Below are 57,671 nucleotides of genomic sequence, written 5' to 3' on the forward strand. Positions count from 1 at the left end.
CCCAGGGCTCCCTGTATCTCTTGGCTTCTTCCATAACTGCTCTCCTGTTTCCAATTTTGCGAATATAAATAAAAGCGTTTTGAATAGCAAATGAACCGCCCGAGTAATTTTTTTGCAATGTATGGTAGCGTTGAACTGGCATCGGAAAGCATGATTCAATGCAATGTTTCAATATGCAGTTCCGAAAATCCTTACGTCCTGTATGATTTGAAAGGAAACAAAATGAATCAGTAACCGAACGCTTTAAACTAAAGCGTTTCCACCGCTTTCCTGATTCTGCCGAGGGCCTCCTTCTTGCCGAGATAGTAAATTATGTCGGCAATGCCGAGGCCCTTGGCCTGTCCTACAAAGAAGAGGCGGAGGGCGTTCATTACAGCGCCCATCTTCCATCCGTTCTCCGTTATGAGCGAAGTGAGGCTTTCCTCTATATGAGGAACCGCTTCCGCAGCAGGAAGATGCTCAGGGCAGTCCACGGTATATTTGCAGTCGATTGATTCAATGCGCTCTATTACCTGCGGCATTATTGCCTTTGCGTCATCCGTCCAGAATTTCCTTGTGTCCTTCTCATCGTACTGCGTTGGTGCGGCAAAGATATAAGGGCAGATTGTAAGGAAGTTCGTGATGAAATGCGCTCTTTCCTTGATAAGGCCGCTGAGTTCGGTGAGTTCGGCATGGGTGAGATTTCTTTCCCTATCGCAGGTGAAAGATTTTAGAAGTTCTTCAAATTCGCAAGCAAGCTGCTCGTTGCTTCTCATACGCAGATATTCCTGATTGAACCATTTTGCCTTTTCAGGGTTGAAGCGGGCTCCAGATTTCACAACCTTCTCCATTGAGAAGAGTTGTGTGAGTTCTTCAAGGCTGAATATCTCCTGCTCTGTGCCAGGGTTCCATCCAAGAAGGGCAAGCATGTTTATGAATGCCTGAGGGTAGTAGCCGTCCTCGCGGTAACCGCGTGAAACCTCACCCTGTGCATTTACCCATCGCAGTGGAAAAACAGGGAAGCCAAGGCGGTCTCCGTCTCTCTTGCTGAGCTTGCCCTTTCCGTCGGGCTTGAGAAGGAGGGAGAGGTGTGCGAAGCGCGGCTGGGTATCGGTCCATCCGAATGCTTCATAAAGCAGATAGTGCAGCGGGAGGGAAGGAAGCCATTCCTCACCGCGGATAACGTGGGTGATTTCCATCAGATGGTCATCAACAATGTTGGCAAGGTGATAGGTTGGGAGCTGGTCTGCGGCCTTCCAGAGAACTTTGTCATCAAGGGTGTTGGTGTTCATTGAAATATGGCCGCGTATCATATCGTCCATCTCAACCGTGCGGTTCTCAGGGTTCTTGAACCTGATTGTCCAGTTGTCGGTGGTTTCAAGAAGCCTCTTGACTTCGTCTTCAGGCAGGGTGAGGGAATTCCTCAATGAGTTCCTGCTTGCATGGTTGTAACTGAAGGTCTGCTTATTAGCTTCTGCTTCCTTTCTTTTAGCATCGAGCTCCTCTGCGGAGTCGAATGCGTAGTAGGCCCATCCGGCGTCAACGAGATGCTGTGCGTATTTTCTGTATATAGGCTTGCGCTCGGACTGTCTGTAAGGAGCGTGCGGATGCCTTTCAGATGGAACGGAAACTATCCTGCCTTCCGCATCAACGCCTTCATCGGGATATATTCCGCACCATCTGAGGGCATCAATAATGTATTTTTCAGCGCCGGGAACGAATCTGTTGGAATCGGTGTCCTCTATTCTCAATATGAAATCGCCCCCAGCCTGCTTTGCAAACAGATAATTGTACAAAGCTGTCCTTACTCCGCCCATGTGAAGCGGGCCTGTTGGAGAAGGAGCGAATCTTACTCTTCTTTTCTTCTGATCCATATTATTTGCTGTTTTGTTTTATTCTTTGTCTGCGTCTGTAGGCACTTTCCTTTTCAAAGGTCATACGGTCCTCTCCCGGCTCAAGTACGAGCGCAGGTTTGCCGTTTCCCTTGTAGAACATTGAAGGATCATATTCTGCAAAGTCACCCTGTCCCATGCCTGTATCGGAATTGTCGGAAGTTCTGGCATCGTAATTCTCTGATTCAAAGATTCCATTGCTGCTAAGAATGACGTTCCCTTCCTCTTCGTCGTCGAGATTGTCAAAGGATGGAAGATTGGTAAGCTTGAATCCGGTTGCAACCACAGTGATTCTTATCTTTCCTGCAAGTTCCGGATCAATAACAATACCTCTCTTGAACTTCTCCGGATTACCTGTGTTAGAGTTCACATATTCAACAATCTGTGAAAGTTCGGTCATTGTCATACCATTTTCAAGGCTGCTGGTGATGTTCACAATGGCTCCTTTTGCTGTCTTGAGGTCACTGTCGTTAAGTAAAGGGGAAGCGAATGCAGCTTCAACCGCTTTCACGGCCCTGTCTTCGCCTTCACCTTCACCTATACCCATTATGGCCATTCCCTTGTTCTCCATGACCATCCTTACGTCGGCAAGGTCCACGTTGATATGGCCCTTGGTGGTGATGATGTCTATGATGCTCTTCACAGCGGATACCATCACGTCATCGGCCTTGTGGAAAGCCTCAACGAATATGTCGCCTCCGTAGATTTCATAAATCTTCTGGTTGTCAACAATGAGAAGGCTGTTGAGGTATTTCTTCATCTCCTCGATTCCGTGCGATGCCTTTCTCAGAGCCGCTCTTCCTTCATCCCTTGCGGGGAAGGTGAGAACACCTACAACAACCTTTCCTGCTTCCTTGGCAATCTTGGCAATGTATGGAGACGCTCCGGTGCCTGTGCCGCCGCCCATTCCAGCAGCTATGAATACAAGCTCGCTCTCATCATTGAATATCTCCTTGATGGCGTCCTGTGTCTCAAGGGCCGCTTCACGCGCCTTTGCAGGGTCACAACCCGCACCTATGCCCTTGTGACCAAGTCTTATCTTTGTTGGAACATCGCTTATGGCAAGTGACTGCTCATCTGTGTTGAAAAGTACGAAGTCAACTTCCTTGTTCACACATTTGTGAAATACGTGAGTGACAACATTGCAGCCTGCACCGCCAACTCCAATCACTTTAATCTTGTTATGGTTGTTGTAATCCCAGTCCTTTGGAACTATGAAATTATTATTGTTTGGATCTATTCCGTTCATAATGTGTCTGATTTAGATTGTTTGGTGAACTGCTCTATGCCTCGTTGTCATCTGTAAACATATCCGTGTTCATTAATGATTTCTTGAGTTTGTCAAAAAAACCTGGCCTGGCCGCTCTTTCCCTTCTCCTTTCTTCCTTGAGCCTTTCCTTTTCTTCCTTCTGCTTCCTCTTCTTTTCCTTTTTTCTGGCTTTTTCCTCCTCTTTTTCCCTGTTTCTGCTTTCTCTGTCCTTCTGTCTCTCAAGTTCCTTATCCATAATTTCCCCGTCTGCATCATTACGCTCCACCTTTTTGTTGCCTTCCCTGCCTTTTTCAATATCGGTGAAAAGAGTGCTTTCCTTAGGATTCGAATCAGTGTACCTGTTCTTTGAGAAGTCACTAATATATTCAGGTTGTGGATATTCGTTCAGGCAATATTGAATTGCACCTATGGCGGCGGAGTATGAAGGGTCGCTTATGTTTATATCAGTATCGTTGGAGATGTTGCCGGAAGGCTCGGCAATTCTGGTGCCAAGTTTGGTTATCTGCTCCGCCAGTTTGTCAATATGCAGGATGTTGGATGAGCCACCTGTGATGACCAGTCCCATGCCAAGTTCTTCCATATATCCTGACTGTTCAATGTGCCATAATACGGCTTCAAGAATCTCGCTGACCCTGGCGCCTATTATCTCTGATATGAAATCAAAGGAATATTTCCTTTTGTCCTTTCCTGCAGGAGATTGAATGACAAACATCTTGTCGTGTTCCGCAAGAGCCGGAATGCATGAACTGTGATGGCACTTTATCTCTTCGGCAACCTCGCGCACCACATTGCACTCCTTCATTATGTCCTCGGTAACATTGTTCCCTCCGAAACTTATTACCGCAACATATCTTACAATATTTTCCTTTATCACCACGATGGAAGTCTTGGAACTTCCTATATCAACAAGTGCTACTCCGAGTTCCCTTTCATCTTCAGAAAGTGTTGAATATGCACTTGCGATAGGGGACACAATATAACCTTTTACTTCTATCCCAGTAATGTTCATTACTTTCTCGCAGGCAAGGGCAAAACTGCTTTTACCCGTTATGACTTTGTATGAGGCGGCAATGCGCCTGCCAATAGTGCCCTCGACATCAGATTCGGGAAGTCCCATCCAGTCATCAACACTGTACACCTGAGGTATGGTTGAATATACCGTTCTGCCCTGCGACTTGCAGGCTTCGGCTATGTCCTTCTTCATGGAGTCGAGTTCCGACCTTGAAATCACTGTTTCACGCAGATTTGCGCTACGGTCCATCTCTCCATTCTTTGAAAGGCAGACCATGTCTTCCGTGGCACATACAATATAAGCCTGATTGATTTCCACCCCTTGCTCATCCTTGATTTTCTTCAAAGTTCTGGCAAGACAATCGGAAGTGTGCAGGGTGTTTATGATCTCACCTCTGCGAATACCGGATGATTTCACAATTGCGCCGGCCGACAGCCTTGTGCCATAATCGCTTTTCTGCCCTACGAACACTTTGATGTAACTGGTTCCAGGGTCTATCACTGCTATCAGATTATTGTTCCCCATATATGTTTAGTTTTTCTTGTTCAAAACACAGACTATCTGATTGTCATATTTCAGATTTATCTCCTTGTATCTTTCCCATCCCCATTCAGGGGCTATCTTCTTGTAGAAGGCCTTGAGTCTGGCAAACTTGGCCCGGACCTTGTGCAGGTCTCCGAACAGGATTTTCGCATTGCCTATCTGAGTGAAAAGTTCAAGCTCTCCATTGTCATTGATGTTCATCTGCTCTATCATGGAATTCCAGAACGGATTCGCATCAATGTACGATACGAGCGCCACCATTTCCTTCATCCATCCTTTCTCGTCCTTGTATGAAAGCACTTTCCCGTTGTCCGTTATAGTAACAGGTATATTGCCGCTGACTACGGGAACGTATGAGATGAATGTGTTCTGCAAAGGATATATGTATCCGGTTTCATCAACGTAGTATCCGCCTTGTGCGGCAGCCAGTCTCAGAATCGGTCTCCTTTGTTCTATTTCAATCCTGAGCACTCCGCTGGTTGTGACCATGACCTGAACCTTCTTTATAGCACTCTGCGAGTTGAGGTAGTTTTCAATGGCCCCCAGCTTGAGCTTGCGTATGTTCACTCCTTCCGGATTGCCGAATTCGGTATGGTAAATATTGCGCACAATGCTTTTGTCAATGAACCTGAGCTGTGCACTGTCCTTTATCACTATATCCATTTTCCTCACAACTTCGTTTCTCTCTGCGGAAGCGGAAATGCTGGAGACAAAGAAGAAGTATGATGCAGCGGCCGCTCCCAGAACTGCTATTGTAAAATATTTCAGAATTTTCTTGAACATATCAGGCTTCTTTCAATGCTGTTATCTTGTCAATGTATCTGTCTATGTCACCTGCTCCTAATGTAACGAGAACATCCGTGTCCTTTGTCTTCAGCAGGTCCAGAAGTTCCTCCTTGTCTATAAGGACCTTGTCCTGGCAGGTGATTCTGTTGAAAATGAGTTCAGAAGTAACACCGGGTATGGGCTTTTCGCGCGCCGGGTAAATCCCAAGCAGTATCACACTGTCGGCAAGTGAGAGACTATGTGCGAAATCTTCGGCAAAGTCCCTTGTCCTTGTGAAAAGATGCGGCTGGAAAACGGCGCAAATCTTTCTGCCGGGGAACATGCTTCTGATGGATTGCAAGGCGCTGGCAATTTCTGCTGGATGGTGTGCATAATCATCAATATATACTTTGTCAGGCCTGTTCACGTGCACATCAAGTCTTCTTTCGGCTCCCTTGAAAGATGCGAGCGCTTCCCATGCCTTTGCAGGTGATACGCCTCCCAGAATTGCGGCTGCGGCTGCGGCAATACCGTTCTCAACCTGAATGATGCCCGGAACGCCAAGTCTGCAGCCCCGGATTTCACCGGCCGGATGTCTGAAAGTGAATTCATAGTATCCGCCATCCATGAGCCTGAGGTTCTCCGCATAGAAATCCGCCGGCCTGTCAATACCGTATGACCATATCCTTGCGCCTACATTCCCTTTGTCAAGCTTCACCCCCTTCTTTACTATAAGATGTCCTGTATTCTTTACCTGCGAAGCGAATTCTGCGTATGCCTCCAGAACTTTCTCGTGAGTGCCGTATATGTCAAGATGGTCCGCATCCGTTGCCGTTATGACTGCAACATCGGGATAGAGCTGAAGGAACGAGCGGTCAAATTCATCAGCCTCGGCCACGAGCGTCCTGCTCCTGCTGAGGAGAAGATTCGTATGGTAGTTCTTTGAAATGCCACCGAGAAAAGCGTTGCATCCGTTACCGACCTGTGTGAATATGTGCGCTATCATTGTACTGGTGGATGTCTTTCCGTGAGTTCCGGCAACCGCCAGTGTGAATTCATTAGAGGAAATCTTTCCAAGGGCTTTTGACCGCTTTACAATTTCATAGCCCTTTTCCCTTACATACATCATTTCCTCCATATCCTCGCTCACAGCCGGTGTGTATATCACCAGAGTCCTGGCAACGTCATCCGGAATTGCAGAGCAGTCGGGCGTGAAATGTATGTCGATACCTTCGGACACAAGTGCATCGGTAAGTCTGGAAGGAGTCCTGTCATATCCGCTCACCTTGTATCCGAGATTGTTGTAATAGCGGGCTATGGCACTCATGCCAATACCGCCGATGCCTATGAAATATACGTTTGTCATTTTTTCTGTTCACGTTTCCGGGCCAGTTCAAAGCATTTTTCCGCAATCACTGATGCAGCGTCACGTTTGGCCAGGGCCGAAATGTTCGAACTCAGTTCCTTTATCTTTTCATCGTTTGAAATGAGACTGTCTATTTTGTATGCAAGTTCCAGCATTGCATCCGAGTCTTTCACTATCATTGCAGCATTCGCCTTCACAAGGGCCATTGCGTTGTGGGTCTGATGGTCTTCGGCCACCACAGGAGACGGCACGAAAATCGTGCACTTGCCAGCAATGCACAGTTCGGAAATAGTACCTGCTCCTGCTCTTGAAACAACAACATCAGCCATGGCGTAGGCCAGATTCATACTCTTTATGAAATCAGACCAGTACAGGGAACTATCTCTGCTGGAAGCCATGAATCTGCTGCATTCATCCTTATAGTAGCTCCCGCACTGCCATATTATCTGGTAGAGCGGGTGCCCTTTGGCAATCATTTTCTTCACGAATTCGTTAAGGGTGCGGCATCCAAGGGATCCGCCTACAAAGAAGACGGTTTTCTTGTTAGGGCTCAGCCCGAATTCCTTGCAAGCCTCCTGCTTCATGCTCTCGTTGGGCGCAATGATATCCGACCTTACCGGATTTCCGGTAAGAATGATCTTCTCCTTTGGAAAGAACCTCTCCATCCCTTTATATGCCACGCATATCAGTGATGCATTCTTTCCGTTCTTCCTGTTCACGAGACCTGCGAAAGAGTTCTGCTCCTGCAGCAGAACAGGTATTTTCATACTGGAGGCCGCAGCTACTATGGCCGCACTGGCATATCCGCCGACACCAACCACCAGGTCAGGCCTGAATTCCTTTATGATTTTCCTGGCTTTAGCCTTGCATCTGAAATAATCGATTGCAACTCCGATGTTGGACAATGAGTACAACGGCCTTTTCAGACCGCGTGCAGGTATGCCTGTTATTTTATAACCGGCAGCCGGAACGCGCGTCATTTCCATTCTGCCGCTTGCTCCAACAAAAAGTATCCCCGCATCAGGTTCCTTGGCCTTTATGGCTCCCGCTATTGAAATTGCAGGAAATATGTGGCCTCCGGTGCCACCTCCGCTTATTATTACTCTCATGACTTGCTAACTTCCAATGTTCGGCTTATTGATAGAATTATTCCCAAAGCCAGTGAAGACAGAACGAACGATGTGCCTCCAAGACTTATCAATGGCAAAGTATGTCCTGTTACAGGCAGTATGCCTGTGTTAACGAAAATGTGCAGCACTGCCTGAATCAGGAAACTTGTGGCGATTCCTGCAACGGCGATGGAACTGAACACTCTCTTGCATCGTTTTACAATTGACACGCATCTTGCAAAGAACCCCACATACAATATTATAATAATGGAGGCTCCGAGCAATCCGTATTCCTCCACGATAATACAGAAGATGAAATCGGAATGTGCCTCCGGAAGGACATAGCGTTGTGTGCTGCAACCGGGGCCTTTGCCAAGTATCTTTCCGTCCGCAATTGCAGCCTTGGCCATATCGGACTGGTAAGTTTTAGCATCTTCCCTCTGCTTTGCCATCTTTACTTCAAAGGTGTTTGATGCGCTTGAATCCGCCACAACCTTTTCAGCCTTCACATGAGTGAGCAGCCTGTTCATAGCTGTGTTGATTCTAGGGAAAGTGTCTGTCAATGCATTTATTCCAACAATCAGAATACCTGTTAAAAAGGCGATACCAATTGTTTTCCATAAATGCGACCACTTTATTCCGCCAATGATGAGAATGAAAAATGACAGCAGAGCAAAGAACAGTGCGGTGGATATGCTTCCAACCGCCGCAAGAACGCAGGTTACACCTATTGGAGCAACAACCCATATGGCGTATGACTTGAACGTGTCCAGATTAACCCGTTCAAGTATCTTGGCCAGATATAGAACGAGGGTGATCTTTACAAGTTCGCTTGTCTGGAAGGAGAATCCCAGACCTGGAATCTTGAGCCATCTTTTAGCGCCATTTATTTCCGTGCCAACAGTAACTGTGAGAACAAGCAGTACAATGGAGACATAGAACATGGGCTTGGCCAGTCCCCTGTACCACTTCAAAGGAACCATATAGGCTGCAAACAGGGTGAGAAAACCTACTATCACCAGTTTGGTCTGGGCTATCATATATGCCCAGTTGGAACTGTTTTCGCTGCGCGCCAGACTGCTTGTGGAAGAGTATATGAGCACAATCGATGCTAGGAACATAAGTATTGTAAAGCCCCAGATCGGCTTGTCGCCCAGCAGACCGCTCAGCATGCTGCCATCTCTTTTTTCTATGCCATCTTCATTGACTGCCATAATACTTCTTCTATTTCAAATTGTTCTGCAATTGTTCCACGGCCGCCTTGAACTGCTTGCCCCTGTCTTCGTAACTCTTGAACAGGTCAAAGCTTGCACAGCAAGGTGAAAGCAGGACGGTATCTCCGGCTTTTGCATGCTCTGAAGCAAGTCTTACGGCTTCCTGAGCGCTCAGCGCATCAACCATATTGCCAACTTTGTCACCGAAATTGTCGTGAAGTTTCTCGTTATGCAAACCCATGCAAATGAGGGTGTGCACCTTGTCCTTTACAAATCCGAACAGCGGTTCATAGTCGTTTCCCTTGTCCTTTCCTCCTGCTATCCAAACTACGGGAGTTTTCATTGCATCAAGGGCGTACCATGCGGAATCAACGTTGGTTGCCTTGGAGTCATTGATATACTGAACTCCGTTGACAACGCCGCATTTTTCCATCCTGTGCTCCACTCCTCCGAACTCTCTAAGAGAGGCCTTGATAATTTCATCATTCACACCAACAGCTCTTGCCGCAAGTATGGCAGCCATGCAGTTGTACATATTGTGCTTGCCTTCCAGCAGGATTTCGGAAACCGGAATGGAGAAACCGTTCGAAACCAGTTCCGATTTTTCATTCATCCAGGCCCCATCCTTCATTTCCTTCTCTCTGGAGAAAGGCTTGAGAGCAGCACTGAAAGTCCTTCTGTCCATCTGCTCCATTGTAACAGGGTCGTCGGCACAATATATGAAACTGCAGCCGGCATCCATATTCCTTGTAATCCTGAATTTGGAGTTCGTATAATTGTCCATTATGAAATCATAGCGGTCAAGGTGGTCCGGTGTGATGTTCATAATTATGGCCACGTCCGCTTTGTAATCGAACATGCCGTCGAGCTGGAAACTGCTCAACTCCAATACGTAATAGTCGAAGTTGCATTCTGCAACTCCTCGTGCGTAACTTGCGCCTATGTTTCCGCCCAGACCAACATTATATCCTGCTTTCTTCAATATTTGATAAATGAGTGAGGTGGTGGTGGTCTTGCCGTTTGAACCGGTTATGCATATCTTTACGGACCTGTCATATCTTCCGGCGAATTCAATTTCGGAAATCACAGGAATTCCCGCATCAAGCGCTTCCTTTACAAGCGGAGCGTTGTTCGGAATACCGGGACTTTTAATTATCAGACTGGCATTGAGAATCTTTTCAGCTGTGTGATCACCATCTTCGTATTCTATTCCATATTCTTCCAGAATACCACGGTATTTGTCGGAGATATGTCCATTGTCTGAAAGGAATGTTTCAAATCCTTTCTTCAGAGCCAGTATTGCACTTCCAACGCCGCTCTCACCGCCTCCAAGTATTACTATTCTTTTCATGACTTACCTGATCTTAAGAGTTATGATTGCAAGGATGCACAACAATATTGTTATAATCCAGAATCTGACTACGATTTTTGCTTCCGGTATGGCCTTTACAGGCTTTTGAATAAGTGCCGATATGCCTTCTTTCTGGAAATGGTGGTGCAGCGGACTCATCTTGAATATTCTGCGACCCTCGCCATATTTCTTTCTGGTGTATTTGAAATAACTGGTCTGGAAAATCACACTCAGGCTTTCAACGAAGAAAATGCCGCAAAGAACAGGTACGAGCAGCTCCACTCTGATAATTATGGCGGCCACGGCTATTATTCCGCCAAGGGCAAGGCTTCCTGTATCTCCCATGAATACCTGCGCAGGGAATGTGTTGAACCATAGGAAGCCAACAAGCGCTCCGGTGAAGGCAGCCATGAAAATTACGACTTCACTTGAATGGGGGATGAACAAAGTGCCTAAGTATGATGCATATATGACGTTTCCACTCAGATAGGCCAGTATTCCTATAGTGGTTCCCACTATTGCTGAAGTTCCTGCGGCCAGTCCGTCAAGTCCATCGGTGAGATTTGTTCCGTTTGAAACGGCCGTTATGATGAAGATAACTACTGCTGCGTAGAATATCCATCCAGAAAGGTCGTGTGCAGGGCCATCGCCTGGAATTATCCATGAGTAATTTATCTGATGATTCTTGACAAAAGGTATTGTTGTTATAGTACTTTTCACTTCACTGCCCGGAGTGCTGCCCGTTCTTATCTTCACCTGTGGGGAAAGGCATAGTGTAAGAGCAACTATCAGACCTATGCCAACCTGACCGAATATCTTGTATTTGCCGCGCAGGCCGTTCTTGTCTTTCTTGAAAACCTTTATGCTGTCATCAAGAAAACCTATGGCTCCCATTCCAACAGTGGTGATTATAAGCAGCCAGATATATACGTTCCTTAAATTTCCGAACAGAAGTACAGGAATAAGGATTGATGCGAGAATGATGATTCCACCCATTGTAGGTGTTCCCTTCTTTGCCATCTGGCCCTCAAGACCGAGCCCCCTTATCTCCTCGCCAATCTGCTTTTTCTGCAGACGTGCTATTATCCTGGGCGCAATTACAAGTGAACATACAAGTGATACCAGAACCACCAGAATGGCTCTTACACTTATATAGTTCAGCAGATGTATGCCAGGAAAATCAATTCCCTGTGATTGCAGATATTCAAATAGATGGTATATCATTTTCTATAATCCTCCTTTATCTCTGTTGATTTATCTGTTATTTGTTGTCAAAAGCCTCCAGTACAGCCTCACGGTCTGAGAAATGTGTTTTCTCCGTGCCTATGATCTGATAGTCCTCATGCCCTTTGCCGGCAATGAGTATCATTGAGCCCGGACTAGTAAGCTGTATTGCCGCCCTTATGGCTTCCGATCTTGAAGGCAGGACCGTACATCTGCATTTGCCGCTCAGACTGAATCCCTGCATGATGTCGTTGATTATTGCCATAGGATCCTCCGTGCGCGGATTGTCAGAAGTTACGAATATCCTGTCTGCATATTTTTCGGCTATGGCAGCCATTTCGGGTCTCTTTGTCCTGTCACGGTCACCGCCACATCCGAAAACGCAAACCAGATCGGATTCGTAAGGAAGTTCCTTAAGCGCCTTCAGTACATTTTCCAGAGCATCGGGCGTGTGCGCATAATCAATCGCTGCAGTCTGGTTGTTTCCGCCTCTGTGGAATTCCAGACGTCCTTCGGCTCCTTTCAGTGTGCTCATGGCGGTTGCAGTTTCCTCCTCATTGGCGCCAAGCAGTATTGCTGCTCCGAATACCGCACTCAGGTTGGAGGCGTTATGCCTGCCTATGAGCCTGCACCAGAATTCCCTGCCGTTTATATTCAGAAGCATGCCTTCAAGTGTGTGCTCGATTATCCTTGTATGGAAATCCGCAGCGCCTCTGAGAGAATAGCTCAGGACTCTGCCCTTGCAGTTCTGAACCATCACCCTTCCGTTCCTGTCATCGTCATTGGTCAGAGCCCAGGAATCCGGGTCAAGTGAATCGAAAAGCGTTTTCTTGCAGGCCAGGTAATTTGCGAAAGTCTTGTGGTAATCCAGATGATCGTGAGTGAGGTTCGTGAATATGGCTCCTGTGAAATGAAGCCCGTAGGTCCTTCTCTGGTGCAGGGCATGGGAGCTGACCTCCATGAAACAATACTCGCAGCCGGCCTCGCACATCTGATGGAGGAGACTGTTGAGTTCAATGGGTCCCGGCGTGGTGTTTATTGCGGGATATTTTCTGTCTCCCACCCAGTTGGCAACTGTAGAGAGCAGACCGCAGGAGTAACCCAGTTTAGTGAACAGCTGGTACAATATTGTGGCAATGGATGTCTTTCCGTTAGTGCCGGTTACACCAACCAGTTTGATTCTTGAGCTGGGATTTCCGTAGAACTGCGAAGCAATTTCAGATACGGCAATCCTTGAATCCTTTACGCGGATGACAGTTGTTTCATCTGCATTTTCAGGCAGCTTTGATTTCAGCAGCCGCCTGCATTCTTCAAGAGGCATTGATGTGACAATCACTCCGGCGCCGTTCTTAACGGCCATATGGTTGTAATCGTTTCCGTTCACAATGGCGCCGTCCACAGCAATGAACATTCCACCGCTCACACAGCGTCTGGAATCATCGCTGATTGAAACCACATCATCCTCCATGGACATACGGCCCATGAAGGATTCAGTTATATCAAGTTTTGAAACCAAGTCCGCAAGTTTCATCATTCCGTTTCTTTTTTCTTGTTTGATAATAAGTGTTCTATTATTTCTCCGATTCCACTGCTGTCTGTCTGCTTGATATTGCCCAGACTCAGGTGAACCTGCGCACCTTTTCTGATGGGGCTGCCCGGTGAAGGTGATTGCTCCACCACTCTTCCGCTTCCGGAGAAACTCACATCAAAGCCCTCGCTTTCCAGCAGATACAGCGCATTCTTGAGTCCCATTCCTGTAAAATCCCCCATAACGGTATCGGCGGCAACGGAAGAATCTATCACCCTTGCAGGCAACGCCTGTCCTCTGTTTATGCCCAGTTCTGCAAATACCATCTTCTGTTCATCCTCCCTTGCCTTTGAAAGAACCGGTCTGCCGGGGCTGCTGTGTTCCTCCTCCGTACCCCAGTTCTGTGGGGAAACGCTGTACAGGTATTCTGCCATCTTCTTGAATACAGGTCCTGCCCATGTTGCTCCGTAGAATACTCCTGCTGTCTTGCCGCTGTAAAGCACAACGATGGCTGAATACTTTGGCGCATTTGAAGGGAAGAAACCTACGAAAGTTGCCTGATACTTCATATAGCCACCGAAACTGTAACCGTGTCTTCCGTTAGCTATTCTTGAGGTTCCGGTTTTTCCTGATATCGGGAACATGCTGTTGCCGATTGTCCTTCCGGTTCCGTGTTCCACCACAGCCCTCAAGGCTTTCTGAACAGTCTTTGCGGTTTCCTTCGAACATATAGCCTCATTGATTACAGTAGGATGGAACTTCTTTACAGGCATTCCCTTGAAACTGTATTCCTCAATGAGATAAGGGCGGCTCATCCTGCCGTTTGCTGCAATGGCATTATAGAAAGTGAGAGTCTGCAAAGGCGTAAGCAGGGTGGAGTAGCCTATTGCCATTGAAGGCAGAGACGAAGCACTCCATATCTTCTCATCCGGAGAATGTATGGTGGAACGGGCCTCTCCTTTTATTGCAAGGTCATACTTCGCTCCAACTTTCATGTTCTTTATCCTGTTGACAAAACGGTCCGGATTGCCGGCATAGTTCTCTGCGGCAAGTTTTGCAAAAACAATGTTGGATGACTGTTCCAGGGCTTTCTGAACAGTACAAGGTCCAATGTAGTGAGTGTCGTGGAATTTCTGTTTGCCGTATGCCCATACACCTGTGCCGGGATTGACAGGAGTTTCAAGAGTCACGAGTTTGTCTTCGAGCAGGCAGGTGAGTGTGATGGCCTTGAATACCGACCCAGGCTCTCCAGGGTGCATGATTGCATAATTGTATATTTCATCGAATTCACCCCTCTTGTTCCTCTTGAGATTCACCATTGCTCTTATGGCTCCGGTCTCCACTTCCATAACTATTGCAGTGGCTCCTTCCAGTTGCTCCGTAATCTGCAGCTGCTCCAGAAGAGCCTTGTGAGCGGCTTCCTGGAAGTCTATGTTGATGGTGGTTCTGATGTCCATTCCGTCAACAGGCTTTTTGTTGCGCTCATCATCAACAGGAATCCACTCTCCGCCAACGTATCTCTGTACTTTCTGCAGGCCCGATTCTCCCTTGAGAAGGGAATCGCAGCTGATTTCAAGACCGGTACCAACGTTCTCCCGGTTGATGAAGCCTATCAGACGCTTTGCAAGATTGCCGTAAGGCTGTATTCTCTTGTAATTGTCTTCAATAATCAGACCACTGTATTTACTGCCTTTGTTGAACAGAGGGAAGGATTTGAGCCTGATAAGGTCTGTATAGTCAATCAGCACCTTGCTCACTCTTTTGTACTGGTTCAATTTCTTCCTGCTTCGTTCGGTAAGCAGCATCTTCTTGTATTCGGCTGCATTTTTATCCTTGAAGAGTGAAGCCAGACTGTCGGATACGGCATCTGCATATTTGTACAGCGTATCAGGGTTAATCACGGAAAAATCCATCCTTATTTCGTAATAAGGCACTGATGTTGCCATAGGCCTTCCGTCGGTGGCCAGAATGTCACCGCGCATTGATTCCACTTTCTTGAACTTGTATGCTATTTCGTAGGAACCTTTCTCCGGAGGCCTGACGTACTGCAGATATACAATCTTGCCTATTGCCAGAAGCATAAGCAACAGGAATACCCAGAAAACAAGAACCAGTCTGCTGAAGTTTATTTTCCCCATAATCTCCGTTGTTATTCTTCTGTTTTTATACGCACAGCAGGCTTTGTTGGCTGCTGTAAACTTGATTTCATGAATGCGAGCCTTTCAATGACCTCCTCCCTCTTGCTTTCAAACTGCAGTCTTGCCATCTTGCTTCTGTAGTCGGCCTTGAGGTTGATCAGTTCGTTGCTGCAGTGTATATGCTTGAGCCTGGTGTTGGCAACGGCAATGTTGAGGCTTATGCACAGGACCAGAAGAGCAAAGACATAGAGTATGAATACTCTGTTGCCTTTCTCGAAAACTCCTTTCAGGAATTTGCCGTTGAAAATTGAAAATATGCTTTTAACTCCCATCTTTCCGTTCAAATTTTCTGAGCAACCCTCAGCTTGGCGCTTCTGCTTCTTGTATTTGTTGATATCTCCTCTTCTGAAGGAACCACAGGCTTTCTTGTAACCAGCCTGAAGGGTGATTCAAGCCTGCCGTAGAAATCCTTTTTCACCTCACCCTGCACATTGCCGCACTTGAGGAAATTCTTGACCATCCTGTCCTCCAGTGAATGATACGTTATGATGGACAGCCTTCCACCGCTCTTCAACGAATCCAGGGCTCCCAGAAGGAAATATTCCAGAGACCTCATCTCGTCATTCACTTCTATTCTCAGAGCCTGAAACAGCTTTGCCAGGAACTTGTGCTCCGTCTGAGTATTATAAAACTGTTTCACAGCGACAGCCAGATCCGCAGTTGTTTCTATCCTCTTCCTCTCCCTTGCCTTGATTACGGCTGCCGCAACTCTTCCGGGACTGTCAACTTCACCGTATGTGCCGAAAATATATTCAAGTTCCTCCCTGGATCTGTCATTCACCACCGAAGCGGCGTTCTTGCCCGACAGCCTGTTCATTCTCATATCAAGCGGAGCGTCATACCTGAATGAAAAGCCTCTTTCTCCAATGTCGAACTGATGTGAGGATACGCCCAGATCCGCAAGGATCCCGTCTGCAAGAGGATGCCTGTTGTAGCAGAGGAAGTTCTTGATAAAACGGAAATTGTTATGTATCAGACAGAAACTCGGGGTATTTGCGTTCCCCTGAGCGTTGCAGTTGCCTATTGCATCCGCATCCCTGTCAAATGCGAACAATTTTCCGTTTGCACCCAGTCTGGAGAGAATCTCACGGCTATGCCCGCCTCCACCGTATGTGGCATCTGCATAAATGCCATTGCTTTTTATATGGAGTGCATCAACGCTTTCCTTCAGCAGGACCGGGGTATGATAGGATTGCACTTGAACATTCATGATGCAGCCCTCCCTATGCAAGTATCTTTTCGGCTAAAGCCTCGTAATTTTCCTCACTCAGGGCTGTCAGGGAATACTTCTCCCTGGACCAGAGTTCAATCTTATGGTCGGCTCCCAGGAATACGACTTCTTTTGCTGACTGGCTTATGCCAACCTGCCGGAGCATTTCTGCAGGCAGGCTGATTCTGTTGAGACCGGTTGATGGTTCAATAACAGCTCGCCCCCTCATGTATTCCCTCCAGAAAGCGGCGTGCTCCCTGTTGTAAAGGTTAAGGCGCTGCTTCACTCTGGCAGATTCCTCCTCCCATTGCTCCTTGGTGAAAATCTCAATGCAGCACGCATACAAGTCCTTCTTGGCAACAAGGCATATCTTGCACCCTTCAGGGAACAAGGCCCTGAAAGATGCAGGAAATACCAATCTCCCCTTGTCATCCAATTTGCTTGTATATTCTCCAATAAACCTTATCATTATTTCAATGACTTGATGTGCAAAATTAAGCAAATCTTTCCATAGTTTTCCAAATTTTTCCACAATTTTCCACAAATATTTTTCAATAAAAAAAATCGGCCTCAGACGTGAATCTGAGGCCGATAGGAATTGCCAGACAAAAGGCCTATAGGAAAGAATAATTGCTACCGAGCTCCATCATCTGTGCCAGATAGTCATTGGTGTAAACAACTTCGTAGTCCACAATCTCCCCGTTCTTCTCAACAGGTCTGATGGTAGGGTTTATAAAACCCTTGTAAGGCTTGATCTCGAGTGATGCATATCTTTCACGTACCTCTTTGTGAAGTTCAGGGTCAATGTTGATTGCATAGGTCTCAACAAGATTCTTCCCTGCCTGGTAATCACCCTCTGACTTTATTCTCTGAATTTCAGCGAGGAGTTTACCGAAAAGTTTGCGCAGAGCCTGGTAATTGTTGATTACAAAGTATCTTTTTCCTTCACGGAATCTTTGCTCTATGACATCCTCCTTTGCGCCTGTTACACTGGCCAGACCGTTTTCATAGCACCATTGAGCAATGAGCTTGCGGTCCTGCATGTGTGATTCAGTGTTTGGTCTTCCAAGTTCAACCCTGGCGAACTGTGTGAACAGTCCGTTGACCATCTGGCCGAGATATTCTGCCTTGTAAGCGTCTGCATCAGGAACTATGCCAAGTTCAAGCATCTTAGGATCTGCGAGATAGTAGAGCCCGAAAAGGTCCGCTCTGGCCTCCTCGAGTGTGGAGTTGTATTCACCCAGTGCGTTTGGTGAAACCCCTGGAAGCAGCTGGCCTGAACCGTGACCGAGGCATTCGTGAAGGTCTGTGTGGAGGTCGCCGGTGATGTTCCTGTATTTCTTGAGCATTGCAATGTCGTTCTCATCCCAGTAGAATTCGTTCGTTACGCTCTTTGGATTTTCATCAGCCGCCTTGTTGTATGCATCTGTGATGTTTGCAATGGTAACGGATTTTGAGCCGTATTCCTTTCTGATCCAGTTGGAGTTAGGAAGGTTGATTCCAATAGGGGTTGCAGGGAAGCACTCGCCGCCGATGCAGGCAACTGTGATAACCTTTGCGCTCACGCCCTTTACTTCCTTTTTCTTGAATTCAGGATTTATCGGGGAGTTGTCCTCGAACCACTGGGCGTTTGCGCTGATGATCTCGGTTCTGCGTGATGCCTCAACATCCTTGAAATTCACCGATGACTCCCAGGCTGCCTTTCTTCCCATAGGATCGCAATAGTCCTCAATGAAGCCGTTCACGAAATCAACTATCGAGAGTGTATCCTGAACCCAGGTGATATTGTACTGGTCCCACATCTGGAGAGAGCCTGTGGTGTAGTATTCAACAAGCTCTGAAATGGCTTTGCGCTGCATATCGTTCTGTGCATGCTCCTTTGCCTTTTCAAGATGGGAGATGATGGCGTTTATGGCGTTGCCGTAAAGTCCGTTGCTGCAATAAACCTGCTCAACAATGTTTCCGTCAACTTTTGCAAGGCGGCTGTTAAGGCCATGGGCAACAGGCCTCTCATCCTTTGGATCCTCCATCTTTGCATAGAACTCCTCGGCCTCTTTCTTGGAGATGCTTCCGTCATAGAGGTTTGTGGCTGAAGCAAGGAGTATGTCCTTGTCGGAGTTAGGATATCTTCTGTGAAGGTAGGTTTCAGGATTGTAAATTACATCAAGAAGTTCCTCGGCGCTCAGTTCGTTACCCTGATATGAGCAGTTCCCTGAAGGCTGTGCCTGATAGCTGATACCATTGAGCAGTGCTGCAAAATACTCCTTTGAACATTCAGGGAAGAACTTGTCCTCTGAATAATGGTGGTGTATTCCGCTGCTGAAGAAGACTCTTTTGGCATATACCATGAATTTGTCCCATTCAGGGTTGTTCTCCTTGTTCGGATTCGCCTCTATGATGGCCTCAAGGGTCTTTCTGATCTTGATATTGTATTTGAAATTCTGGTCAAATAGAATGTCGCGGCCGCATTTTGCAGCTTCGCTCAATTCATAGATGTAAGCTTTCTGCTCAAGTGAAAGGGAGTCCCATCCGGGAATGCGGTACCTGAGAATCTGCAGATCCGCAAACTGGTCCACACTGTACTTGAACTCTTCCGCTTCGTTGCATTTCTGTTGGCAACCGCAAGCTAAAACGGCAAGGCCGCAGGCTAATGTCATGGTTTTAATAAGATTCATTTTCATTCAGTTTCTGTTTATAGTTTGCAAAGATAGATATTTTAATGTTAAATTTGCAGGATTGTATTTTATGTGTATGTCAAAAGGAATTGCAACCATATTATTACTTATTGTATCAAACGCATTCATGCTTTTTGCCTGGTACGGGCAGCTGAAATTCAATTTCAAGGGTGCGTTTCCCAAACTGGGTGTATTCGGAGTGATACTCATAAGCTGGATGATAGCATTCTTTGAGTATTGCTTCATGATTCCTGCAAACAAGCTGGGGCACATAAGCAACGGAGGCCCTTTTTCACTCTTCCAGCTCAAAATCATACAGGAGGCTGTAACTCTCATAGTTTTTGTGGTGTTTTCCGTGTTGCTGTTCAAGAGCGAGCCTTTGAAACTCAATCATCTGTTCGCCTGCATTTTCATAATACTGGCCGTGTATTGTGTGTTCAAATAAAACGTGGAGTATGAATATTTGCCTGTTCAAAAAGAATTTTGTCTTTATACTTGTTCTTGTGGCCTTTGCAGCCGTTTCCTGCGAGGCGGTGGTTGGTGTTGAGAAGGAGTTTGAAGTAAAGAAGAAGACTCTTCTGGTTTATATGGCCGGCAATACGAACATATCTTCACATGCATTGGCCAACATGGAACAGATGAAACAGGGCTATATTCCTGACAAGGACGGGAATATCATAATTTACAGCCACGTGGCGGAAGATCCCAACCATCCGGTTCTCATACACCTCAAGCAGGACAACGGGCAGCCGGTTCTTGATACAGTGTATAAGTTTCCTTATCAGAGTTCTGTTGCAACCGAGTCATTGACAAGTGCAATGAAAGTTACAAAAACCATGTTCCCTGCAGATGAAATGTCTCTGATTCTCTGGTCCCATGGTCTGGGATGGGTTCCTGTAGGGTATTATGCCGATTCACCTTCTCCCGACGATAATCAACAAAGCGAAAACTTTTCCTTGGACATTCATAGGCCTGTGCCCAATTCTTATTTCGGCCACGATTACATAGGGGATTCTCTCAATGTTCCTGGAATGGAAATCACAGCTCTGGCCAAGGCAATTCCTTACGAACTTGAATTCCTGATCTTTGATGCGTGCAATATGGGTAATGTTGAGGTGGCTTATCAGTTGAGGAACAATACGAAATACATAATATCGTCTCCTGCGGAGATTCTTGCCGAAGGCTTTCCATACAATAAGATAATGCAGCATATTTTTCAGGAGAAATCGGATCTGACGGCAGTTGCACAGGAATATTACAACTATTACATGTACGAGGCAGGCAACAGGTCGGCAACAATTTCACTTGTCGATTGCTCCAAACTCGGCGAACTGGCTTCTGTCACTGCAGACATATTCAATATTTACAGAGACGAAATAACATCATTGAAAAAATCCGACATACAGACTTTCTCCCGTTTCGGGAAGCACTGGTTCCATGATTTCGGGGACTTTATTAACAAACTTGCCGCCGATGGCAGGAATCCGGCTCCGGTTCAGGCTTTCAGACAGAAACTGGAAGAAACGGTATTGTACAAGGCTGCAACTCCAAAATTCATGGAACTGGTAATAGATCCCAACAGATATTGTGGCCTGAGTTCATACATAACATGCCCGAGCGATACGGAAATAAACAACGCATATAAAAAACTTGACTGGAACAATGACGTGCAGATGATAGTGGAGGATGAGAAATAGAAAATATTAAACGACGCTCAACAATATGGATGCTTTTTATCAATTTCTCTCAGACATGGCCGATGTGCTGTGGTCGTGGCCAACAATTATTCTGCTGCTTGGAACGCATATATTGCTGACCATAAGGCTCCGCTTCCCTCAGCGCTATATCTTCAAGGCCATAAGGATGTCGGTTGCACCGGACAAGGACAGTAACGGTGACGTAAGTCAGTTCGGGGCTCTGGCTACATCGCTGGCCGCTACAATAGGCACGGGAAATATTGTAGGTGTTGGAACGGCAATAGCTCTCGGAGGCCCGGGAGCGGTATTATGGTGCTGGATTACAGGCATTCTGGGCATTGCTACCAAATATTCAGAAGGACTTCTGGCCGTGAAGTACAGGGTAAGAACTTCCGACGGCACAATGCTCGGAGGTCCTATGTACGCATTGGAGAGAGGCTTGAATATGAAATGGCTTGGCGTACTGTTCTGCGTATTCACGGTGCTGGCATCGTATGGAATAGGCTGCACGGTTCAATCCAACGCCATCTCCACAATTATGGCGGATTCCGGAATGCTTGTCAAAGACGGTATCCCAACCTGGATAAGCGGACTGTTCCTGTCATTCATAGTTGCTCTGGTTGTTATTTTCGGTATCAAGGGTATTGCCAGAGTCTGCGGAGTGCTTGTTCCGTTCATGGCCGCTTTCTATGTTCTTGGATGTCTTCTGATTCTGTGTTTCAATGCGGAATATCTCGGTCAGACAATATCACTTATATGTAGTAGCGCTTTCTCTCCGGAAGCAGCGGGAGGCGGTTTCATTGGGACATCAATCATGATGACCGCCCGTTATGGCATTGCCAGAGGCCTTTTCTCCAATGAGTCCGGCCTTGGTTCCGCACCAATCGTTGCAGCGGCCGCACAGACAAGGAATCCTGTCCGTCAGGCTCTTGTTTCTTCAACGGCAACTTTCTGGGACACTGTTGTAGTTTGTGCCATCACAGGTCTGGTGCTGGTAAGTTCCATCATAGCTCATCCGGATATCACTTTCGAGGATGGTGGCAAGCTCACCACCCTGGCGTTCTCAAAGATTCCATACATGGGCCGTTTCATCCTGGAGGTAGGCCTGTTCACTTTTGCCTTCTCAACCATTCTCGGATGGTCATACTATGGAGAAAGATGTGCTGAATACCTTTTCGGAAAGAAAGTGCTGCCTTATTATAAGATAATATGGGTCATAATGGTGTTTGTAGGTGCTGTGCAGAGCCTGAACTCAATATGGAGCTTCGCAGACAGTGCGAACGCTCTCATGGCAATACCTAACCTCATAGCTCTGATTCTGCTGAGCGGGGTCATCAGAAAGGAAACCAGAAAGTACCTGTGGAACAAGGGACATCTCGATGATCTGTCTGATGACGAGGTCCCTTTGGTCAAGTAGTCCGTTAGAAATGAAGGTCCAGCCCTATGCCGTAGCAGACACTCTGCCTGTGGTAAACGTCCTTGCCTGGAATCCCCGGTGCTGTTGAACTGTTGTACGGGTCGGATTCTCTTGTAACTGATGAGTATTTTGTGAGCATGCATCCTGTATTAATGCTCAGATGTCTGGTCAAGCCTGCACTTATTCCCAATCCTACACTTGTAGATGGCGAGTTGAAATTCAAGTCCCTGTATTTCTGCGGGTCAAGCTCGAACAGCGAGCGCTGGAAAGCAGTTGAAAGAAGGATTCTTCTTGAAAGTTTCCAGTCAACTCCAAAAATGAATTCATCAGTGTTGCCGTTCAGGCCGTCCGTGAAGAAATTATCCGCAAACTGGTCGAAATAATGCAGGAACTGAGCGGAAAGCTTCACCGGTCCAAGATGCTTGCTCACGCAGGCAGTGAGAATTGAAGGGAGGTCGGACTCGGATCTTTCGCCATCGGGGTAAAGGCTTGCTCCATTAAGGACAACATCCTTCTTTGTTTTATTCTTTATCTGTACCGATGTGCAGAATTCGTATTTGACGCTGGCGCTCCAGCCATGTCCGAAGCCCTGCTTCTTGTCCGAATTCAGATTGAAGCTTTCGCCATCCCGGGCTCCGTTGCTTTTGAAGTAAGCGGAGAGTATCGGGGAGAAGCCCCATCCTGTCTGTCTGGTGTCAAGTTCCTTGTCTTCAATCAGATCCTTGAAAGGAGTTTGGTTCTCGGCAATCACAATGTCCTTGATATGCCCTTCATACTTGTTTGAGGTGTAGGCAATCCTGAGCTGCGCCGCTGCTGAAAAATTGTCGGAAATCCTGTAAGCCGCCCCTATTCGTGTTGTGACTGTAATGGATGTGCCCTTGAGGTAGATATCCGCCTTGTACGGCACATAATGAATCACAGGATCCAGTTCCGGCAATATTGCAGGTATCTGTGCTATGACGCTCTCGAAAGATGCAAGACCGTTATTGTATTCAACGCTTCCTCCACCGCTACCAATGCTTACTGCAAACGAAAGCGCCAGCCTGCCCCTCTTGTAGGCCGCATATACCGAAGGCACTACGGGTGAGAATGTGTTACCTTGGAAATGTTTCGTTTCCTTGCCGCCGTTGTTGGCTCCATGGGCAAAAGGCGCAAAAGTTGAATTGTTCCATCGCCTCTGTATGGCCTGCTGGTCATTGATTGAGAAGTGCCAGCCTTTTTCCAGAAATGCTGTTCCAGCAGGGTTGTAGTATATGGCATCCGGGCTCAGACTTGTTCCGCGGGCCATGTTTCTGAGAAATGATGCGCTCTGATTGGTGTTTGTAACCAGACCTCCGGCGTATGATTGCACAGCTATCGCTGTACCAAGTATTAATACCAGTACTTTCTTCATGATTGTTTCAAATTCCCTTTACGGATTTAATTGTAAAGATGTCTTTTGATTGAATGTTTAGGTGTGTGAACGAACCCTCCGTCTATCAGTTCAATGCTCTGAATCTTGCTGTATGCAGGCAGAAGTCTGTTCAATTGTATTCTGTTCTGTTCCATGATAGGGAGCAGGTCCTTGGCCTCCGTGAGCGGATGGTCATTGTCCTTTGCTGGAGAAACTATGGCAATCAACTGCTTGTTCCTTTCAACAACAAGGCATTCGCTTACGTATGGCATGTCTTTCAGGATGTCTTCAATCTCTTCAGGGTAGATGTTCTGCCCGTTTGAGGTGAGAATCATGCATTTGCTTCTTCCCTTGATGTAAATGTAGCCGTTCTTGTCAATTATGCCCAGATCACCTGTGCGCAGCCAGCCGTCGTCTGTGAAAGCAGCCTTGGTAGCCTCTTCATTCTTGTAGTAGCCGAGCATTACATTCGCACCCTTGACCTGCAGTTCGCCAACTAACTTGTGAGGCTTTTCGGAGTCCACTCTGATTTCATTGAGAGAGACTATCTTGCCACAGGCACCCAGAACGGTTTTTGGAGGTGTGATGTATCCTATCAAAGGTGCGCACTCTGTCATTCCGTAACCTACGGTGTAAGGAATGCCGGCTTTCTTCATGAGATGCTCAACCGGTTTGGACAATGCCGCTCCTCCAATGTCTATCTCCCTGATATTGCCGCCGAACGCTCCTATGAGTTTCTTCCTTATTGATGAATATACTATTCTGTTCAGCAATGGAATCTTCATGAGCAGCTTTACGCCTTTCCTGTCCAGAGCCGGCATTATCTTATTCTTGAAAATCTTCTCAATTACAAGAGGAACCGCAATGAGGAGGTATGGCTTCACTTCGGCAAATGCTTTGAGAAGGATTGAAGGTGAAGGTGTTCTACCCAGAAAATATACGTGGCAACCTCCGCAGAAAGTGTAAAGGAACTCAAAAGCCAGACCGTACATATGTGCCATCGGGAGCATGGAAAGAATGGTGTCCTTTCCCGGAGTGCAAGGCACATTGCTCAGACCGAACTCAACATTCGACGATATGTTCCTGGAGCTGAGCATGATGCCCTTAGGCGATCCGGTGGTTCCTGACGAGTAGTTTATTACTGCAAGTGAATCCAGGTCATCACTGGCGTATTTCATCATTTCAGGCCTGAATCCGTTAGGGTAGGCTTTGGAGAAATCCGTACCTATATTGTTGAAATGCTCCGCAGCGTTTTCATCCTTGAGATACAGCGGCTGGAAATCCGAAAGGTCAATGACCGCCAGGATATCCCTCATATCGGCTCCGTTCAGACCGCTCCATATCTTTTTCTCCGTGAAAAGTATGCGGCTGTCTGAATGGACGGCCAGATTCTGCATCATTTCAGGAGTGAATTCGTTCAGGATGGGAACAGAGACGCAGCGCTTGGTCTGAACAGCAAGGAACGCTATGGCCCACCTTGCCGAATTCTTGCCGCAGAGTGCGACTTTGTCACCGGCTTTCAGACCCAGCTTGTCAAATAATATATGCAGCTTTGCTATTTCGGATGCAACTTCCGCATGTATGAATGTCTCTCCCTGGAAATTCGACAAGGCAGGCTCATTCCACTGCTTTGTCATTGTTTCCTCCAATATGCTCAAATAGTGTCTCATCATTCGATAATTTTTTCGACGATGCAAAATTGAGGGTATTGCGGGTGGTGCCCAAATTTTTGTGATGTATCAGACGGTTTGGGTCTGAAATTGGCGTTTTCAGGGGTGAAAAACCCGAATTCAGGGGTGAAAAACATATTAGGATTTGATAATCCAGTCGGAAATACTCTGGCTGTATCTCTTTGAGATAGGAATTTCGGGCACTCCTTCAATCCCCATTTCAATGAAAACACCTTCTTTTTCCCTGCTCAGAACCTTGATGTGCTCCAGATTCACTATATAGGATCTATGGCATCTTTTCACATTGGTGTTTTCAAGCTGGTTCTCGATTCTGGTAAGTGTGTTTCTGACAAGGACTTTCTTTATCCTGTCATTGTTGAGGTACCATACGTTCACGTAATTGTCCGCGCTTTCAATGAGAACCAGATTCTCTCTCCTGATGGAAAGACGCATTTCATCATGCTCGTCAAAGATCTGTATGTATGCTTTCTTGAGTGCATTTTCATCTTCCTCCAGCTTTTTCCTTATGGCTCTCAGTTCCCGGGCCTTATCCTGCCATATGAAATATACGTAACTCATAACGTATGGTATAAGCAATACAAGTATGGTCTTGATGAGCATCTGTCTGAAAGTGTCCGAGAAATTGCCGCTCGGGTCGAAAGATGTGTACTGGATGATGGCGTAAATCAGTACCATGGTCAGAATTTCGCACACCACCCAGATTATGTAGCTCCTGTAGGTGAATGGCTTCTTTCTTGCGTAGAAGCCCATGAGTATGCGGCTGGCTGCGATTACAGCAAGCCCTATGAAAATGATGCACACCAGAGTTATGTTCTTTGCAAGGGAAGGAGAGGCTCCCATTCTGGTAAAGAACGATGTGTCTATATAATCGAAGTTGAAAGGCTGGTATGCAATGAAAAAGGCAAGGATGAACAATGGTACGAATATTACCATTGTTATCTGGTTTTTCTTTTCGTATATGAAATGCGGAATCTGCTTCATGGTTTATAATTGTTTGACAAAGGTACAAATAAACACACAAGTATTTTTGTAAATTTGCAGTTAATATGGAAAAGCGTATGGATTGCGGCAAACTGAAATATTCGTATAAAAGGATTCATTCCAATGTGGCGTACTGTGCACTTACGGCAAAGGTGGGTACACGCAACGAGCAGGAGAGATTCAACGGAATGGCCCATCTGGTTGAGCATATGCTGTTCAAGGGAACGGAACGCAGAAGTTCCGGCAATATAAACAGCAGGCTGGAAAAGGAAGGCGGGGACCTGAATGCTTATACAACAAAGGAAGAAATCGTGCTTTACTGCACGGTTCTCAAGGAGGATCTGGCAAAGGGCGTGGACCTGCTGCTCGAAATGGCCATGAGCTCAACTTTTCCACAGAAGGAGCTGGTCAAGGAGAAGGATGTGGTTTATGATGAGATAATCACGTACAAGGACTCCCCAGCGGACCAGATATACGATGATTTCGAGGGACTGCTCTTCAAGGGCCATCCTCTTGGAAAACTCATATTGGGTACAAGGAAAAGCCTGAAGAAAATCACTTCCGAAGATCTCCTGGAGTTCACCAGGGAATATTTCACGCCCGGTAACATGGCTCTTTCCGTAGTGGCCAATGTTGAGCCGTCAAGGCTGGAAACCACCATCTGGCGTTCTCTGGAAAAGTATTCACCGGGCAGCGGATTGCAGTATATCCCCGATGAAACCACTCTTTTTGAGCAGCCGGTTCTTGAGAATCCCTATTCTTCACTGGCTGCAGGCAATCAGTTCACCCTTTCAGAGAACAGGCATCTGCATCAGAGCCACTGCATAATAGGATGCAGCGCTCCTTCCTTTTACAGCAACAAGGAACGGTGCACTCTGGCGCTTGTGGCCAACATGCTTGGAGGTCCTGCGTCAAATTCAGTGCTGAACACATTGCTCAGGGAGAAGCATGGTCTGGTATACACGGTGGAGGCGGCGTATACTCCATATTCCGATACCGGCATATTCACGGTGTATTTCGGTTGCGACGCTTCAAACATAGAGAAGTGCAAGTCGTTGGTTTATTCCACTCTGGAGAAATTCGCCGGCACGGAAATTGCTGATAACAGGCTCAAGGGCGCAAGGAAACAATTCATTGCGCAGATGCTCATAGCGGCGGACAATCTTGAATCACAGGCTCTAGGAATGAGCAAAGCCATGCTTGTGTTCAATCAGATAAGTCCTTTTGAAATGTCGCGCCGTATGGTGGAACAGATAAGTGTGGAGGATGTTATGAATGTATGTTCCAAAGTGTTTGATAGAAAGAGATTGAGCGAACTCATTTATTTTTGACGGTATGAAAATCACTCTCCTTACAGTTGGAAAGACTACATTCAGCTTTGCTGCCAGGGGTGAGGAACTGTATCAGAAAAGATTGCAGTTCTACACTCAGTTCAGGAGAGTTGATATACCGCAGCTTAAGTATGCGGCATCGCTGAGCCGTGAGGAAGTAAAGGTAAAGGAAGGTGAACTTATTCTCAAGTCTCTCAAGCCCGATGATGATGTCATCCTTCTTGATGAACGCGGAAACGAGTACAGTTCCATTGACTGGGCTGCAAGCCTTGAAAAGAAGATGATGTCTTCCGGAAAGGACATTGTTTTTGTAGTGGGAGGTGCATACGGATTCAGCCAGGCCGTGTATCAGAGGGCCAACAGCAAGCTCAGCCTTTCCAGAATGACATTCTCGCATCAGATAGTGAGATGCATTTTCCTTGAGCAACTGTACAGGGCCTTTACAATAATAAAGGGCGAGCCATACCATCACAAGTAGAAAAGATATGAAAAGAAGTCATGATACAGTTGTTCATTTCAAGCGCTTCTTGAAAATGGGGTGGCTGGGGAAGCTTGTGCACAAGCCGCTGGCTTTGTCCACACTGATATGCTTCTGCCTGGCTCTGGTGTCAGCCGCTCTTTCGCAGCTGACAGGTCCGGATTACAATGATGCAGAAAGACATGCGGCGAGACTCGAAAAGAAGATAGCAAGGCTTACCGAGGACCTTGACAATTTTGCCGGAAGAGCGTTGGACGCACCAGCGGATGAGTGGCTGAAACTGGGTGACCTTCCTGAAGATATGGTGGTGTACCGCTATTGTGCCGATACAATACAGTCTTGGGTGAACCGGTTCCCTATAAACAATGATGAAGTTGATGTCCTTCCATACTGGTATAGGCTTCAGTACAATACAAGAAATTATTTCAGCACTCCGCTGGCCTTTCTCTCGGACAAGTTCCAGTATGTGAATCTGGGCTCCGCCTGGTATGTGGTGAGAGTATATCTCAGGGATGATATGAAAGTCATTGCCGGATTGCTCATCAAGACCGAATATCTGTCGGACAATGCCATACTCAGGAGCAGGATGAATCCGCGGCTGAGCGCCGGAGGCATTAACATAATGCCTGTCACGTACGGCGATGGCGTACCTGTATCCACAAAGTCAGGCGAACTTCTGTTCAATGTTGAAAGCAGCATGGCTCCGTCAATGTCACAGGGCAACATAATACTTCTCTGGATTTCACTGCTGATGGCTCTGGCCGGTTTCTATTTGCTTGCTGTCTGGAGAAGGAACTTGAACTGCTTCCTGATATCTGTGGCCGGTGCTCTGGCCATATCCCTTGCAGGCCTTTACATAGGATTCATGCTCAGATTCGATTCCACCATCTTCTCCCCGAATCTCTATGCGGACTACTCTCCTTTTTCATCTTTGGGCAATCTGTTAATAATCAATCTGTTTGCATATTTTGTAGCCAATGGTATATATATTATAAGGAGAAAGATCATACCGAACAAAAGAGGAAGTCACTGGAGAATCAAAGCTTCTGCATTCCTTGCGGTGCCGGTTCTGCTCGCCCTTTACATAGGATGGACCCTGAACTCGTTGATAGACAATTCCAATATCACTCTTGAGATTTTCAACGTGGCCGGTCTTGACCAGTACACACTTCTATGCTATGTTTCATATGCAATGCTGTTCGTGGCTCTGATGCTTCTGTTGCAGGTGTTCCTCAGACTTGCCGGTTTCCCTCTTGCCCGTACGGTTATAAACTGGAAGTGGCTGGCCGTGTATGTATTTGCGGTGTCGCTGTATATGGTGCTGGTTGTGAATATAAAGAGCCATTACAGGGAAATCAACAGGACGGAAGTGTGGCTTAACAAGCTGTCAGTTGAAAGGGATGTTTCGCTTGAACTCCAGCTCCGGAACATGGAGAGCAAGATTCCGCTTGACCCCATTATAAACAAACTGCTCAACGGCCCGCTTTCAACAGAAGTCATATCAATGATAACCAAGAGGCTGGATGAGCATTATTTCTCCAATGTGGAAAGGAAATATGAAATAGTGGTGACCGTTTCAACATCTGACGAGCAGCTGTTCTATCAGGATGGAAGGAGTCTGGTCAATATCAATTCATATTACAGGGACCAGCTTGAAAGGTATGGTCTGCCCATCTCCGACAAGTGCATCTTCCATTATCTGAACAATTACAACGGCAGAGTGAGCTATCTGGGTGCATACACTATTCTTACCGAGAACGGCAGGGCCAGACTGTACATAGATATGAACTCCAGGCTTACAAAGGAGAATGAGGCATATTCCGCACTGCTCTTTGACTATACCACTGCCGACAAGGTGAACATGCCTCTTGAGTATTCATACGCCAAGTATGTGGAGGGGAAGCTTACCGTTTACAGCGGAGATTTCAAGTACCGCTCGATAGTGGACAGCCGGGCCTTCAATGAGGGGTATTCAACATTCGTGAAGGATGGCTATCGCCAGTTCATATATAAATTCTCGGATGACGTTGTGATAATGATAAGCCGCCTGCGCCGCAACATTCTGCAATACCTGATATCGTTTTCATACCTTCTCATGTTCAACGCAGCCATCTTCCAGACGATGCTGTATCTGCGAAGGGTGAAAAGAATCAAAGGGTACAGGAGCAGTCCCAAGTCTTCAATAAAGAAGAAGATATCCAATCTGGTTTCCATTTCCCTTGGAATCACATTGCTGTTCATGGGGCTTGGCTCAATCTGGCTTTTCCTTACATACTCCAATACGGCCAACAGAATGCAGATGGAGGAGAAACTGGTGACAGCGCAGTCCACGCTCACTGATTTCAGCAAGTATGTTGATACTTACAAGAATGTGAATTCGCAGGATTTGAACCAGAACATGGACCGCCTTGCCCAGAACCTGCAGGCGGACATCAATCTCTTTGACCCTCACGGCAGTCTCATACGTTCCACCCGTATTGAACTGTTCAAGCGTTTCCTCCTTTCTTCGAGAATGGACAACAAGGCATTCTATGACATAGTTTTCAACAACGAGCGTGCTGTGATACAGAAGGAGAGGATAGAGAATCTTACATATTATTCAATGTATGCTCCTTTATATAATATAAACGGCTCTCTTGTTGCCATAGTGAACATACCGTATTTTGCCAGAACAATGGCTTTCCGCAATGACATTTCAGGCATTGTGGCAACTATAGTGAACCTGTTCATCCTGCTTCTGATAGTTGCTCTGGTGAGCAGCCGTTTCCTTTCCAGTTCTCTTGTAAGGCCTATATCCCTGATAGGTGACAGAATGAGGGTGACAGACATTTCAAAGGGAGCCGAGCATATTATTTACAACCGTCACGATGAGCTGGGCTCTCTGGTGCATTCCTACAACCAGATGGTTGATTACATTGAAACATCCACAAAAAGGCTGGCCACAGCGGAAAGGGAGAAGGCATGGAATGAAATGGCCCGTCAGATAGCCCACGAAATAAAGAACCCGCTTACGCCTATAAGACTCAATATACAGTATCTGCTGATGCTCAAGAAAAAGGGAATCTCATCATGGGAGGAGAAATTCGAGCAGAGCGCCGATTCAATACTGGAGCAGATAGACAATCTGGCCAACATTGCTTCCGAGTTCTCGTCCTTTACAAAGTCCTATTCCGAGACCCCTCAGCTTGTGGACCTTTATGAACTTATCCTCAATCAGAAGAATCTTTTTGACACACGTGACGATATGAAAGTGCTGTTCACGGCCTATTCCGATGAAATGAACGCCAAGGTGTATGTGCGCAAGGGCAATATAGTGCGAGTGCTGATGAACCTGCTCTCCAATGCCACTCAGGCCATAGATTCTTCCGGGACGGATTCAGCGCAGCATGCTATGGGCTTTGTGAGGATTGCCCTTGAACAGGATGGGGGTTTTTACATTGTGAAAGTGGAGGATAATGGTCCGGGGGTGCTTCCGGAGAATGTTGACAGGCTCTTCAGTCCTAAATTCACTACGAAGACAAGCGGTACAGGACTTGGGCTGGCAATATGCCGGAACATTGTCCAGCAGGAGGGAGGCCGCATTGAATACAGCCCTTCTGAAATGGGTGGAGCATGTTTCAGCTTCAGCATACCTGTGTACAATGAAATATAGTTTTCAGCGGCCGCTGAATTTTATTACTTTTGTGGAATATGAACTACAGGAAAATAATAATTGCCATTGACGGCTATTCTTCAACCGGAAAAAGCAGTTTTGCCAAAGGTCTTGCGGCAAAACTCGGTTACATATATGTGGATACAGGAGCAATGTACAGGGCTATCACATATTTTGCATACACAAACGGTTTCATCGATGACAGCAACAAAATCAAGGTTAACTGGCTGGCAACTCTTCTGCCGCAGATTGAAATCTCATTCAGATTGAATCGGGGCGGAAAAAGCGAGACCTACCTCAACGGAGCCAATGTGGAGTCAAGGATCAGAACCATGCAGATTTCCAACAAGGTGAGCTATATTTCAGCGCTTGCTTTCGTAAGGATATATGTGGACCGTATCCTTAGGGACATGGCCGTTGACAAGGGCGTTATAATGGATGGCAGGGATATTGGCACAGCAGTGTTTCCCAATGCCGAACTGAAAATATTCATGACCGCTTCCGAGGAAGTGCGGGCGCAGAGGCGGCTTGCGGAAATAAAGGCCAAAGGCGGCTCAGAAACTTTTGATGAAGTTCTGAACAATCTGAGAAAGAGGGACAGGATTGATTCCACAAGAAAAGTGGATCCGCTCACCAAGGCGCCTGATGCACTTGTGCTTGACAATTCCAATATGACAATGGAGCAGGAATATGACTGGGCAAGGGAAATTCTTCGTACAAAATTCAATATAGAGTTCATTGCATGAAAATTTTAATAATTGACGATGAAAAGAGTATAAGGAATATACTCAAGGAAATAGTGGAGATGGAAGGTCATGAGGTATCTACCGCTTCAAACGGGAAGGATGGCCTCGACTGCTTTGCATCCTGCACGTTCGACCTTGTGTTCTGTGATATTAAAATGGAGGGAATGGACGGGGTTGAGGTGCTGGAGAATATCATGGCACAGCCAACGGATGCAGCTGTGGTGATGATTTCCGGTCACGGAGACATTGATACTGCAGTGGAGTGTATGAGAAAGGGAGCCTACGACTTCATTTCAAAGCCTCTGGACCTGAACAGAATAATGGTTACTCTCAAGAATGTTGCAGACAAGTCCCATCTTGTAAAGGAAAATCGCATCCTCAGGAAGAAGGTTTCAGGAGTTCAGGAAATAGTAGGTCAGTCGGAGACTATCCGGAAGGTCAGGGACATGATAGACAAGGTAGCCCTCACCGATGCCAGAGTGCTGGTCACAGGTTCAAACGGAACAGGCAAGGAACTGGTGGCAAGATGGCTTCATGAGAAGAGCAACAGAAGCACCATGCCTTTCATTGAGGTCAATTGCGCCGCTATTCCCGGTGAACTCATTGAAAGTGAACTTTTCGGTCACGAAAAAGGTTCCTTCACCTCCGCAATCAAGCAGCATAAAGGAAAGTTCGAGCAGGCCGAAGGTGGTACACTCTTTCTGGATGAGATAGGAGACATGTCACTTGCGGCGCAGGCCAAGGTCCTGCGAGTGCTTCAGGAAAGGAAATTGAGCAGGGTAGGATCCGACAAGGACATCAACGTTGACGTGAGGGTCATTGCAGCAACGAACAAAAATCTTCAGGAGGAGATAAAGAAAGGTACATTCAGGGAGGACCTGTATCACAGGTTGAGCGTCATTATTATCCAGGTGCCGTCTCTGGCTGAAAGGAAGGAGGATATCCCTGTACTGGTCAAGCATTTCATCAGTCAGATATGTTCCGAGAACGGCGTGCCGGAACGTAGGATAAGCGATGAAGCTCTTGAGGAACTCTCCAGCCATCCGTGGACCGGAAACATAAGGGAACTGAGGAACGTTACAGAGAGGCTCCTTATCCTTGGATCGCCGGAAATAAGCAGGGATGACGTCCTGATGTTCGCCACACCTAACATGTAAGCAGGAAAGATGCAGATGAAAATGTCGAGGAACATAAGAATCATATTATGCGTACTGGCATCCGCAGTACTGCAGATGTTTTTCTGTCAGTCCGTTACGGCCCAGATCAAGCGCAGCAGCGATTCCTTTGTCCCGATTGCAAAATACATTTCACGCGGTGACGCCAGAAGCCTTTCCTCCTGGTTCGCCAGGAATATGGAAATAAACATACTTGGTAAGGTGAATGATTGCAGCAAAAGGCAGGCTACCCAGATTGTGCGCAATTTCTTCACAACATACAAGGTGAAGTCATTCACAATCATTCACAAAAGTGGAGTTGCCCCCATGAAGTATGCAATAGGCATTCTGAATGCCGGCGGCCAGAGCTTCAGAGTCACACTTTTCGTTAGAACAAATGAAGATGGAAACTATATCCAGCAATTCACGATTGAGAGGGAATGACCGGCTGAGCATATGCGTGGAACTGGACAGTGAGTCAGGTTTCTGCCCGGGTGTTATCCGTGCCGTTGATTCAGCTGAAAGGAATTTGAAACTTTGCGGGGAACTATATTCTCTGGGAGCAATAGTCCACAACAGCTCGGAACTCGAGCGTTTGGCCGGTTCCGGCTTGAAAATCATAGGCCTTGATGAAATGAGGAACATGCACAATGCCGTTGTTCTGATAAGAGCTCACGGCGAACCGCCACAAACGTATGAACTGGCCAGAAAGAACAACATCAGACTGATTGATTGCACTTGTCCTGTAGTGCTCAAGCTGCAGGACAAGATCAGGAACGTGTATAAGGAGGAAGGCGCACAGGTGCTGATTTTCGGCAAGGAGGGACATGCGGAAGTCAACGGACTCGTGGGTCAGGTAGGGAACGATGCAATAATCCTTGATGTGCTGCGAGGTGAGGATGGTAAGGAAAATGTCATCAGGAACATTGAGAGAATAGACTGGAGCCGTGACCTTGTGATTTTTTCACAGACCACCAAGGATCCTGAGGACTATGCATATCTTTGCGGGGAAATCAGGAAACGTTCAAGTAAAAAGCTCACCGTTTACGATACCATCTGCAGGCAGGTTGCGCACAGACACGAGCATCTTGTGAATTTTGCGGCAAAGCACAACGTCATTCTATTTGTGAGTGGAGCGGAGAGTTCCAACGGCAAGGTGCTTTATGACCTTTGCAGGAGCGTGAATCCGCATTCCTATCATATACAGAGCATTGACCAGATTCAGCCACAGTGGTTCAGCCCGCTTTTACACGCATGGGAGGAAAGTGTGAGCGTAGGAGTATGCGGCGCCACCTCAACACCCAAGTGGCAGTTGGAAGAGGTTGTGGCGTATTTGAAAGAATCAAAATTATTGGTATCTTTGCGAGATTAAAGAAAATAATTGATAAACAAGATACATTTTTATGGCAACAACAGCAGATTTCAAGAACGGCATGTATTTCAATTTCAATGGCAAGCCTTGTAAATTGATTTATTTCCAGCATGTAAAACCAGGCAAGGGCCCTGCATTTGTAAAGAGCAAGTTCAAGAACCTCGAGAACGGCAAGATCCTTGAGAACACTTTCACAGCAGGCGCAAAGATTGAGACCATCAACATTGAGAGAAGGCCTTATCAGTTCCTCTACAAGGATGAAGACGGTTACAACTTCATGCATACCGAGACATACGAGCAGATTCACCTTGACAATGACTTCGTTGACAATCCTGACCTCATGAAAGAAGGACAGTATGTTGAAATGATGTTCCACGTTGATGAGGACAGATGTCTCACATGCGAGCTCCCGCCATTCGTAGAGCTTGAAGTCACCTATACAGAGCCGGCAGTCAAGGGCGATACTGCTTCAACCAACGCAATGAAGGAGGCAACTCTTGAAACGGGTGCAATCATAATGGTTCCTCTTTTCATCACTCAGGGCGAGAAGATAAGAGTCAAGACCGAGGACAGATCATACGGAGAGCGCGTTAAATAACTGAACCGCATCCAAGAAGATACTGAGGCGCCTGGTTATTCCATACGCCTCTTTTTTATAGGAAACATGAACGATCCCCTATACGAATACATAGAAAGGAATTCCACAGGGCAAACAGAGGCTCTTGACTGGGTTGAAAGGCAGACTCATCTGCGTTCCATCTATTCCCACATGCTCTGCGGTCCGGTGGAGGGCAGGCTGCTCAATCTGCTGACTTCAATGATAAGACCGGCCCGGGCTCTGGAAATTGGCGTTTTCACAGGCTATTCCTCAATATGCATAGCCAGCGCACTGCCTGATGGGGCGCATCTGGATGCTCTGGAAATCAATGATGAACTTGAGGATGTCATTCGCGAAGGATATACACGTGCCGGAGTTGAAGACAGGATAAACCTGATATTAGGCAATGCCAATGAAAGTCTGAAGCAGCTGAGTGGCCCGTATGATATGGTGTTCATAGATGCCAACAAACGCGAGTACGTGAAATATTACAATGCCATAATTGACAAAGTCCGCCCCGGCGGTTTTATTCTGGCCGACAATGTACTATGGTCAGGAAAAGTTCTGGAAATGGACCTGAAACCTGGCGCTGCGCCGCAGCATATTGATGCCCAGACCAAGGGAATTATGGAGTTCAATGAGCTGGTTGCCAATGATTCCAGGGTGGAGAATGTGATAATCCCGTTGCGAGACGGGCTCAATGTCATAAGGAAGAAATGATCCTGTGCGCCTTTTCAGTATCTGCGCGCATCTGTTCAACAAGCTCCGCTCTGGAAGAGAACTTGCACTCCGGGCGGAGTTTTTCCAGGAAACGTATTTCAAGGTCAAGGCCGTAAATCTCCTCCGAGAAATCCAGAATATGGGTTTCTATCACCCTGTTGGAAGAATCTGTAAGGGTGGGTCTGAGGCCTATGTTGCAGATTCCCTGCTTCCACTGGTCCAGCACTTTTACTCTTACAGCATAGACTCCGTCCTGCGGGACAGCCTTGAGCGGATTGTACAGCCCTATGTTTGCTGTTGGGAATCCAAGCCCCTTTCCAAGACCGTTGCCCCTGAGAACCACGCCGCCCAGCATATATTCGTATCCCAGGAACTCGTTGGCCCTTCTTGCCGAACCGTTGGAAAGCAGGTTCCTGATTTTGGTGGATGAGATTATGTTGCCGTCCATTATGAACTCATTGCAGCGGACCACTTCGAGTCCGAGCCTGTTGGCAATGGCAATCATGTCCTGCTGGCTCTGGTTCACATTCTTGCCCAGCCTGTGGTCATAACCTATCACAAGTGTGCTTACTCCGTATCTGTCAATGAGATATTGCTTCAGGAACTCTTCCGTTGAAAGGGTACTGAACTGTCTGGTGAAAGGAATCACAATGCTCCTGTCAATCCCTGCACCCTCAATGAGACTCTTCTTTTCCTCAATTGTGTTGAGCAGCCTAAGGTCACCCGCATCCTGCTGCAGCACCGTCCTTGGGTGGGGCCAGAAAGTTATCACTGCACTTTCTTCCTTTTTTTTACTGGCGATAGTGCTGACAGTCTCCAATACTTTCCTGTGCCCTTTGTGAACACCGTCGAAAAAACCTGTTGCCGCTATCATTGTTCAAGTGCCTTTTCAAAATCCGTCCTGTAACCCTCAAGCTGCTTGCGGGCCTGCGCTATCAATTCCTTTGCCTGCTTGAGCAGAGGTTCCAGCTCTTTCAATGGAAGCTCAGGTGTTTCAATTTTTCCAACAACTTCATCCAGCCGGGCCATTATCTGCTCGTAATCCAACTGTGTCCTGCTCTCATTCTCCATACTTTCGTGCATTTGATTTGGTTTACCGGAACAAAGGTAATGAATTTCACGGAACAGGGCATAATAAAAACCGGACCTCTTGCGAAATCCGGCTCTTATTACCTATCACTTATTTTTTAACCTATGAAAACTTTTACGTCTGAAATACTTGCAAATTGCGTGCCATAATTGTTCTGAATTAATAAAATTCCGGTCGCTTCTACAGTTTGACTTCATTTTTTGCAAATCTTTAGGGGATGTGCTAATTTCGTGGAAAAGAATGAGGCTATGGAAGATGGACAGTTGACTCTGCTCAAGTTGCAGGAGATGATAGGGGATGCGGTGAAGGAGGCATTGCCGGATTTGTATTGGGTGAGCGGTGAGGTTTCGCAGATAAGCATCAATTCAAGCGGGCACTGCTATATGGAGCTCGTGCAGATTGACGAGTCTTCCGGGCGTGTGCTTGCCAAGGCGCGCGCAATAATCTGGCGCAGAAGGGCTGATGCTCTGCTTTCTTATTTCCGCGAAAGTGCTGGAACTAATCCTCGGAAGGGAATGAAGATGCTTCTCAATGTGGCGGTTGAGTATTCCGCAGTCTGGGGACTCTCACTCATTGTCTATGATCTGGATCCACGATTCACGCTGGGTGGTATTGAACAGGAACGGCAGAAAACCATAAAGAGACTTGAGGAGCAGGGAATGTTCGAGCTGAATTCATCTCTGGAACTGCCTGTGCTGCCATTCAGGGTTGCCGTTGTGAGCGCTGAGGGGGCGGCCGGCTACGGTGATTTCCTCAAGCACATCGGGCAGAGCCGCTGGGCGGGCTCGATCAGCTGCACTCTTTTTGCCGCACCGATGCAAGGTGAGGCCTGTGCGGTGGGGATAATTGATGCCCTGTCGCAGGTGGAGGAGGATGAATATGATATTGCGGTTATTATCAGGGGCGGGGGCGGCGATATGGATCTGATGCCGTTCGATGACTATGAGCTGGCCTTGAATGTGGCTCAGTTTCCGCTTCCTGTGTTTACCGGGATAGGGCACGACAGGGACTATCACGTGATTGATATGGTGGCGCACAGCTGGTTCAAGACACCTACGGCTGTGGCTGACTTCCTTTTGGAAATGTTCGAGAATCAGTGGAACAGGCTGGCCGGGCTTGGCGCAAGGCTGAGTGAGGCGGTTGCCGGCAGGGTGAATGCTCAGGCTATGGAGCTTAACGCTCTTGAAAAGCGGATACAGTATGCGGTGAGCGCTGTGCTTGCTTCACGGGAGAATGCTCTGAAACTTGTGGAGAGCAAGTTGGAGAACGTGAATCCTGCAAGAATAATAGGTAAGGGCTTTGCAATGATTCTTGACAAGGATGGAAGAAGAATATCCAGCCCGCAGGGGCTTCCCGCCGAGGGTACGATTACAATAGTCATGGAAAAGACAATGCTTGAGTACAGGGTTGAGCGTATTGCTTCAAGAGAATTTGGGGAGTAAGCATTTAATTCGTACTTTTGCATAGAATCTTTTTGCCGTGAAAATTAGCAAAGCAATATTCAAGGGCAGTTGCACGGACGTTGCAAGGAAGCCGGCCGGTGGTTTTCCCGAATTCGCATTCATAGGGAGATCCAATGTTGGCAAGTCATCGCTGATAAACATGCTCTGCGGCAACAAGCAGCTTGCAAAAACATCTTCTACACCTGGCAAGACCCTGCTTATCAATTATTTCCTTGTAAATGACAAATTTCATATAGTTGATTTGCCTGGCTATGGTTATGCCAGGATCAAGCAGACGGAAAGGGAGAAGCTCAACAGGATGATAACTTCATACGTGGGGCGTTCACAGGAACTGAAAGTGCTGTTCGTGCTGCTTGACCTCAGACTTCCTGTACAGAAGATAGATATGGAATTCCTCGAAGCGCTCGATGAGGCCAACGTGCCTTGCGCCCTTGTGTTCACCAAGGCGGACAAACTCGGCACCAATACCCGTGCCGCGCAGCTGGAGAAGAACAAACAGGAGCTCAGGGACCGTTTCGGGGAACTGCCTCCTGTGTTCTGCACATCTTCCGAGTCCGCTCTGGGCAAGGAGGAACTGCTCGGGTATATTGAATATGTGATTGAGGAAAGTGAATTGGAAAAACAACAACATTAACAATATAAATTTATGCAGCAGCCTAATATAGTTCATTCGCACAACATCAAGATCTTTGCGTGCAGAGGTTCGAAAGTTCTTGCTCAGAAGATTGCCCTTGCACTTGGTCTTGAACTCGGACAGTCAGACGTTACCGTATTCTCCGACGGTGAATTCCAGCCAATTTATCTGGAGAGCATCAGAGGTAACAACGTATTCATTGTTCAGTCAACATTCCCGCCTCTTGACAATCTCTTTGAACTGCTTCTCATGATTGATGCGGCAAAGAGGGCTTCAGCTCACAGGGTTATTGCAGTAATGCCTTATTTCGGTTGGGCAAGACAGGACAGGAAGGACCGTCCTAGAGTTTCAATAGGTGCTAAGCTCGTTGCCAATCTGCTTTCAGCCGCCGGTTGTGACCGAATCATGACAGCGGACCTTCACGCAGACCAGATCCAGGGTTTCTTTGATTTCCCTGTTGACCACGTGTATGCAAGTTCAGTATTCCTTCCTTACCTGAGGAACATGCAGATAGACAATCTTTCACTTGCAGCTCCTGACATGGGCGCGGCAAAGAGGGTGAACGCTTACTCAAGGGTTCTGGGTTGTCCGATGATCATCTGCCACAAGTCAAGGGAGAGAGCCAACGTTGTTGGCAGCATGACAGCCATCGGTGACGTTGAAGGCCGTAACGTTGTTATCATAGACGATATGGTTGATACGGCAGGTACTCTTACCAAGGCAGCCAACATGCTTATGGAAAAGGGTGCAAAGAGTGTACGCGCTCTTGCAACACACGCTGTTCTCTCAGGCCCTGCATATCATAACATTGCAAACAGCGCACTCGCCGAACTCATAGTTACCGATACCATTCCTTTGAGAGTTCCTGAGGGAGCCGATGCTTCAAAGATCAAGGTCATCTCAATCTCCGACATCTTTGCCGATATCATAGAGAAGGTTTACAACTACAAGTCTATAAGCACAAGTTTCGTATTCTAATAGAGGAAGCGGCTTGAAATAATAATCGCCCCGCTTGCAGTGGATGCAGGCGGGGCGCTTTGCTATCGCTGTGTAAGATTATTTCTGTCTCAGGTAAATCTGTACAGGGCAGCCTGTGAACTGGAAATGTTCGCGCAGGCGGTTCTCCAGATAACGTTTGTAAGGGTCCTTCACGTACTGCGGAAGGTTGCAGAAGAAGGCGAATGACGGGCTTCTTGTAGGCAGCTGGGTGATGAACTTTATCTTAATATACTTGCCCTTGGTTGCAGGTGGCGGGTAGTTCTCTATTTCAGGGAGCATCTCTTCGTTCAGTTTTGAAGTAGGGATTTTCCTGAGATAGTTCTGTGCAACCTCGAATGCCGCCTTGAGAACGTCAAGTATCCTCTGCTTGTTTATCACGGAAGTGAATATGATAGGGACATCGGAGAAAGGAGATATCCTGGCAAGAATGTCCTGCTTGAAGAGCTTCATTGTGTTGCTGTCCTTACCCTGTATGGTGTCCCATTTGTTCACTACTATCACGCAGCCTTTCTTATTCCTCTGAATGAGGTTGAAAATGGCCATGTCCTGACTCTCTATGCCGTTTGCCGCATCAATCATGAGGATGCACACATCGGAGTTCTCTATTGACCTTACGGCCCTCATCACTGAATAGAACTCAAGGTCCTCGCTTACTTTGGTCTTCTTCCTGAGGCCTGCGGTGTCTATGAGCTCGAATTCATAACCGAACTTGTTGTAATGGGTTGAAATTGAGTCCCTTGTTGTACCTGCAATGGGTGTAACCACGTTGCGTTCCTCTCCAAGAAGAGCGTTGGTCATGGAACTTTTGCCAACGTTCGGCCTTCCAACTATTGTAATCTTTGGAAGTGCGCTTTCCTCCTCCTCTTTCCTATCCTCGGGCAACAGTTCGCATATTTTGTCGAGCAGGTCTCCTGTACCGCCGCCGTCGGCTGCGGCAATGGCGAAAGGCTCTCCAAGGCCAAGTGCGTTGAATTCATATATGCCGTACATCCTGTCTCCTGTGTCAACCTTGTTAACGGCCAGAATCACAGGCTTCTTCACCCTGCGCAGAAGAGAGGCCACTTCCTCATCGTAATCAGTTATTCCGGTTCCAACTTCAGTAAGGAAAAGAATCACGTCCGCCTCTTCAATGGCGAGCTTCACCTGTTTCTTTATCTCCGTTTCGAATGTGTCGTCTGAATTTGTTGTGTATCCTCCTGTGTCAATTATGGAGAACTCCTTTCCGCACCACTCACATCTGCCGTAATTACGGTCTCTGGTAACTCCGGCAATCTCATCAACTATTGCTTTCCTCTCACCTATGAGTCTGTTGAAAAGAGTGGATTTTCCAACATTAGGTCTTCCTACAATCGCTACTATTCCCATATCTGTTTCAATTAATTCTTATTTTTGCAAGCGTTCCCGCCTCTTAGCATGTCCTTGACCTCCTGGGAAAGGCCGCAGTCAATGCTGCAATCCTCGCAGGAAACATCGGCGCGCTTACCGGCTGCGCCGCTCCTCCTGCCATTGCCGTTCCCCCATATCTGTTTCTCCTCCATCTTCGCACATTTTATGCCCTGTTCGCGCAGAGCCTTGTTATGCGCTATCTCTGAGTCAGGAAATTTTCCGTTCTTGCGGAAAATGATGTTGAAACACATCCCGAAAACGCATAATGCAAGAAGTGCAATGCTCAGTAAAACAAGTTTCATCGGTCTTTCATGCAAAGTATTACAGTGTGCAAAAGTAAAAGATATTCACAAATTCGGCAAATTATGATTTTTCAGTTTCAATTTATTTTTTATTAACTTTGTGCTCAAATAGAAAAGGTACAGGGGCCGGCTAATGTTTAGCCTGCTTCTTTTTAATTTTGTTCATTATGGGAAACATACATTATTTGACAGCGGAAGGACTGGACAAACTCAAGGCGGAACTCGCACACATGATATCAGTTGAAAGACCTGCAATCTCAAAGGCCATTGCCGAGGCAAGGGACAAGGGAGATCTCTCCGAGAACGCCGAATACGATGCAGCGCGTGAGGCCCAGGGCCTGCTGGAACTCAAGATTTCACAGATGCAGAATCTGGTGGCCAATGCAAGGGTCATTGACGAATCGAAACTCAACACGGACCATGTGCAGATGCTCAACAAGGTGAAGATCAAGAACCTCAAGACAGGAGCGGTCATGCAGTACACGCTCACAGGCGAGAGCGAGGCTAACATCAAGGAGGGCAAGCTTGCGGCCACAACACCTATAGGCAGGGCGCTTATGGGTAAGCAGAAAGGCGATGTTGTTGACGTTCAGGTGCCTAGCGGCATGCTCAAGTTCGAAATCCTTGAAATCTCATTGTAGTCATTTCATAATACCATTTTAAAGCTTATGGCAACAATATTCAGCAGAATAGCAGCAGGCGAAATACCTTCATACAAAGTTGCTGAGGACGAGAATTTCTACGCATTCCTTGACATAGCACCGCTTGCAAAAGGACACACCCTTGTAATTCCAAGAAAAGTTGAGGATGACTATATCTTCCACCTCGATGGCGGTACTTATTCAGGAATCTGGGACTTTGCCCGCAAGGTGGCTGCCGCCATTGAGACCGCATGCCCATGCAAGAGGGTTGGCGTAGCGGTACTTGGAATGGAAGTGCCTCATACACACATACATCTTGTTCCGTTGAACAGCGAGAGAGATCTCGATTTCAAGAAGGAGAAACTCTCGCTTGATCCTCAGGAGATGGCTTCCATAGCAAAATCCATATCCGAAGCATTCAACAGTCAGAACAAATAGCAAAACCTGCAAAATCATTGAAACTTATATGAAAAAACTTCTTCTCATTGCTCTAGCAGCACTCGCCATTGTTTCATGCACGGGCGGCAACAAGGCTAAAATCGTACTCAATCTCAAGGACGGAGCCGGAAAGCAGGTTCTGGTTTCAATTCTCAAGACAGATGAAGTAAGCGTGGTTGATACCATGAAGCTCAATGGAAGCGGCGTTGGCAAATGCATTGTTCCAGTTACGGAAAAGAACCCTCAGTTCTATTATCTTTCATACGGCAGGAATCTCATTGCCCAACTCATTCTCGAAGGTGGTGATAATGTAAAGGTAAGCGTTGACACATTGGGACGCAATCTGGAGGTGAGCGGCTCTGAGAACACAAGCTCCCTCATTGAGGTAAATGCAATGGTGGACAATGCAAACAGAACCCTGGATTCACTCGCAGTCATACTTCAGACGGCGCGCAGTCAGGAAAACAATGTGCAGCTTGCCGATGTAGCTCACAAGATGGGACAGGCTTTCATAACATACAAACGTCAGGCTGTGAAATATATAATAAGCAATCCATATTCATTTGCAAATGTGAATCTGCTTTACCAGAGGGTTGCCCCAACGCTTCCATTGTTCGGCGAGCCTAACGACGTGGCTTATTATCAGAGAGTTTACGATTCCCTCAGTGTTGAATATCCGAACAGTAAGTATGTGGCAAGGCTGGTTGATGATATCAAAGGCTTTTCTGACGCCCTTGCATTCAACAGCCATGTCAGCTCGGCAGGTGAGATATCATATCCGGAACTTGAAATGCCTGATGTAAACGGCGAAATGGTGAAACTTTCATCACTGGCAGGAAAACCTTTCATCCTTTATTTCTGGACCGCACAGGATGCAGGACATAAGATGCTCAACCATGACCTTATGGAGATTTATGAACAGTATCATTCAAAAGGACTTGAAATATATCAGGTGTGCGTTGATGCCGACAAGACAAACTGGGCAACAACGGTCAGAGCTCAGAAACTTCCTTGGATAAATGTATGTGACGGTCTTGCAGAATACTCGCAGGCGCCGGTGGTATATAACGTTACATCTATTCCTACTATCTATATATTTGATGCTCAGGGTAATATAGTTGACAAGCAGATATTCGAGAAATCAAGGATTCTTTCCGTTCTGAGCAAAATCCTGTAGTTCCCCGAAAAAGCAGAAAATTTCAGGAAACATATTTTAGCAGCAATTCAAAAAGTTTTGCTGTTTCAGCACCTGATTCAGGAATCAGCCTCCCATCTTTGCAGAAGAGTTGGGAGGCTTTCTTTTTGTCTTTCGTCTCAAAAATGGTTTTGTTTTCTAAAAGTACCCTTGGGGCATGGCACCGGCTTGAATCATTGATTTTTGTTGTGGGGATGAAAAGCTGAGAGTTCAAGCCGATGCCATTATTAAAAGATGAGGAGAGGAATTGACATAGCGCAGATTGACACTTATGATTGCGGGGCGGCCTGCCTGTGCTCAATAGCGGCATGGTGGGGGAAAAGAGTTTCCCTGACCAGGGCGCGGCATCTGTGCGGATGCACTCACGATGGCATAACTGTCCGGGGTGTATTGCGCGGAGCAAGGGAACTCGGGATGGAGGCCAGTGCAATAAAGGCGGTGAAAAAGGATGTGAATGAGTTGGAAACTGTTCCGTTGCCTTTCATGGTACATACATTGAACAGCGAGGGTATGCTGCATTATATGGCCGTTTATGATATGAACCCCGGGAAAATCACGGTGATGGATCCGGCATTCGGCAGAAGGAAGACGTTCGCAAGGTCTGAATTCGCCAATATATGGACAGGCATAGTCATAACGCTCAAACCGTCCGCTTCATTCGCCGAAAAGGCTTCCGGAGATGTTTCAATAGCCAGGCAGATGTTGAACTATGGGCTGGAGCATATAAAGGAGATATTGCTGCTCATTTTCCTCGGTTCCGTTCTTTCACTGCTTGGAATAGCCGATTCACTTATTCTGCAGTACCTGATTGATACGGTGATACCTGAAGGAGACTGGGCGCTTATGGCGGCTGTTTCAGCAATTGTGATGCTCATTTTTGTGCTTCAGCTGTTTCTTTCACTGGCAAACAACAGATACTCCGTAAGGACAATGACAAATATGGATACCGGGATTCTATCCCGTTACTCGCGGAACTTGCTATGCTTATCACTTTTTAAAACATCTCAGTTCGACGCCGGCGATCTCACGTCAAGGATTGCCGACATTCCCAAAATCAGGAAACTGTTCTCAGACACCCTGGTATCCTTATTTGTCTCCTTCATGACCTTATGCATTGCAATGTGTATCACATTTTCATACAGCCGTATGTTCGGGGCGGTGCTCATGGCATTCATTCCCCTTTACATGCTGCTTTATAAGATTACTGACAGAATCAACAGAAAGTACAGCCACCTGCTGGCCGGCGGAATATCCGTATATCAGTCCCGTTTCGTGAATTTCATGACAGACAGGGCCGCCATAGGGCATTTCTGCATGGGAGGAGTTGCCAGTGCACAGCTCGATGCGGAATTCTCAACAATTGCCGGCACCATGAGGCGCGAGGGCAATGTCAATGCCCTTCTGAGTTTGTTTTCCCAGCTGCTTGCCAGAGGAATCACAATAACTGTGATCATAGCAGGGACTGTTATGGTTTCAAGGGGCGAACTGAGCCTTGGCTGCCTGGTCTCCATGTACGCTCTGTGCTGGTTCATTACAGCCCCATTGGAGAATACCGTGGAACTGTCCACGGAACTGGCGCAGGCCGGCGTGAGCTGGCGCAGGGTCTTTGAAATAATAAGTCTCGGGAGATCTGAACATAATGACAATGAATGTGAATATGACAAACACCTTTTTTCGGGAGATATAGTCTTTGAGAACCTGCGGTTCGAGTATGCTGGAAGACTTCCGTTGTGGAACAGGTTGAATATAAGGTTAAGTCCGGGAATGATGAATATCATTTGCGGGCCCAACGGTTGTGGAAAAAGTACTCTGGCCTCGCTGCTTGTCAAGGACTATCTCCCTCTGGAAGGCAAGATAAGCATAGGCGGAATTGATATAGCCGGACTGGAAAGTTCATTCCTGAGAAAGAATGTGCTCGTGCTCAGGGGAAGTGACAGCTTATGGGTTGGAACCTTGCTTGACAATGTCTGCTGCTTTGCGGAGGAAACCGACAGGAGTATAAGCAGGGCTGTTGAAGCAATGGAGTCCGTGGGGCTTGGAGAGCTGATAAGGAGACTTCCTCAGAATATATTGTCAAAAGTAGGAGGATTCGGAGGCGCTTCGCTCAGCAATGGAGAAAGGCAGAAACTGCTGATGGCCCGGGCTCTGTTCGCCGATCCGCAGATATTGCTGCTCGATGAGGCAACTGATGCTCTCGACAAGGATTCCAGAGAAAAAATCATTGATCTTCTTCGTGAAAGATGCAGATGTGGAAAGACTGTCGTGCTCATATCGCACGATGATTCCATGCTGAGGAGAGGAGACAGGGTGATATATCTGAAAACAGACGACATTTGCGCAAATGAATAGGCGGTGCACGCCGGAGGTGAAGTCTGCACACCTTTAACCTTGCAGGCAAAGAAAAACTTGGTATTATGGAGAATGAAAGAAATTCTGAAAGAAAGTTCAGGCCTCTGAGTGTGGAGGAGCAATTGATTTGCGGTGGACTGAACCCGTATAAACTTGGTGGGATGGTAAAGAGATTTATCAAGTTTATCTGGGATTACAGCAGCGATTTCATCAAAGGATTCAAAATCGGTAAAAGTGCGGCGTTATGAGAAATTTCGTGGAATTGAGCGCTGTGGAGAGTATATCCATAGCGGGAGGGAAGAGCAGCGCGGTGGCTGGGCTGGTCTATAGGATAGGAATCCTTGTTGGTGTGACCGTGAGTATCATAAAGTACTGCAGGGAAACCTTTGCAGGAAGAATGCGTCTGGCTGCGGCAAATTAGCAGCGGCCTGGAATCTTGTAAACGGGAGGTCTCTTTTCATGAAGACGCCTCCCTCTTATTATTTCATATCATACAGGAATGTTTAAGAAAATGATTAAATTTGCGGTTTGGATATCGTACTGGAGGTATAATATGTCAAGAAAATTTTTTGTATCTGTATGTCTGGCTCAGCTTTTGCTGCTTGGAAGCGCAATGATTCATCACGCTGGCCTGTGTGCACAGACAAAAGAGGCGGCGTGCTGGAGTCTTGGAGCATGTGTGGACTATGCCATTGAAAACAATATTTCAATAGCCCAGGAGGAAATAGCGCTGGCCAGAAGCAGGAACGATCTGCGTGAATCCTACCTTGACCTTGCACCAGGCATTACAGGCGGTGTTTCCCATTCGCTGAACTGGGGCAGGTCCGTGAACGTACAGGAGCTCAGAATCTCCAGAAGCCTTACGCTGAACACATCTGCAAGCATTGATGCCAGACTCACCGTATTTTCCGGTCTGTCCAAGCAGAATACTATAAAAAGCCGGAAGATGGCTCTAAGACTGGAAACGGAAAACTACCGGAAACTCAAGGATGAGATATCGGTGGAGGTTGCAAATTCTTATCTGCAGGTGCTTCTTTATTACGAAATAAATGAACTGAGCAAGAAAAGCTGCGAGGCTTCAGCTCAGAAAGCAGCCAACACCAAAGTGCTTGTTGATGAAGGCAGCGAGCCATACAGCACCTATCTTGAAATGCAGGCAAAGGCCGCCCAGGATTCGCTTCAGCTTGTGAATTCGGGGAACAATCTTTCAAACGCATATCTCGGCCTGGCCCAGCTGTTGAACCTGAGCATTGAGCAGCAGAAGGATTTCCGGGTTGAGATTCCTCAGAACGATGAACTTCTCATAAGCCCTGAGGGTTTGGATTTCAACGAAATATTCAACGACGCACTCAGGCTCCCGAAAATCAGGATGAACGAGTTCGCACTTGAAAAGAGCAGGATAGACCTTAAGATAGCAAAAGGGAACTATTATCCCCAGCTGTCCGTTTCAGCAACATACGGAACATACTATACAGACAGCCAGAAAGCGGCTTTCTTCTCTCAGTTCAATGACAACAAGAACCCGTATCTTGGACTGAGCCTGAGCATACCCATCTTCTCGGGCCTCAAGGCAAGGATAAACACGGACAATGCCAGATTGAACGTGCAGAACAGCCAGTATAATCTTGACAGAGCAAAGCAGGAGCTCTACAAGGAAGTGCAGTCGGTTTATTTTGATGTTCTGAATTCCTACAGGAAGTATCAGGCTGCCAGGAGTTCTGCCGCGGCCAGCCATGAATCCTGGCAGGTGGTTGATTTCAAGGCCCAGGAGGGAGCCGCTACAACAACCGAGGTGATAGTTGCAATGAATAACTGGTTTTCGAGCGCTTCCGAGTGTGTCCAGGCCAAATACCAGTATCTTCTCTTCACCAAGATACTTGATTTTTACAGAGGTATACCAATCAGATAAATTTTTCAGCTATGGCTAAAGATATCAAAAAAGCTAAAGGAAGAACCGGACGCATAGCGCTTGTTGCGGCCCTTGCCATTGTTGTGCTGCTCATTTTGAATGGAGTGCTGAAGGGGAACAAGGCTGTTTCAGTTGAATGCGAATGTCCCGGGATATCAAGTATAACCCAGACAATTCCTGCAAACGGGAAGGTTCAGCCGGTAATAGAGGTCAAGATCTCTCCTGACGTTTCCGGTGAGATTGTGGAACTCAATGTGAAGGAGGGCGACTTCGTTCATGAAGGAGATCTTCTGCTGAAAATCAAGCAGGATGTATATCAGTCAGCCGTTGAGAGGGCTGAGGCCTCCTTGAATTCCACAAGGGCTCAGTACAAGCAGCAGAAGGCCCAGATGGTGCAGCTTGAATCCGCACACACAAGGGCTGAGAAGCTTCTGTCAAAGCAGGCCATAGCAAAATCGGAGTATGAAGCCGCCAAGGCGCAGTATGAGGCCGGGAAGGAGCAGCTGCGCGCCTGTGAGTACAATATACGCAGTTATCAGGCGGCATTGAAGGAAGCCCGCGAGAATCTGGTGAAGACAACCATATATGCTCCAATGGACGGTACAATATCCAAACTCAGCGTTGAGAAAGGCGAGAGAGTGGTTGGTACAGGCCAGATGGCGGGAACCGAGATGCTCAGAATAGCCGATCTTGGAAATATGGAGGTGATGGTTGACGTGAACGAGAACGATATCATAAAGATAAATCTTTCCGATTCAGCGCTTGTGGAAGTTGATGCATATCCCGACGCAAAGTTCAAGGGTCTGGTTACGCAGATAGCATCCTCTTCAAAGAGCGCCGGGACATCGGTGGATCAGGTCACCAATTTCGAGGTAAAGGTCCTCATACTGCCAGAATCGTACCAGCATCTGATCAAGGACGGATCAATGCCTCTGCGTCCGGGAATGAGCGCATCTGTTTCAATAGAAACTCTCAGGCATGACAATGCCCTTGTAATACCTCTCCAGGCAATAACCACACGTTCCGGCCTCATTGATTCCTTGGATTATGGCTCAGCAGTGCATCAGCAGGTCTTTGTTGTTGAGAACGGCAGGGTGCAGGCCAGAGAGATCAGGACAGGCATTCAGGATGTGCTGCAGGTTGAGGTGATTGACGGAATAGATAAGGATACGAAGATTGTTACCGGACCTTTCAATGCAATAAACAAGGAACTCAGGTCCGGAGCAAAGGTTACTGAGAAAAATAGGGTTCAGTGAATGATAGGACAATGAACGAAACAAAACCGCTTTTACTTTTGATAGAGAGCGCAACAGACTGCTGTTCTGTTGCACTGAGTAGTGGAACTGATATAATTGATGAGATATTCGAGGACAGGCCAAGGACACAGGCCGCACTGCTTGCCCCTATGGTTGAGCAGTTGCTTGTCCGCAATTCCCTTACCCTCAAGGACTGCGATGCCGTTGCCATAAGTGAGGGCCCGGGCTCATATACAGGCCTCAGGGTGGGGCTTTCCCTTGCCAAGGGACTCTGTTACGGGGCAGGAAAGCCACTGATAGCTGTCAATACCCTTGCAGCCATGGCGCAGTGCGCTGCAGACACGCTTGAAGCAGGCTCAATGAGCGATTCCGCAGTTGTCATACCAATGATAGATGCCCGCAGGATGGAGGTTTACTCCGCAGTCTTCACTCCCGATGGAAGAACTCTTGCAGCCACAGAGGCCAAAATACTCGACTCTGACTCATATCAGGAATATATAAACCAAGGCATATCCTTCACTGGCGATGGCTCCGGCAAATTCAGGAAGCTTCTGGAGGAGGAAGGCCGTCTTTGCAGCAGCCTTGCATTCATTGATGCAAGACTCAAGGCAAGCGGAATGCGCGTTGCCGCAAGCAAGGCATATCAGGAGTCCGATTTCAAGGACGTGGCATATTTCGAACCATTCTATCTCAAGGACTTTGTGGCAGGCAAACCTAAAAAACTTCTGTAATGGGAAAAGGAAAGTTCTTGTATCATATCTATGCGCTGGTTGTAACGGCGGTCTGGGGAACAACCTTCATATCCAGCAAGGTGCTGATGAATGCCGGCTTCAGTCCAACTGGCGTTTTTGTGCTGAGGTCTCTGATTGCATACATATGCATGTGGACATTGCTCACAGCCAAACATAAGAAGGGCAGTTCAAAGTTCTGGGCAAAGAATCTCAAGGATGAGTTCTATTTCCTGCTCCTTGGTATCAGCGGTGGATCCCTGTACTTTCTTGCGGAAAACACAGCTGTCAGTTATACTCAGGCCAGCCATGTGTCATTCATAGTGGGAACTGTTCCATTGATAACGGCCCTTGCAACCATCGCTGTAAAGAAATATTTCAAGGGAAAGATATCGGACGGTCTGGAAGAGGTGAAGTTTTCATGGAATCTGCTTCTGGGCACTGTGCTGTGTATTGTTGGTATGGCTATGATTATCTTTGAAGGCGCCAGTGCCGAGGCTGACGCCGTTTCTGCGCCTCATCCGGTTCTTGGAGATCTCCTGGCTTTGCTGGCGGCAGCCTGGTGGGCCCTTTACAGCATACTTGCAGGCCAGCTTACCAACGAGTACGGCAGCCTGTTCGCTACAAGAAAAGTCTTCTTCTGGGGACTGATTACAATCGTGCCGTTTGTGATTTATGATGCTTCAGTAACTTCCACTATCGATGGTGGAAATACCTGGGGACTGCTATATGATGGTTCGGAGAGCCTTACTTCCCTTCTGTGCAGCGGCAAGGTGCTGTTCAACCTGCTCTTCCTGGGACTTCTGGCGTCATTCATAGGATACGTTGTATGGAACAGGGTGATGGCCGCCCTGGGAAATGTCACCAGTACAAATTACATTTACCTGAATCCGTTCTTCACCCTTGTGGCTGCAGTGCTGATACTTGGCGAGAGCCTTACCTTCATAGGCACCATAGGCAGCCTGGCTATCATCGGCGGCGTGATTCTTGCCGGCGGTAAGAAGATAGAGCTTAAAATTTGATACTGAGCAGATAAGGGAACAGCTTTTCGTACAGATTCACAAGCCATACCCAGATGGATGATTCCTTCAGGGTAGCGCTGTCCACCAGATCCCAGCCGGCGTTTATCCTGTTGAAAGCGTATACCATTACGGAAAGCAGGAGTATGATCCTGGCTGCTCCAAGCACTGCGCCAAGAAGCCTGTTCAGCCATCCCAGTGTGCTTATTTTGAGTATCTTCTCAATGAAACGGGCAAGAAGCCATCCGAGCAGTATCACCAGAACAACTATTATTATGAAACAGGCAATGTACATAGTCCTTTCTCCGGCATGGCACCATTGCTGAACTTTCACGGCGGCCCAGGAACTGAACTTGAAGGCGCACCATACACCTGCAAATATTGACAGAAGGCCTACAGCCTGTCTTACGAAGCCCTTGAAAGCACCGATTATTGCCATTGCAACAATTATCACTCCAAACACCAGATCCAAAATATTCACGCTCATAAATACTGATTTTTAAGAAAGTTCAAATATAGGAAAAATAAGGGTTTTTGCAGTGATTTTCGTATCTTTGCAGTTTTAAAAAAATAACTGTTGATATGGGATTTGCAGAGTATAAGAATCTGGACCTTGTTGAGGTGAATGCCAGTGTGCTTGAAAAATGGAAAAAGGAGAATTGCTTTGAGCGTGCATTGAAGCTCAGGGAAGCCGGACCGAAATTCATTTTCTTTGAAGGACCGCCTTCTGCCAACGGAATGCCGGGCATACATCACGTAATGGCCAGAAGCATCAAGGACGCAGTATGCCGTTACAAGACACAGAGCGGATATCTTGTCAACAGAAAGGCCGGATGGGACACTCACGGACTTCCTGTTGAACTTGGTGTGGAGAAAATGCTTGGAATCACCAAGGAGGACATAGGAAAGAAGATTTCCGTTGACGAATACAATGCCGCCTGCCGCAAGGAGGTCATGAAATATACAGCCGAGTGGGTGAATCTTACCCAGAGAATCGGATACTGGGTTGATATGGACAATCCATATATCACCTACGATAACAGATACATTGAGACATTGTGGTATCTGCTCAAGAAACTTTACGACAAAGGCCTTCTTTACAAAGGCTATACTATCCAGCCATATTCACCTGCAGCCGGAACAGGCCTGAGCTCTCACGAACTCAATCAGCCGGGATGTTACCGCGATGTAAAGGATACAACCTGCGTGGGTCAGTTCAGGATGCTTGATCCAAAGCCTGAGATGACAGGCTGGGGTACCCCGTATTTCATTGCCTGGACAACAACCCCGTGGACACTTCCTTCAAACGTGGCTCTCTGTGTGGGACCAAGGATTGATTATGTTGCAGTACGCACATACAATGCATATACAGGAGAGAAGATTACAGTAGTTCTCGGCAAGCCGCTGCTTTATTCCCATTTCAATAAAAAGGCGGAGGGCATTGCATTGGAGGACTACAAGGCCGGTGACAAGCTCGTACCTTTCCAGGTAGTGGGAGAGTACAAGGGATCCGATCTCGTTGGTATGAAATACGAACAGCTCATTCCTTGGGTGAAACCTGTAGAACTTGCCGATGCATCCTGCAGCAATGCGGTTGACTGCCCTTCCGGAATAAGGATTGCCGACGCTTCACAGAAAGCTTTCAGAATCATTCCTGGAGATTATGTCACCACTGAAGATGGTACAGGAATAGTTCACATTGCACCTACATTCGGTGCCGACGATGCCTTTGTTGCAAAGGCTGCAGGTATTCCAAGCCTGTTCATGATAAACCGCAAGGGTGAAACCCGCCCTATGGTTGACCTTACAGGAAAATTCTACAGGACAGAGGAACTTGATCCTGAATTCGTGAAGAATTTTGTAAACCTTGACATTTACAGGGAATTTGAGGGCGCCTGGGTGAAGAACGCATACGATCCTCAATATACGGTTAACGGCAAGTATGATGAGAAGGCTGCTTCAGCGGCTCCTAACCTTGACGTTGCACTCTGCCTCATGATGAAGGGACAGAACAAGGTCTTCAAGATAGAGAAGCATGTCCATAACTATCCTCACTGCTGGAGAACAGATAAGCCTGTGCTCTATTATCCTCTCGACAGCTGGTTCATACGTGCAAGCGCTGCAAAGGAAAGAATGTATGAACTCAACAAAACCATAGACTGGAAACCTGAATCAACAGGAACAGGAAGATTCGGCAAGTGGCTTGAGAATCTCAACGACTGGAACCTCAGCAGAAGCCGTTACTGGGGAACACCTCTTCCTATATGGAGGGATGAGGACGGAGCGGAGAAATGCATAGGTTCAGTTGAGGAACTATATGCAGAGATTGAGAAATCCATTGCAGCAGGCTTCATGAAGGAGAATCCATACAAGGCCAAAGGCTTTGTTCCGGGAGTATATACTAAAGAGAATTACGAGAAGATAGAACTTCACAGACCGTATGTGGACCATATCATTCTTGTTTCCGATGCGGGCAAGCCAATGAAACGAGAACTGGACCTCATAGATGTCTGGTTCGATTCAGGCTCGATGCCATACGCACAGCTTCACTACCCATTCGAGAACAAGGAACTTGTGGATGAGGGCAGGAACTTCCCTGCAGACTTCATTGCAGAAGGAGTTGACCAGACCAGAGGCTGGTTCTATACCCTCCACGCAATTGCCACCATGGCATTCGACAGCGTTGCTTACAGGAGCGTTATATCGAACGGACTTGTCCTTGACAAGAACGGCATGAAGATGAGCAAGCGCCTGGGCAACGCAGTGGATCCTTTCCAGGCCCTTGACACCTACGGTGCCGATGCACTCCGATGGTATATGCTTACAAACGCCCAGCCTTGGGACAACCTCAAGTTCGATACTGCAGGCGTTGACGAAGTAAAGAGAAAGTTCTTTGGAACGCTATTCAATACATATTCTTTCTTTGCACTGTACGCAAACGTTGACGGCTTTGATACCAAGGCACCGGAGGTGCCGGTAAGCGAGCGCCCGGAACTTGACAGATGGGTGATCTCATACCTTAACTCTCTTATAAAGAATGTCAGGGAATGCTATGAAAACTTTGATATCACAGGTGCCGGAAGACTTATTCAGGACTTCGTTTGCGACAACCTGAGCAACTGGTATGTCCGACTCGGCAGGAAACGCTTCTGGGGTGCAGCAATGAGTTCCGACAAACTCAGCGCATATCAGACACTGTACAGCTGCCTTGAAACGGTTGCAATGCTCGGCGCTCCTATAGCACCTTTCTATATGGACAGGCTCTTCCTTGACCTAAATGCCGTAAGCGGCAGGCACAGCGAAAGTTCAGTTCATCATACAATCATGCCTGTAGCCAACAAGGCTCTCATAGACCCTGATCTGGAACAGCAGATGGCACTTGCCCAGAATGCAACTTCAATGATTCTCAGCCTGCGCCGCAAGGTGAATATAAATGTTCGCAAGCCTCTTGCCAAAATGATTGTTCCTGTTCTGGACAGCAGGATAGGGGAGCAGCTTTCAAAGGTCAGGAATTTGATTCTCAACGAAGTGAACGTAAAGGAAATGGAGTTCATAAGTGATACTACGGGTCTGATTACAAAGAAGATCAAACCTAATTTCAAGACGCTTGGTAAGAAATATGGTGCGGCCATGAAGAGCATTGCTTCAGCCTTTGCATCTTTCAGCCAGCAGCAGATAGCACAGATTGAGAAGGAAGGCAGTTATTCATTCCAACTTGAAAATCCTGCCATGCAGGTTGAACTGATTCCTGAAGACTACCAGATTTCATCCGAGGATATGCCGGGTTGGTTGGTTACATCAATGGGTCAGCTTACAATAGCGCTTGATATAACCATTACCGAGGAATTGAGGAAGGAAGGTCTGGCACGTGAGCTTGTGAACAGAATCCAGAATGCCAGGAAGGAATGCGGACTCGAAGTCACTGACAGAATAAATGTTGAGCTGAATGCTTCTGCGGAAAGCAATGTAAGTATTAAAAGCGCTCTCGCAGCATTCGGGGATTATGTACGTTCTCAGACCCTTACGGCGGAAATATCATTCAATGAGAATATTTCTGTTCCTGAAGAGGCGGTAATATGTGCCACTGGAGGTATCTGCAAGGCCGAATGGGAGGACGGAGACCAACTGGCAATCAGGATTGAAAAGATATAGGCCTTGCTTTAATCACAATTAGTTGTTATATTTGAAATTAACATTAAACTTATCAAGGATATGAGCGAATCAGATAACGCACAGACTGCAACTTCAGTAAAGTTGCGTTACAGCGATGAGGAACTTCAGGAATTCAAGGAACTAATTCTCAAGAAACTTGAGAAGGCCCGCGCAGATTATGAAGTGCTCAAGCAAACAATGACGCATAGCACCAGCAACGATGTGGAGGACACATCTCCTACTTTCAAAGTGCTGGAAGAGGGCGCTACCGCTCTTTCCAAAGAGGAGAGCGGACAGCTGGCTGCTCGTCAGTACAAGTTTATCCAGAATCTTGAAGCGGCTCTTGCAAGAATTGAGAACAAGACCTACGGCATCTGCCGCGAGACAGGCAAACTCATTCCAAAGGAAAGGCTGATGGTTGTTCCACACGCTACTTTGAGCATAGAGGCCAAAAACAAGAGATAGCAATGTTTTTTTCAAAGGGCAGGAATGTAGCGGCGTTTGTGATAATGCTGGTTATTATGGACCAGCTTGTCAAGATTGCTGTAAAGACCTCAATGGTGCCGGGAGAGTCCTTCAATGTGCTTGGCAGCTGGTTTCGTATCAATTTCATTGAGAATAACGGAATGGCTCTTGGAATACAATGGGGTGATTACATCGGTAAAATCCTGCTCACTTCTTTCAGAATAATTCTCATTTCTGTGCTAATATGGTATTTGAAATGCCGCTTGTTAGTGCAGAAGGCTCCCACGGGTGTCATTGTTGGAGTGTCACTCATACTTGTTGGAGCAATAGGGAATGCCATCGACTGCATTTTCTATGAAATGATTTTCGGAGCTGCCGATCCTGTCACAGGTGTTGTGATGCACAGACCGTTTATGGGTAAAGTGGTTGATATGTTCTACTTCCCTATAATTGAAACTGAACGTTTCGTGTTCTTCCAGTACATTTTCAACTTTGCAGATGCCTGTATCAGTTGCAGCGTGGTGTATCTGATACTGTTTCAACGGAAGTTCTTCTCGAATGCAAATACTGAAAAAGCCTGATTCAATCAGGCTTTTTCTCTGTTCTTTCTTCAACTTTATCATCTTTGGGTTTGGTGTTGCAGACATTCATTGCGCGGTCGGGCCCCATTGTTATGAATGCCTTTATGGCCTTGCAGCATCTGTCAAGCAGTTCAGGCATAGCCTTGTTCTCCTCCTCTGACCATTCTCCAAGAACATAGTCAATCTGGGCTCCTTTTGAAAAATTGCTGCCCACGCCGAATCTCAGTCTCGCCCAATTGCTGCCGCCAAGACATTCCGTAATGTTCTTAAGTCCGTTATGGCCTCCGTCACTTCCAGCCTTGCGCATCCTTAAGGTGCCGAAAGGAATAGCAATGTCATCAACTATGACAAGCAGGTTCTCATTCCTGCACTTGGTTTCATTCATCCAGTATCTTACGGCCTTTCCGCTCAGGTTCATATAGGTCGATGGTTTGATGAATATGAGCTTGTTGCCTCTGAAGGAAACTTCTGCTACGGATGCGTACCTGTCAGATCTGA

52 protein-coding genes (1 of these 52 running past the window's edge) are annotated in these 57,671 nt (G+C 47.0%); 28 read left to right on the forward strand and 24 right to left on the reverse strand.

Going from position 1 to position 57,671, the window contains the following annotated elements; genetic code table 11:
* Window positions 1–248: 248 nt before the first annotated feature.
* From gltX to AC06L3_RS01405, 15 genes are all read right to left on the reverse strand, one after another.
* On the reverse strand, window positions 249–1,853 hold the full coding sequence (gene gltX, locus AC06L3_RS01335) for a glutamate--tRNA ligase (protein WP_475668827.1): 1,605 nt from the start codon (window positions 1,851–1,853) through the stop codon (window positions 249–251).
* Window position 1,854: 1 nt separating this feature from the next.
* Entirely contained in the window at window positions 1,855–3,120 is a 1,266-nt protein-coding gene (ftsZ, locus tag AC06L3_RS01340; protein WP_475668828.1) for a cell division protein FtsZ, read from the reverse strand.
* 34 nt (window positions 3,121–3,154) lie between these two features.
* Entirely contained in the window at window positions 3,155–4,678 is a 1,524-nt protein-coding gene (ftsA, locus tag AC06L3_RS01345) for a cell division protein FtsA (RefSeq protein ID WP_475668829.1), read from the reverse strand.
* Between the two features lie 6 nt (window positions 4,679–4,684).
* Complete coding sequence (locus AC06L3_RS01350) at window positions 4,685–5,479, reverse strand: cell division protein FtsQ/DivIB (RefSeq protein ID WP_475668830.1); 795 nt, start codon at window positions 5,477–5,479, stop codon at window positions 4,685–4,687.
* Between the two features lies 1 nt (window position 5,480).
* On the reverse strand, window positions 5,481–6,827 hold the full coding sequence (gene murC / locus AC06L3_RS01355) for a UDP-N-acetylmuramate--L-alanine ligase (protein ID WP_475668831.1): 1,347 nt from the start codon (window positions 6,825–6,827) through the stop codon (window positions 5,481–5,483).
* Window positions 6,824–7,936, reverse strand: a complete 1,113-nt coding sequence (gene murG, locus AC06L3_RS01360) for an undecaprenyldiphospho-muramoylpentapeptide beta-N-acetylglucosaminyltransferase (protein ID WP_475668832.1) — start codon at window positions 7,934–7,936, stop codon at window positions 6,824–6,826. The genes murC and murG overlap by 4 nt, the downstream gene beginning before the upstream one ends.
* Window positions 7,933–9,150, reverse strand: coding sequence for an FtsW/RodA/SpoVE family cell cycle protein (locus tag AC06L3_RS01365; RefSeq protein ID WP_475668833.1), 1,218 nt, complete (start codon window positions 9,148–9,150; stop codon window positions 7,933–7,935). Before AC06L3_RS01365 ends, murG begins: the two co-directional genes overlap by 4 nt.
* Window positions 9,151–9,160: 10 nt before the next feature.
* Window positions 9,161–10,501, reverse strand: a complete 1,341-nt coding sequence (gene murD / locus AC06L3_RS01370; protein WP_475668834.1) for a UDP-N-acetylmuramoyl-L-alanine--D-glutamate ligase — start codon at window positions 10,499–10,501, stop codon at window positions 9,161–9,163.
* Window positions 10,502–10,504: 3 nt separating this feature from the next.
* Window positions 10,505–11,725: a phospho-N-acetylmuramoyl-pentapeptide-transferase gene (gene mraY / locus AC06L3_RS01375; RefSeq protein WP_475668835.1), complete on the reverse strand. Its 1,221-nt coding sequence runs from the start codon at window positions 11,723–11,725 to the stop codon at window positions 10,505–10,507.
* A 37-nt stretch (window positions 11,726–11,762) separates the two neighbouring features.
* Window positions 11,763–13,259 (reverse strand): UDP-N-acetylmuramoyl-L-alanyl-D-glutamate--2,6-diaminopimelate ligase, encoded by a 1,497-nt coding sequence (locus tag AC06L3_RS01380; protein ID WP_475668836.1) that lies wholly within the window; start codon window positions 13,257–13,259, stop codon window positions 11,763–11,765.
* A complete protein-coding gene (locus tag AC06L3_RS01385; RefSeq protein WP_475668837.1) occupies window positions 13,256–15,391 on the reverse strand; it encodes a penicillin-binding protein in 2,136 nt (711 codons plus the stop codon). The genes AC06L3_RS01380 and AC06L3_RS01385 overlap by 4 nt, the downstream gene beginning before the upstream one ends.
* An 11-nt stretch (window positions 15,392–15,402) precedes the next feature.
* A complete protein-coding gene (locus AC06L3_RS01390; RefSeq protein ID WP_475668838.1) occupies window positions 15,403–15,735 on the reverse strand; it encodes an FtsL-like putative cell division protein in 333 nt (110 codons plus the stop codon).
* Entirely contained in the window at window positions 15,732–16,661 is a 930-nt protein-coding gene (gene rsmH / locus AC06L3_RS01395; protein WP_475668839.1) for a 16S rRNA (cytosine(1402)-N(4))-methyltransferase RsmH, read from the reverse strand. The genes AC06L3_RS01390 and rsmH overlap by 4 nt, the downstream gene beginning before the upstream one ends.
* A gap of 13 nt (window positions 16,662–16,674) precedes the next feature.
* Window positions 16,675–17,130 carry a division/cell wall cluster transcriptional repressor MraZ gene (locus AC06L3_RS01400; RefSeq protein WP_475668840.1) on the reverse strand — a complete coding sequence of 152 codons (456 nt, stop codon included), beginning with the start codon at window positions 17,128–17,130 and terminating at the stop codon, window positions 16,675–16,677.
* Between the two features lie 145 nt (window positions 17,131–17,275).
* A complete protein-coding gene (locus AC06L3_RS01405) occupies window positions 17,276–19,342 on the reverse strand; it encodes a dipeptidyl-peptidase 3 family protein (RefSeq protein ID WP_475668841.1) in 2,067 nt (688 codons plus the stop codon).
* Between the two features lie 70 nt (window positions 19,343–19,412).
* Here AC06L3_RS01405 and AC06L3_RS01410 point away from each other — a divergent pair, with 70 nt between their 5' ends.
* Genes AC06L3_RS01410 through AC06L3_RS01420 form a run of 3 tightly spaced genes read left to right on the forward strand, consistent with a single transcriptional unit; the run spans window position 19,413 to window position 22,450 of the window.
* The gene (locus AC06L3_RS01410) at window positions 19,413–19,781 is read left to right on the forward strand and encodes a DMT family protein (RefSeq protein WP_475668842.1); all 369 of its coding nucleotides are present in this window, start codon (window positions 19,413–19,415) and stop codon (window positions 19,779–19,781) included.
* Between the two features lie 10 nt (window positions 19,782–19,791).
* Complete coding sequence (locus AC06L3_RS01415) at window positions 19,792–21,033, forward strand: clostripain-related cysteine peptidase (RefSeq protein ID WP_475668843.1); 1,242 nt, start codon at window positions 19,792–19,794, stop codon at window positions 21,031–21,033.
* 25 nt (window positions 21,034–21,058) lie between these two features.
* Window positions 21,059–22,450 carry an alanine/glycine:cation symporter family protein gene (locus AC06L3_RS01420; RefSeq protein WP_475668844.1) on the forward strand — a complete coding sequence of 464 codons (1,392 nt, stop codon included), beginning with the start codon at window positions 21,059–21,061 and terminating at the stop codon, window positions 22,448–22,450.
* A 4-nt stretch (window positions 22,451–22,454) separates the two neighbouring features.
* Here AC06L3_RS01420 and AC06L3_RS01425 read toward each other — a convergent pair whose 3' ends face one another.
* The 3 genes from AC06L3_RS01425 to AC06L3_RS01435 all read right to left on the reverse strand — a co-directional run bounded on the left by AC06L3_RS01425 (window position 22,455) and on the right by AC06L3_RS01435 (window position 26,515).
* Window positions 22,455–23,843 (reverse strand): hypothetical protein, encoded by a 1,389-nt coding sequence (locus AC06L3_RS01425; RefSeq protein ID WP_475668845.1) that lies wholly within the window; start codon window positions 23,841–23,843, stop codon window positions 22,455–22,457.
* Between the two features lie 26 nt (window positions 23,844–23,869).
* On the reverse strand, window positions 23,870–25,516 hold the full coding sequence (locus AC06L3_RS01430) for an AMP-binding protein (protein ID WP_475668846.1): 1,647 nt from the start codon (window positions 25,514–25,516) through the stop codon (window positions 23,870–23,872).
* Between the two features lie 135 nt (window positions 25,517–25,651).
* The gene (locus AC06L3_RS01435; RefSeq protein WP_475668847.1) at window positions 25,652–26,515 is read right to left on the reverse strand and encodes a LytR/AlgR family response regulator transcription factor; all 864 of its coding nucleotides are present in this window, start codon (window positions 26,513–26,515) and stop codon (window positions 25,652–25,654) included.
* 65 nt (window positions 26,516–26,580) lie between these two features.
* Between AC06L3_RS01435 and AC06L3_RS01440 the strand changes: the two genes are divergently transcribed.
* The 9 genes from AC06L3_RS01440 (at window position 26,581) to AC06L3_RS01480 (ending at window position 36,566) form a co-directional block, all read left to right on the forward strand.
* A complete protein-coding gene (locus AC06L3_RS01440) occupies window positions 26,581–27,846 on the forward strand; it encodes a M16 family metallopeptidase (protein ID WP_475668848.1) in 1,266 nt (421 codons plus the stop codon).
* 4 nt (window positions 27,847–27,850) lie between these two features.
* Entirely contained in the window at window positions 27,851–28,324 is a 474-nt protein-coding gene (rlmH, locus tag AC06L3_RS01445; RefSeq protein ID WP_475668849.1) for a 23S rRNA (pseudouridine(1915)-N(3))-methyltransferase RlmH, read from the forward strand.
* A 7-nt stretch (window positions 28,325–28,331) separates the two neighbouring features.
* A complete protein-coding gene (locus AC06L3_RS01450) occupies window positions 28,332–31,976 on the forward strand; it encodes a sensor histidine kinase (protein WP_475668850.1) in 3,645 nt (1,214 codons plus the stop codon).
* A gap of 38 nt (window positions 31,977–32,014) precedes the next feature.
* Entirely contained in the window at window positions 32,015–32,722 is a 708-nt protein-coding gene (cmk, locus tag AC06L3_RS01455) for a (d)CMP kinase (protein ID WP_475668851.1), read from the forward strand.
* Entirely contained in the window at window positions 32,719–33,879 is a 1,161-nt protein-coding gene (locus AC06L3_RS01460; protein ID WP_475668852.1) for a sigma-54-dependent transcriptional regulator, read from the forward strand. Before cmk ends, AC06L3_RS01460 begins: the two co-directional genes overlap by 4 nt.
* A gap of 21 nt (window positions 33,880–33,900) precedes the next feature.
* Window positions 33,901–34,320, forward strand: coding sequence for a DUF4783 domain-containing protein (locus AC06L3_RS01465; RefSeq protein WP_475668853.1), 420 nt, complete (start codon window positions 33,901–33,903; stop codon window positions 34,318–34,320).
* Entirely contained in the window at window positions 34,280–35,248 is a 969-nt protein-coding gene (locus tag AC06L3_RS01470) for a 4-hydroxy-3-methylbut-2-enyl diphosphate reductase (RefSeq protein ID WP_475668854.1), read from the forward strand. Before AC06L3_RS01465 ends, AC06L3_RS01470 begins: the two co-directional genes overlap by 41 nt.
* A 31-nt stretch (window positions 35,249–35,279) precedes the next feature.
* Window positions 35,280–35,846, forward strand: coding sequence for an elongation factor P (gene efp, locus AC06L3_RS01475; protein WP_475668855.1), 567 nt, complete (start codon window positions 35,280–35,282; stop codon window positions 35,844–35,846).
* 66 nt (window positions 35,847–35,912) lie between these two features.
* Complete coding sequence (locus tag AC06L3_RS01480; RefSeq protein ID WP_475668856.1) at window positions 35,913–36,566, forward strand: O-methyltransferase; 654 nt, start codon at window positions 35,913–35,915, stop codon at window positions 36,564–36,566.
* On the opposite strand, the gene AC06L3_RS01485 is transcribed toward AC06L3_RS01480, so the two are convergent.
* Window positions 36,550–37,440, reverse strand: a complete 891-nt coding sequence (locus AC06L3_RS01485) for a bifunctional riboflavin kinase/FAD synthetase (RefSeq protein WP_475668857.1) — start codon at window positions 37,438–37,440, stop codon at window positions 36,550–36,552. The genes AC06L3_RS01480 and AC06L3_RS01485 overlap by 17 nt on opposite strands.
* Window positions 37,437–37,637, reverse strand: coding sequence for an exodeoxyribonuclease VII small subunit (gene xseB / locus AC06L3_RS01490; protein ID WP_475668858.1), 201 nt, complete (start codon window positions 37,635–37,637; stop codon window positions 37,437–37,439). The genes AC06L3_RS01485 and xseB overlap by 4 nt, the downstream gene beginning before the upstream one ends.
* A 267-nt stretch (window positions 37,638–37,904) precedes the next feature.
* On the opposite strand from xseB, the gene xseA reads away from it, so the two are divergent.
* The 3 genes from xseA to AC06L3_RS01505 are packed head-to-tail and all read left to right on the forward strand — an operon-like array spanning window position 37,905 to window position 40,731.
* A complete protein-coding gene (gene xseA / locus AC06L3_RS01495; RefSeq protein WP_475668859.1) occupies window positions 37,905–39,098 on the forward strand; it encodes an exodeoxyribonuclease VII large subunit in 1,194 nt (397 codons plus the stop codon).
* 37 nt (window positions 39,099–39,135) lie between these two features.
* Window positions 39,136–39,753, forward strand: coding sequence for a ribosome biogenesis GTP-binding protein YihA/YsxC (gene yihA / locus AC06L3_RS01500; protein WP_475668860.1), 618 nt, complete (start codon window positions 39,136–39,138; stop codon window positions 39,751–39,753).
* Between the two features lie 12 nt (window positions 39,754–39,765).
* Window positions 39,766–40,731 (forward strand): ribose-phosphate diphosphokinase, encoded by a 966-nt coding sequence (locus tag AC06L3_RS01505; protein WP_475668861.1) that lies wholly within the window; start codon window positions 39,766–39,768, stop codon window positions 40,729–40,731.
* Between the two features lie 78 nt (window positions 40,732–40,809).
* Here AC06L3_RS01505 and der read toward each other — a convergent pair whose 3' ends face one another.
* Together der and AC06L3_RS01515 are read right to left on the reverse strand one after the other, a co-directional pair.
* Window positions 40,810–42,117, reverse strand: coding sequence for a ribosome biogenesis GTPase Der (gene der / locus AC06L3_RS01510; protein ID WP_475668862.1), 1,308 nt, complete (start codon window positions 42,115–42,117; stop codon window positions 40,810–40,812).
* 11 nt (window positions 42,118–42,128) lie between these two features.
* Window positions 42,129–42,440, reverse strand: a complete 312-nt coding sequence (locus tag AC06L3_RS01515; protein ID WP_475668863.1) for a hypothetical protein — start codon at window positions 42,438–42,440, stop codon at window positions 42,129–42,131.
* A 167-nt stretch (window positions 42,441–42,607) separates the two neighbouring features.
* Here AC06L3_RS01515 and greA point away from each other — a divergent pair, with 167 nt between their 5' ends.
* The 10 genes from greA to AC06L3_RS01565 all read left to right on the forward strand — a co-directional run bounded on the left by greA (window position 42,608) and on the right by AC06L3_RS01565 (window position 51,978).
* A complete protein-coding gene (gene greA / locus AC06L3_RS01520) occupies window positions 42,608–43,081 on the forward strand; it encodes a transcription elongation factor GreA (protein ID WP_475668864.1) in 474 nt (157 codons plus the stop codon).
* A gap of 27 nt (window positions 43,082–43,108) precedes the next feature.
* Window positions 43,109–43,519: an HIT family protein gene (locus tag AC06L3_RS01525; RefSeq protein WP_475668865.1), complete on the forward strand. Its 411-nt coding sequence runs from the start codon at window positions 43,109–43,111 to the stop codon at window positions 43,517–43,519.
* A gap of 28 nt (window positions 43,520–43,547) precedes the next feature.
* Complete coding sequence (locus tag AC06L3_RS01530; RefSeq protein WP_475668866.1) at window positions 43,548–44,696, forward strand: peroxiredoxin family protein; 1,149 nt, start codon at window positions 43,548–43,550, stop codon at window positions 44,694–44,696.
* A 252-nt stretch (window positions 44,697–44,948) separates the two neighbouring features.
* Entirely contained in the window at window positions 44,949–47,063 is a 2,115-nt protein-coding gene (locus AC06L3_RS01535; RefSeq protein ID WP_475668867.1) for a peptidase domain-containing ABC transporter, read from the forward strand.
* Window positions 47,064–47,128: 65 nt separating this feature from the next.
* Window positions 47,129–47,311: a hypothetical protein gene (locus AC06L3_RS01540; RefSeq protein ID WP_475668868.1), complete on the forward strand. Its 183-nt coding sequence runs from the start codon at window positions 47,129–47,131 to the stop codon at window positions 47,309–47,311.
* Window positions 47,308–47,484, forward strand: coding sequence for a hypothetical protein (locus AC06L3_RS01545; protein ID WP_475668869.1), 177 nt, complete (start codon window positions 47,308–47,310; stop codon window positions 47,482–47,484). The genes AC06L3_RS01540 and AC06L3_RS01545 overlap by 4 nt, the downstream gene beginning before the upstream one ends.
* 132 nt (window positions 47,485–47,616) lie before the next feature.
* Window positions 47,617–48,972, forward strand: coding sequence for a TolC family protein (locus AC06L3_RS01550; protein ID WP_475668870.1), 1,356 nt, complete (start codon window positions 47,617–47,619; stop codon window positions 48,970–48,972).
* 11 nt (window positions 48,973–48,983) lie between these two features.
* A complete protein-coding gene (locus AC06L3_RS01555; protein ID WP_475668871.1) occupies window positions 48,984–50,228 on the forward strand; it encodes an efflux RND transporter periplasmic adaptor subunit in 1,245 nt (414 codons plus the stop codon).
* Between the two features lie 11 nt (window positions 50,229–50,239).
* Window positions 50,240–50,959 carry a tRNA (adenosine(37)-N6)-threonylcarbamoyltransferase complex dimerization subunit type 1 TsaB gene (tsaB, locus tag AC06L3_RS01560; protein ID WP_475668872.1) on the forward strand — a complete coding sequence of 240 codons (720 nt, stop codon included), beginning with the start codon at window positions 50,240–50,242 and terminating at the stop codon, window positions 50,957–50,959.
* Window positions 50,959–51,978 (forward strand): DMT family transporter, encoded by a 1,020-nt coding sequence (locus AC06L3_RS01565; RefSeq protein ID WP_475668873.1) that lies wholly within the window; start codon window positions 50,959–50,961, stop codon window positions 51,976–51,978. The genes tsaB and AC06L3_RS01565 overlap by 1 nt, the downstream gene beginning before the upstream one ends.
* Here AC06L3_RS01565 and AC06L3_RS01570 read toward each other — a convergent pair.
* Window positions 51,968–52,462, reverse strand: a complete 495-nt coding sequence (locus tag AC06L3_RS01570; RefSeq protein WP_475668874.1) for a CvpA family protein — start codon at window positions 52,460–52,462, stop codon at window positions 51,968–51,970. The genes AC06L3_RS01565 and AC06L3_RS01570 overlap by 11 nt on opposite strands.
* Window positions 52,463–52,557: 95 nt before the next feature.
* Here AC06L3_RS01570 and ileS point away from each other — a divergent pair, with 95 nt between their 5' ends.
* Genes ileS through AC06L3_RS01585 form a run of 3 tightly spaced genes read left to right on the forward strand, consistent with a single transcriptional unit; the run spans window position 52,558 to window position 57,173 of the window.
* Complete coding sequence (gene ileS / locus AC06L3_RS01575) at window positions 52,558–56,127, forward strand: isoleucine--tRNA ligase (protein WP_475668875.1); 3,570 nt, start codon at window positions 52,558–52,560, stop codon at window positions 56,125–56,127.
* Window positions 56,128–56,187: 60 nt separating this feature from the next.
* Window positions 56,188–56,592, forward strand: a complete 405-nt coding sequence (locus tag AC06L3_RS01580; RefSeq protein WP_475668876.1) for a TraR/DksA family transcriptional regulator — start codon at window positions 56,188–56,190, stop codon at window positions 56,590–56,592.
* Window positions 56,593–56,594: 2 nt separating this feature from the next.
* Entirely contained in the window at window positions 56,595–57,173 is a 579-nt protein-coding gene (locus tag AC06L3_RS01585) for a signal peptidase II (protein WP_475668877.1), read from the forward strand.
* A gap of 1 nt (window position 57,174) precedes the next feature.
* Here the strand turns inward: AC06L3_RS01585 and pth are convergent, their stop codons facing one another.
* Window positions 57,175–57,671 carry the 3' portion of an aminoacyl-tRNA hydrolase gene (gene pth, locus AC06L3_RS01590; protein WP_475668878.1) on the reverse strand. 115 nt of this gene lie beyond the right edge of the window, so the window shows 497 of its 612 coding nt (coding positions 116–612); its start codon lies beyond the right edge, outside the window; it ends in the stop codon at window positions 57,175–57,177.

The sequence above is a fragment of the Candidatus Egerieousia sp. genome (genome assembly GCF_056211015.1).

Bases quoted from the DNA above. Each gene is read 5' to 3' on its own strand.
- gltX (WP_475668827.1), bottom strand. From the start codon at position 1,853: ATGGATCAGAAGAAAAGAAGAGTAAGATTCGCTCCTTCTCCAACAGGC.
- ftsZ (WP_475668828.1), bottom strand. From the start codon at position 3,120: ATGAACGGAATAGATCCAAACAATAATAATTTCATAGTTCCAAAGGAC.
- ftsA (WP_475668829.1), bottom strand. From the start codon at position 4,678: ATGGGGAACAATAATCTGATAGCAGTGATAGACCCTGGAACCAGTTAC.
- AC06L3_RS01350 (WP_475668830.1), bottom strand. From the start codon at position 5,479: ATGTTCAAGAAAATTCTGAAATATTTTACAATAGCAGTTCTGGGAGCG.
- murC (WP_475668831.1), bottom strand. From the start codon at position 6,827: ATGACAAACGTATATTTCATAGGCATCGGCGGTATTGGCATGAGTGCC.
- murG (WP_475668832.1), bottom strand. From the start codon at position 7,936: ATGAGAGTAATAATAAGCGGAGGTGGCACCGGAGGCCACATATTTCCT.
- AC06L3_RS01365 (WP_475668833.1), bottom strand. From the start codon at position 9,150: ATGGCAGTCAATGAAGATGGCATAGAAAAAAGAGATGGCAGCATGCTG.
- murD (WP_475668834.1), bottom strand. From the start codon at position 10,501: ATGAAAAGAATAGTAATACTTGGAGGCGGTGAGAGCGGCGTTGGAAGT.
- mraY (WP_475668835.1), bottom strand. From the start codon at position 11,725: ATGATATACCATCTATTTGAATATCTGCAATCACAGGGAATTGATTTT.
- AC06L3_RS01380 (WP_475668836.1), bottom strand. From the start codon at position 13,259: ATGATGAAACTTGCGGACTTGGTTTCAAAACTTGATATAACTGAATCC.
- AC06L3_RS01385 (WP_475668837.1), bottom strand. From the start codon at position 15,391: ATGGGGAAAATAAACTTCAGCAGACTGGTTCTTGTTTTCTGGGTATTC.
- rsmH (WP_475668839.1), bottom strand. From the start codon at position 16,661: ATGAATGTTCAAGTGCAATCCTATCATACCCCGGTCCTGCTGAAGGAA.
- AC06L3_RS01400 (WP_475668840.1), bottom strand. From the start codon at position 17,130: ATGATAAGGTTTATTGGAGAATATACAAGCAAATTGGATGACAAGGGG.
- AC06L3_RS01405 (WP_475668841.1), bottom strand. From the start codon at position 19,342: ATGAAAATGAATCTTATTAAAACCATGACATTAGCCTGCGGCCTTGCC.
- AC06L3_RS01410 (WP_475668842.1), top strand. From the start codon at position 19,413: ATGTCAAAAGGAATTGCAACCATATTATTACTTATTGTATCAAACGCA.
- AC06L3_RS01415 (WP_475668843.1), top strand. From the start codon at position 19,792: ATGAATATTTGCCTGTTCAAAAAGAATTTTGTCTTTATACTTGTTCTT.
- AC06L3_RS01420 (WP_475668844.1), top strand. From the start codon at position 21,059: ATGGATGCTTTTTATCAATTTCTCTCAGACATGGCCGATGTGCTGTGG.
- AC06L3_RS01425 (WP_475668845.1), bottom strand. From the start codon at position 23,843: ATGAAGAAAGTACTGGTATTAATACTTGGTACAGCGATAGCTGTGCAA.
- AC06L3_RS01430 (WP_475668846.1), bottom strand. From the start codon at position 25,516: ATGATGAGACACTATTTGAGCATATTGGAGGAAACAATGACAAAGCAG.
- AC06L3_RS01435 (WP_475668847.1), bottom strand. From the start codon at position 26,515: ATGAAGCAGATTCCGCATTTCATATACGAAAAGAAAAACCAGATAACA.
- AC06L3_RS01440 (WP_475668848.1), top strand. From the start codon at position 26,581: ATGGAAAAGCGTATGGATTGCGGCAAACTGAAATATTCGTATAAAAGG.
- rlmH (WP_475668849.1), top strand. From the start codon at position 27,851: ATGAAAATCACTCTCCTTACAGTTGGAAAGACTACATTCAGCTTTGCT.
- AC06L3_RS01450 (WP_475668850.1), top strand. From the start codon at position 28,332: ATGAAAAGAAGTCATGATACAGTTGTTCATTTCAAGCGCTTCTTGAAA.
- cmk (WP_475668851.1), top strand. From the start codon at position 32,015: ATGAACTACAGGAAAATAATAATTGCCATTGACGGCTATTCTTCAACC.
- AC06L3_RS01460 (WP_475668852.1), top strand. From the start codon at position 32,719: ATGAAAATTTTAATAATTGACGATGAAAAGAGTATAAGGAATATACTC.
- AC06L3_RS01465 (WP_475668853.1), top strand. From the start codon at position 33,901: ATGTCGAGGAACATAAGAATCATATTATGCGTACTGGCATCCGCAGTA.
- AC06L3_RS01470 (WP_475668854.1), top strand. From the start codon at position 34,280: ATGGAAACTATATCCAGCAATTCACGATTGAGAGGGAATGACCGGCTG.
- efp (WP_475668855.1), top strand. From the start codon at position 35,280: ATGGCAACAACAGCAGATTTCAAGAACGGCATGTATTTCAATTTCAAT.
- AC06L3_RS01480 (WP_475668856.1), top strand. From the start codon at position 35,913: ATGAACGATCCCCTATACGAATACATAGAAAGGAATTCCACAGGGCAA.
- AC06L3_RS01485 (WP_475668857.1), bottom strand. From the start codon at position 37,440: ATGATAGCGGCAACAGGTTTTTTCGACGGTGTTCACAAAGGGCACAGG.
- xseB (WP_475668858.1), bottom strand. From the start codon at position 37,637: ATGGAGAATGAGAGCAGGACACAGTTGGATTACGAGCAGATAATGGCC.
- xseA (WP_475668859.1), top strand. From the start codon at position 37,905: ATGGAAGATGGACAGTTGACTCTGCTCAAGTTGCAGGAGATGATAGGG.
- AC06L3_RS01505 (WP_475668861.1), top strand. From the start codon at position 39,766: ATGCAGCAGCCTAATATAGTTCATTCGCACAACATCAAGATCTTTGCG.
- der (WP_475668862.1), bottom strand. From the start codon at position 42,117: ATGGGAATAGTAGCGATTGTAGGAAGACCTAATGTTGGAAAATCCACT.
- AC06L3_RS01515 (WP_475668863.1), bottom strand. From the start codon at position 42,440: ATGAAACTTGTTTTACTGAGCATTGCACTTCTTGCATTATGCGTTTTC.
- greA (WP_475668864.1), top strand. From the start codon at position 42,608: ATGGGAAACATACATTATTTGACAGCGGAAGGACTGGACAAACTCAAG.
- AC06L3_RS01525 (WP_475668865.1), top strand. From the start codon at position 43,109: ATGGCAACAATATTCAGCAGAATAGCAGCAGGCGAAATACCTTCATAC.
- AC06L3_RS01530 (WP_475668866.1), top strand. From the start codon at position 43,548: ATGAAAAAACTTCTTCTCATTGCTCTAGCAGCACTCGCCATTGTTTCA.
- AC06L3_RS01535 (WP_475668867.1), top strand. From the start codon at position 44,949: ATGAGGAGAGGAATTGACATAGCGCAGATTGACACTTATGATTGCGGG.
- AC06L3_RS01540 (WP_475668868.1), top strand. From the start codon at position 47,129: ATGGAGAATGAAAGAAATTCTGAAAGAAAGTTCAGGCCTCTGAGTGTG.
- AC06L3_RS01545 (WP_475668869.1), top strand. From the start codon at position 47,308: ATGAGAAATTTCGTGGAATTGAGCGCTGTGGAGAGTATATCCATAGCG.
- AC06L3_RS01550 (WP_475668870.1), top strand. From the start codon at position 47,617: ATGTCAAGAAAATTTTTTGTATCTGTATGTCTGGCTCAGCTTTTGCTG.
- AC06L3_RS01555 (WP_475668871.1), top strand. From the start codon at position 48,984: ATGGCTAAAGATATCAAAAAAGCTAAAGGAAGAACCGGACGCATAGCG.
- tsaB (WP_475668872.1), top strand. From the start codon at position 50,240: ATGAACGAAACAAAACCGCTTTTACTTTTGATAGAGAGCGCAACAGAC.
- AC06L3_RS01565 (WP_475668873.1), top strand. From the start codon at position 50,959: ATGGGAAAAGGAAAGTTCTTGTATCATATCTATGCGCTGGTTGTAACG.
- AC06L3_RS01570 (WP_475668874.1), bottom strand. From the start codon at position 52,462: ATGAGCGTGAATATTTTGGATCTGGTGTTTGGAGTGATAATTGTTGCA.
- ileS (WP_475668875.1), top strand. From the start codon at position 52,558: ATGGGATTTGCAGAGTATAAGAATCTGGACCTTGTTGAGGTGAATGCC.
- AC06L3_RS01580 (WP_475668876.1), top strand. From the start codon at position 56,188: ATGAGCGAATCAGATAACGCACAGACTGCAACTTCAGTAAAGTTGCGT.
- AC06L3_RS01585 (WP_475668877.1), top strand. From the start codon at position 56,595: ATGTTTTTTTCAAAGGGCAGGAATGTAGCGGCGTTTGTGATAATGCTG.